The sequence below is a fragment of the Pseudobutyrivibrio sp. YE44 genome, from assembly GCF_900104335.1.
GTDB lineage: Bacteria > Bacillota > Clostridia > Lachnospirales > Lachnospiraceae > Pseudobutyrivibrio.
Map to the genome: position 1 here is coordinate 115343 of NZ_FMXT01000004.1, position 57671 is coordinate 173013.

At 39.7% G+C, this 57671-nt stretch carries 46 protein-coding genes (2 of these 46 running past the window's edge); 3 read left to right on the forward strand and 43 right to left on the reverse strand.

The annotated features are described in order from the left end of the window. Both BLR54_RS08310 and BLR54_RS08315 read left to right on the forward strand, forming a co-directional pair. A protein-coding gene (locus tag BLR54_RS08310) for a helix-turn-helix domain-containing protein (RefSeq protein ID WP_090419443.1) crosses the window boundary here: on the forward strand, positions 1-281 show its 3' portion. Its footprint begins 235 nt before the window's first position; the window shows 281 of its 516 coding nt (coding positions 236-516); the start codon falls outside the window, past its left edge; the stop codon is at positions 279-281. A gap of 52 nt (positions 282-333) precedes the next feature. Further along, entirely contained in the window at positions 334-1386 is a 1053-nt protein-coding gene (locus BLR54_RS08315) for a tyrosine-type recombinase/integrase (RefSeq protein WP_090419445.1), read from the forward strand. 156 nt (positions 1387-1542) lie between these two features. Here BLR54_RS08315 and rpsI read toward each other — a convergent pair whose 3' ends face one another. From rpsI to BLR54_RS08365, 10 genes are all read right to left on the reverse strand, one after another. Continuing rightward, on the reverse strand, positions 1543-1938 hold the full coding sequence (rpsI, locus tag BLR54_RS08320; RefSeq protein WP_090419447.1) for a 30S ribosomal protein S9: 396 nt from the start codon (positions 1936-1938) through the stop codon (positions 1543-1545). Positions 1939-1951: 13 nt separating this feature from the next. After that, positions 1952-2380 carry a 50S ribosomal protein L13 gene (rplM, locus tag BLR54_RS08325; protein WP_015550823.1) on the reverse strand — a complete coding sequence of 143 codons (429 nt, stop codon included), beginning with the start codon at positions 2378-2380 and terminating at the stop codon, positions 1952-1954. A 166-nt stretch (positions 2381-2546) separates the two neighbouring features. Further along, positions 2547-3281: a tRNA pseudouridine(38-40) synthase TruA gene (gene truA, locus BLR54_RS08330; RefSeq protein ID WP_090419450.1), complete on the reverse strand. Its 735-nt coding sequence runs from the start codon at positions 3279-3281 to the stop codon at positions 2547-2549. Position 3282: 1 nt separating this feature from the next. Then, positions 3283-4083: an energy-coupling factor transporter transmembrane component T family protein gene (locus tag BLR54_RS08335; protein ID WP_090419454.1), complete on the reverse strand. Its 801-nt coding sequence runs from the start codon at positions 4081-4083 to the stop codon at positions 3283-3285. Positions 4084-4127: 44 nt separating this feature from the next. Beyond that, positions 4128-5915, reverse strand: coding sequence for an energy-coupling factor transporter ATPase (locus BLR54_RS08340; protein WP_090419458.1), 1788 nt, complete (start codon positions 5913-5915; stop codon positions 4128-4130). Positions 5916-5933: 18 nt separating this feature from the next. Continuing rightward, positions 5934-6431: a tRNA (uridine(34)/cytosine(34)/5-carboxymethylaminomethyluridine(34)-2'-O)-methyltransferase TrmL gene (gene trmL, locus BLR54_RS08345; RefSeq protein ID WP_090419461.1), complete on the reverse strand. Its 498-nt coding sequence runs from the start codon at positions 6429-6431 to the stop codon at positions 5934-5936. A 160-nt stretch (positions 6432-6591) separates the two neighbouring features. Next, positions 6592-7764, reverse strand: a complete 1173-nt coding sequence (locus BLR54_RS08350; RefSeq protein WP_090419464.1) for a pyridoxal phosphate-dependent aminotransferase — start codon at positions 7762-7764, stop codon at positions 6592-6594. Then, complete coding sequence (locus BLR54_RS08355; protein WP_090419468.1) at positions 7761-8243, reverse strand: Lrp/AsnC family transcriptional regulator; 483 nt, start codon at positions 8241-8243, stop codon at positions 7761-7763. Before BLR54_RS08355 ends, BLR54_RS08350 begins: the two co-directional genes overlap by 4 nt. A gap of 229 nt (positions 8244-8472) precedes the next feature. Continuing rightward, positions 8473-9459 (reverse strand): AIR synthase family protein, encoded by a 987-nt coding sequence (locus BLR54_RS08360; RefSeq protein WP_090419471.1) that lies wholly within the window; start codon positions 9457-9459, stop codon positions 8473-8475. An 11-nt stretch (positions 9460-9470) separates the two neighbouring features. Further along, complete coding sequence (locus tag BLR54_RS08365; RefSeq protein WP_090419474.1) at positions 9471-11141, reverse strand: VanW family protein; 1671 nt, start codon at positions 11139-11141, stop codon at positions 9471-9473. A 187-nt stretch (positions 11142-11328) separates the two neighbouring features. Here BLR54_RS08365 and BLR54_RS08370 point away from each other — a divergent pair, with 187 nt between their 5' ends. Next, the gene (locus BLR54_RS08370) at positions 11329-11922 is read left to right on the forward strand and encodes a hypothetical protein (RefSeq protein WP_090419476.1); all 594 of its coding nucleotides are present in this window, start codon (positions 11329-11331) and stop codon (positions 11920-11922) included. 56 nt (positions 11923-11978) lie between these two features. Here BLR54_RS08370 and BLR54_RS08375 read toward each other — a convergent pair whose 3' ends face one another. The 33 genes from BLR54_RS08375 to BLR54_RS08535 all read right to left on the reverse strand — a co-directional run. Next, positions 11979-14192 carry a coiled-coil domain-containing protein gene (locus BLR54_RS08375; protein WP_090419479.1) on the reverse strand — a complete coding sequence of 738 codons (2214 nt, stop codon included), beginning with the start codon at positions 14190-14192 and terminating at the stop codon, positions 11979-11981. 144 nt (positions 14193-14336) lie between these two features. Further along, positions 14337-15590 carry a class B sortase gene (gene srtB / locus BLR54_RS08380; RefSeq protein ID WP_143008413.1) on the reverse strand — a complete coding sequence of 418 codons (1254 nt, stop codon included), beginning with the start codon at positions 15588-15590 and terminating at the stop codon, positions 14337-14339. A 103-nt stretch (positions 15591-15693) separates the two neighbouring features. Continuing rightward, positions 15694-16704, reverse strand: a complete 1011-nt coding sequence (locus BLR54_RS08385; protein ID WP_090419486.1) for a hypothetical protein — start codon at positions 16702-16704, stop codon at positions 15694-15696. Between the two features lies 1 nt (position 16705). Next, positions 16706-17530, reverse strand: coding sequence for a hypothetical protein (locus BLR54_RS08390; protein WP_090419488.1), 825 nt, complete (start codon positions 17528-17530; stop codon positions 16706-16708). 16 nt (positions 17531-17546) lie between these two features. Next, a complete protein-coding gene (locus tag BLR54_RS08395; RefSeq protein ID WP_090419491.1) occupies positions 17547-18242 on the reverse strand; it encodes a hypothetical protein in 696 nt (231 codons plus the stop codon). Positions 18243-18257: 15 nt separating this feature from the next. After that, positions 18258-18755, reverse strand: a complete 498-nt coding sequence (locus tag BLR54_RS08400) for a hypothetical protein (protein ID WP_090419494.1) — start codon at positions 18753-18755, stop codon at positions 18258-18260. Positions 18756-18761: 6 nt separating this feature from the next. After that, the gene (locus tag BLR54_RS08405; RefSeq protein WP_090419496.1) at positions 18762-19826 is read right to left on the reverse strand and encodes a DUF5979 domain-containing protein; all 1065 of its coding nucleotides are present in this window, start codon (positions 19824-19826) and stop codon (positions 18762-18764) included. Between the two features lie 211 nt (positions 19827-20037). Further along, positions 20038-21462, reverse strand: a complete 1425-nt coding sequence (locus BLR54_RS08410; RefSeq protein ID WP_090419499.1) for a SpaA isopeptide-forming pilin-related protein — start codon at positions 21460-21462, stop codon at positions 20038-20040. A gap of 14 nt (positions 21463-21476) precedes the next feature. Continuing rightward, entirely contained in the window at positions 21477-25355 is a 3879-nt protein-coding gene (locus BLR54_RS08415; protein WP_143008414.1) for a vWA domain-containing protein, read from the reverse strand. Between the two features lie 299 nt (positions 25356-25654). Continuing rightward, positions 25655-26797 (reverse strand): hypothetical protein, encoded by a 1143-nt coding sequence (locus tag BLR54_RS08420; protein WP_090419506.1) that lies wholly within the window; start codon positions 26795-26797, stop codon positions 25655-25657. Further along, positions 26798-27631 (reverse strand): hypothetical protein, encoded by an 834-nt coding sequence (locus BLR54_RS08425; RefSeq protein WP_090419509.1) that lies wholly within the window; start codon positions 27629-27631, stop codon positions 26798-26800. It abuts the gene before it with no gap. Between the two features lie 10 nt (positions 27632-27641). Further along, entirely contained in the window at positions 27642-28430 is a 789-nt protein-coding gene (locus BLR54_RS08430; RefSeq protein ID WP_090419511.1) for a hypothetical protein, read from the reverse strand. Then, complete coding sequence (locus BLR54_RS08435; RefSeq protein WP_090419513.1) at positions 28423-29025, reverse strand: hypothetical protein; 603 nt, start codon at positions 29023-29025, stop codon at positions 28423-28425. The genes BLR54_RS08430 and BLR54_RS08435 overlap by 8 nt, the downstream gene beginning before the upstream one ends. Before the next feature lie 2 nt (positions 29026-29027). Next, entirely contained in the window at positions 29028-30101 is a 1074-nt protein-coding gene (locus tag BLR54_RS08440; protein WP_090419515.1) for a DUF5979 domain-containing protein, read from the reverse strand. An 11-nt stretch (positions 30102-30112) separates the two neighbouring features. Next, a complete protein-coding gene (locus BLR54_RS08445; RefSeq protein WP_090419517.1) occupies positions 30113-30997 on the reverse strand; it encodes a class C sortase in 885 nt (294 codons plus the stop codon). Between the two features lie 2 nt (positions 30998-30999). Next, complete coding sequence (locus BLR54_RS08450; RefSeq protein ID WP_090419519.1) at positions 31000-31872, reverse strand: class C sortase; 873 nt, start codon at positions 31870-31872, stop codon at positions 31000-31002. 130 nt (positions 31873-32002) lie between these two features. Beyond that, positions 32003-33424, reverse strand: coding sequence for a SpaA isopeptide-forming pilin-related protein (locus BLR54_RS08455; RefSeq protein ID WP_090419521.1), 1422 nt, complete (start codon positions 33422-33424; stop codon positions 32003-32005). A gap of 17 nt (positions 33425-33441) precedes the next feature. Continuing rightward, positions 33442-37110: an MSCRAMM family protein gene (locus BLR54_RS08460; protein WP_090419523.1), complete on the reverse strand. Its 3669-nt coding sequence runs from the start codon at positions 37108-37110 to the stop codon at positions 33442-33444. 337 nt (positions 37111-37447) lie between these two features. Continuing rightward, on the reverse strand, positions 37448-38578 hold the full coding sequence (locus tag BLR54_RS08465) for a hypothetical protein (protein WP_090419525.1): 1131 nt from the start codon (positions 38576-38578) through the stop codon (positions 37448-37450). 1 nt (position 38579) lies between these two features. Then, on the reverse strand, positions 38580-39533 hold the full coding sequence (locus BLR54_RS08470; protein ID WP_090419526.1) for a hypothetical protein: 954 nt from the start codon (positions 39531-39533) through the stop codon (positions 38580-38582). A gap of 16 nt (positions 39534-39549) precedes the next feature. Continuing rightward, on the reverse strand, positions 39550-40299 hold the full coding sequence (locus BLR54_RS08475; RefSeq protein WP_090419529.1) for a hypothetical protein: 750 nt from the start codon (positions 40297-40299) through the stop codon (positions 39550-39552). Continuing rightward, positions 40299-40835: a hypothetical protein gene (locus BLR54_RS08480; RefSeq protein ID WP_090419532.1), complete on the reverse strand. Its 537-nt coding sequence runs from the start codon at positions 40833-40835 to the stop codon at positions 40299-40301. Before BLR54_RS08480 ends, BLR54_RS08475 begins: the two co-directional genes overlap by 1 nt. Continuing rightward, positions 40835-44053: a SpaA isopeptide-forming pilin-related protein gene (locus BLR54_RS08485; RefSeq protein WP_090419535.1), complete on the reverse strand. Its 3219-nt coding sequence runs from the start codon at positions 44051-44053 to the stop codon at positions 40835-40837. The genes BLR54_RS08480 and BLR54_RS08485 overlap by 1 nt, the downstream gene beginning before the upstream one ends. A 288-nt stretch (positions 44054-44341) precedes the next feature. Next, positions 44342-45358 carry a glycosyltransferase family 2 protein gene (locus BLR54_RS08490; RefSeq protein WP_090419538.1) on the reverse strand — a complete coding sequence of 339 codons (1017 nt, stop codon included), beginning with the start codon at positions 45356-45358 and terminating at the stop codon, positions 44342-44344. Positions 45359-45477: 119 nt separating this feature from the next. Then, positions 45478-46491, reverse strand: a complete 1014-nt coding sequence (locus BLR54_RS08495) for a hypothetical protein (RefSeq protein ID WP_090419540.1) — start codon at positions 46489-46491, stop codon at positions 45478-45480. 102 nt (positions 46492-46593) lie between these two features. Then, positions 46594-47670, reverse strand: coding sequence for an HD-GYP domain-containing protein (locus tag BLR54_RS08500; RefSeq protein ID WP_090419544.1), 1077 nt, complete (start codon positions 47668-47670; stop codon positions 46594-46596). Positions 47671-47859: 189 nt separating this feature from the next. After that, on the reverse strand, positions 47860-50673 hold the full coding sequence (locus BLR54_RS08505; protein WP_090419546.1) for a glycoside hydrolase family 3 protein: 2814 nt from the start codon (positions 50671-50673) through the stop codon (positions 47860-47862). Between the two features lie 89 nt (positions 50674-50762). Beyond that, complete coding sequence (locus tag BLR54_RS08510; protein ID WP_090419549.1) at positions 50763-52457, reverse strand: phospho-sugar mutase; 1695 nt, start codon at positions 52455-52457, stop codon at positions 50763-50765. Between the two features lie 173 nt (positions 52458-52630). Further along, positions 52631-53758 (reverse strand): glycosyl hydrolase family 8, encoded by a 1128-nt coding sequence (locus BLR54_RS08515; protein WP_090419552.1) that lies wholly within the window; start codon positions 53756-53758, stop codon positions 52631-52633. 43 nt (positions 53759-53801) lie between these two features. After that, positions 53802-54767 carry a carbohydrate ABC transporter permease gene (locus BLR54_RS08520; protein ID WP_090419555.1) on the reverse strand — a complete coding sequence of 322 codons (966 nt, stop codon included), beginning with the start codon at positions 54765-54767 and terminating at the stop codon, positions 53802-53804. Positions 54768-54780: 13 nt separating this feature from the next. After that, positions 54781-55701 (reverse strand): ABC transporter permease, encoded by a 921-nt coding sequence (locus tag BLR54_RS08525; RefSeq protein WP_090419558.1) that lies wholly within the window; start codon positions 55699-55701, stop codon positions 54781-54783. 97 nt (positions 55702-55798) lie between these two features. Continuing rightward, positions 55799-57487 (reverse strand): extracellular solute-binding protein, encoded by a 1689-nt coding sequence (locus BLR54_RS08530; protein ID WP_090419560.1) that lies wholly within the window; start codon positions 57485-57487, stop codon positions 55799-55801. Positions 57488-57609: 122 nt separating this feature from the next. Continuing rightward, a protein-coding gene (locus BLR54_RS08535; RefSeq protein WP_090419563.1) for a response regulator transcription factor crosses the window boundary here: on the reverse strand, positions 57610-57671 show its final stretch. The gene runs 1519 nt beyond the window's last position; 62 of the gene's 1581 nt are visible here — the last part of the coding sequence; its start codon lies beyond the right edge, outside the window; the stop codon is at positions 57610-57612.

Consider the following 57671-nt stretch of genomic DNA (forward strand, 5'->3'; position numbering starts at 1 on the left):
TGTACGTTTTAAACGAGATAAACAAGAAGGCTGGATTACATTTCGAAGTTGATGTGAAACGTCCACCTAAAACAGAAGAATGGAGCTGTAGTCTCAAATTCAGCGGTAACGACAAACAGGCAGAAAATAACGCAGATATATGTCTATTCCTTGAAAGATATGCTGATGAATGGGAAAGCCTGGAACAGGGTTTCTCTAATAAAGATCGTTTTGACCACTGGTTCGAAACAGAATTGGCATACTACGCTAATGTAGCACTGCCAGATAAGACAGATGATTAAGGTCTTACCTTTAATCATAAATTTTCCTGAGCACAAAGGAGGTTTATAAAACTTGAAATTACCAAACGGATATGGAAGTGTTATGAAAATGTCCGGTAAGCGCAGAAAACCTTATATGGTGCGAGTAACTACGGGGTGGACTATTGACCCGGCAAAAGGTACCAAAAAGCAGACTTATGCTGTGATTGGATATGCTGAAACTAAGCAGGAAGGTCTTCAGATGTTATCAGACTATCATCAGAATCCTTTCGATACCAAAGCAGCCAAAGTAACCTTCTCTGAGGTATACACAGCCTGGTCAGAAGCAAAGTATCCAACCATCTCAAAATCTAATGTTCATGGCTATAGTGCGGCATATAACGTATGCAATAGCCTATATAACAAGATTTTCCGAGACATACGTTTAGCAGACCTTCAAAACGTGGTTGATACTTGTGGGAAGAACTATCCTACTCTCCGCAAGCTAAAAGTCTTATTCAACCAGCTATATGATTACGCTATGAAGAATGACATCTGTAACAAGGATTACTCCGAATTTGTAGACATCATCAAATACAAGGAGAAGAATCCCAATAAGATTGATCGTAGCGTATTCACAAAGCCTGAAATAGACAAACTGTGGACGCTTAGGGATGATCCATTCTATCAGACAGTGCTTATGCTGATCTATAACGGATGTAGAGTATCGGAATTTCTAGATCTCAAAAAAGAAAATGTACACTTGGATGAACAGTACTTCGACGTTATTCTCAGCAAAACAGAAAATGGTATCAGAAAAGTTCCTATTGCTGATAAGGTACTGCCCTTCTACAAAGCTTGGTATGATTCCTCTGACTGTGAATATCTACTCCACACAGATGACGGCAAGCAGTTCCAGTACCGCAACTACAAAGACAGCTATTGGACACCTCTAATCGAAAATCTAGGCATGGATCATAACCCACATGATACAAGACACACCTGTGTATCAATGCTTGCAGAAGCACACGTAGATCCTACCATGATAAAGAAGATTGTAGGCCATGCAGGAGCAATGTCTCTGACAGAGAAAGTGTATACCCACTTGGATATTCAATCCCTTGTAGAAGCCATCAACAAGATTTGATAAATGAGAATTTTGCTGTCTACCTGCTGTTTACTCGCTGTTTACGGTACAAAATTTTCTGCGTTTCACCACTACTTAATACTATTATAGATAAAAGAAAAACCCCAGAAACACTGAGTTTCTGAGGTTTGTAAATTCTTTTTGAATCTCGAAAGATTATCTCTTTGAGAACTGTGGTGCGCGACGAGCAGCCTTTAAGCCGTACTTCTTACGCTCCTTCATACGTGGATCTCTTGTGAGGAATCCAGCTGCCTTAAGTGTAGGTCTGTACTCAGCATCTACCTCAAGGAGTGCACGTGAGATACCGTGTCTGATAGCACCAGCCTGGCCAGTGTATCCGCCACCCTTAACGTTAACGATAACGTCAAACTTCTCTACAGTGTTTGTAGCAACAAGTGGCTGACGAACAACTACCTTTAATGTCTCAAGACCAAGGTACTCGTCGATATCTCTCTTATTTATTGTAATCTTACCTGTGCCAGGTACAAGATATACTCTAGCAACTGAAGACTTTCTTCTACCAGTTCCATAAAACTTTGTTGAATTAGCCATGATTTACCTCCTATTAAAATGTAAGCACTTCTGGCTTCTGTGCCTGCTGCTTGTGATCTGGTCCAGCGTAAACAAAAAGCTTTGTGTACATCTGACGTCCAAGTGGTCCCTTTGGAAGCATGCCCTTAACAGCGTGCTCGATAACTCTATCAGGGTGTGTGTTGAGCATCTCACGAAGAGTTGTCTCCTTCATACCACCAACGTAATCAGAGTGATGATAGTAAATCTTCTGATCAAGCTTCTTACCTGTAACCTTAATCTTCTCTGCATTAACTACGATAACATAGTCACCACAATCAGCGTGTGGAGTGAAGACTGGCTTATTCTTACCTCTTAAAACCTTTGCAACTTCTGCACAAAGACGACCAAGTGTCTGTCCCTCTGCGTCAACTACATACCATTTTCTCTCAAGCTGAGATGGGTTTGGCATATAAGTATTCATTGAGAATTCCTCCTTAAATAAATCTAAAAAGCTCCATGCTGGTGATGTCCGGGCACCTGCAAGGAATGTTATAGTAAAACTCATTTCCGGGCTAACAGAAATAAGTTACCTTACTACATCAGCCGTTACAGTATACTATACGAATCGACTTTAGTCAACCACAACTTTATTCATACTCTATACCTATCATCGTGAGACCGTGAGCTGGTGCGGTTGGGCCAGCAAGCTCGCGGTCGCGGCCTCGAAGAATTTCAAGCATATACATTGGCTCCATCTCTCCTGCACCAACTTTAATAAGGGTTCCAGCAATAATTCGAACCATGTTGTACAAGAATCCATCACCAGTAAGGCGAATATGGATTACATCATCCTCTTTGTATACCTTTGCGGTGTAAATTGTACGAACGCGAGATTTAACTTGGGCCTTTACAGAAGAAAGGGAAGTAAAATCGTGCTGTCCGATTAGATATGCTGCCGCCTCATTCATCTTGTCCACGTCTAAGTCGTAATAGTAATGGAAGGTATCCTTACGCTTAGTAGGATCTGGCATTTTACGATTAAGAATCTTGTATTCGTAAGTCTTTCGACATGGTGCGTATCTTGGATGAAAATCATCCTCCACCTGACAAGAGTACTGAACCACAATATCATCAGGGAGTCTCTGATTAAGGGCAAAGCTGATTTTATCAGCTGGCATTCTTGAATTAGTATCAAATACTGCTACATTTCCAAGGGAATGCACTCCCGCATCAGTACGGCTGGCACCTATAATAGAAATAGGCTCCTGCAAAAGATCTGTAAGAGCCTCATTAAGCTTTTGTTCAATTGTTATTCCGTTTGGCTGGATTTGCCAGCCACTGTATCCGCTGCCATCATAGGCAACAACTATCATTACTCGCATACTATAAAATTACCTTTGCTGCATAAAAAACAATAATAAATCCAAATATACAAATATAGGCCCTCTGATCTAAGGAGCTATATTTAAGTGGACGCATCTTTGTACGTCCTTCACCGCCATTATAGCATCTGGCTTCCATGGCAAAGGACAAATCGTTAGCACGTCTAAAGGCTGAAACAAAAAGAGGAACCAAAAGTGGAACCATATTCTTTGCCTTTTTAATCAGACCGCCAGATTCAAAATCAGCACCTCTAGCCATTTGCGCTTTCATAATCTTGTCTGTTTCTTCTATAAGAATAGGAATGAATCTTAAAGCAATTGACATCATCATGGAAATCTCATGAACTGGAACTCCAAATCTCTTCATGAAGCCTAGTGATTTTTCCAGGCCATCTGTAAGCTGATTTGGTGTTGTTGTCAAAGTCATGATTGATGTGCCAATGATAAGAAGAATCATACGGCTAGTCATGAGCACTGCATTTTTAAGTCCCACATCAGAAATGGAGAAAATCCAGAAGGATACTAACTCCTTACCTGGTGTGAGAAACAGGTTAAATAGACCTGCAATTATAAGTAACATGACAATTGAGCGTAGACCCTTTACCATAAATGAAAATGGCACATGACTCATTTTAATAATTCCAGCAAGGGTGATAAGCACAAAGCCAAATAATATCACGTTATTTGCAGAAAATAAAGTGATTATAAAAACCAGCGTTGCAAACAACTTCACACGTGGGTCTAGTGAGTGAAGCACCGAATCTGCTGGATAATATTGTCCTAAAGTTATTTCTCTAAGCATATTTTTCCTCTTTTTAGTCCAAGCCTAAATAGGTCTCGGCTATTCTACTTGAAGGCCTTAAGGATTGAAGCCTTAGCCTCTTCAACAGTGGTTGCCCCTGCATCCACTGCCATGCCCTCTTTTATTAAATCATTCATTACATAGGTAACCTGAGGAGCAGCAAGTCCCATTGCCTCAAGCTCCTTGTAATGAGCAAACACCTGCTTTGGTGTACCATCGAAGGCTGGCTTTCCTGCATCCATAACAATGATACGATCTACATAGTTGGCCACATCCTCCATAGAATGTGATACAAGGATGACTGTATCTCCACGTTTCCTGTGCATCTCTGTTATCATGCCAAGAATATCATCACGTCCCTTAGGGTCAAGTCCAGCTGTTGGCTCATCCAAGATGATAACTGCTGGCTTCATAGCGATGACACCTGCTATAGCTGCACGACGCTTTTGTCCACCCGAAAGCTCGAATGGTGAAGCCAAGTAAAACTCCTCTGGAAGCCCAACTAAGCCAAGGGCCTCATAGGCACGCTTTATCTGTTCCTTCTCATCTAAGCCCTGATTCTTTGGACCAAACTGAACATCCTTAAAAACTGTAGTCTCAAAAAGCTGATGCTCAGGATACTGGAATACCATTCCAACCTGTGTGCGAAGATCTTTTATATCGTAATCCTTGTCATAAATATCCTGTCCACGATAGTAAATCACACCATCAGTAGACTTAATCAAGCCATTCAAATGCTGAACGAGTGTGGATTTTCCACTACCAGTATGACCAATGATTCCTATAAATTCACCTTCCTTAATAGAAAGGCTTACATCATCAAGTGCCTTCACCTCGTAGGCTGTTCCGGGGCTATATTTATAGGATACATGATCTAAAATCAAAACCTTATCTTTAGCACCAGAAATATCGATGGCATTAGACACTTCCTTGGCAGCCTGCATTTCAACAAAGGCTGAAAGATTTGGAACAAAGCCACTGGCCTTGGCAGCCTTCAAACCGTCAATAAGCTCTTGTCTGGTAAGAACACACTCTGGAAGTGGTACTCCTGCTTCACGAAGTTCGTAAGCAAGCTGTGTAACCTGAGGGACATCAAGACTATGCTCCTTCAAAAGCTTAACATCCTTGAAGATTTCACGAGGTTTGCCCTCCATGAAGACCTTACCCTTTTCCATAACAAATACATAGTCGGAGTCTACAACCTCTTCCATGTAGTGAGTAATAAGGATTACAGTAATCCCCTTTTCCTTATTGAGAGTGTGAACAGCCTGAAGCACATCCTTTCTTCCATCTGGATCAAGCATAGCTGTTGGCTCATCAAGAATGATACACTTTGGCTCCATAGCCATAACACCAGCGATGGCCACTCTCTGCTTCTGACCACCCGAGAGCTTGTTAGGAGAATGACTCTTGTATTTGTACATTCCCACCATCTTAAGAGATTTTTCCACACGTTGTATTATCTCTTCTGTAGGTACTCCAATGTTTTCTGGGCCAAAAGCAACATCTTCATCAACCACTGAAGCAATTATTTGATTGTCTGGATTTTGGAAAACCATTCCTGCTGTCTGGCGCACTGCAAAAGTGTATTCATCATCAGAGGTATTCATACCATCAACAATAAGTGTGCCTTCAGAAGGTGTAAGAAGTGCATTGATGTGCTTGGCGAAGGTAGACTTACCAGAGCCATTATGTCCAAGAATGGATATAAACTGGCCTGGTTCTACGTTAAGATTGACATTATCAAGGGCAACCTGGATGCTCTCCACGTTGCCTTCTTCATCACGTCTTATATATTCATGTACTAAGTTTTTAGATTTGATAATCGACATTGGTACCCACTATTCCTTTTATTCTTTCCAGTTGAGTCTATGTAAATTACCCTCAGTCTCTAATCCGAGGTAGTCATTTTGTCTCAGCGCTTCATATAAAATGATTGCCACTGAATTTGATAAATTAAGAGAACGTATATCATGTCCCATAGGAATACGAACGCAATTCTCCTCATTGTCTACAAGAATTTCCTCAGGGATACCTGCGGATTCCTTGCCAAACATTATGTAGCAGTCTGGTTCATAATTCACCTGAGTATGTGTACGCTTGGCCTTTGTGGTGGCCATATAAATCTTTGCATCTGGGTTCTTTGCTTTGAAATCCTCCCAGTCATCGTAACGGAAAACCTCAAGCTTGTCCCAGTAGTCCATGCCGGCTCTCTTCACAGTCTTGTCTGTAAGAACGAAGCCTAGTGGCTCGATTAAATGAAGACGTGTACCTGTGGCACAGCATGTTCGCCCGATATTTCCTGTGTTGGCTGGAATTTCAGGCTCGTGTAAAACTATATTTAACATTCTAAAACCTACGCCAGTTACCGCCACAAAACTCCGTCGGTCACGACTACAAGCCATAGGTATCTTCGTTCACCATGAAAAGGTTCACTTAAGATACCTATGAGCTTGATGTCTACCGACTCATCGGATTATTAATGACTACTGGCTTACTCTTTCTAAACTAATTAGTCTCTCTTAACTCGCAAATAAATTCTTCGATACGGTCCATGGCCTTCTTCAATGCTTCGAGGGAATATGCATATGAGATACGTACGTTACCCTCGCCACTTTCGCCAAAGGCTGTACCTGGAACTACGGCTACTTCCTTCTCTTTAAGAAGGCGAGTACAGAACTCTTCTGAAGACATTCCGAATTCTGCTATAGATGGGAAAATGTAGAAAGCACCATATGGCTCAAAGCATTTTACGCCCATCTTCTTAAAGCGATTGAGAAGATAACGACGACGATCGTTGTACTCCTCTCGCATGTTTGCCACATCCTCATCACAGTCACGGATAGCTGTAACAGCTGCGTACTGACTGGTGGTAGGCGCGCACATTATAGCAAACTGATGGATTTTTGTCATCTGCTGGACGATTTGGGCAGGTGCACAAACATAACCAAGTCTCCATCCAGTCATGGCATGACTCTTTGAAAAACCATTGATATAAATAGTGCGCTCCTTCATTCCAGGGAAGCTGGCGATAGAAACATGCCCCTGGCCTGTATAGGTAAGCTCACCGTAAATTTCATCTGTAAGAACAAACAAATCGTATTTCTTAACAAGCTCTACGATTGGCTCTAAATCAGCCTTTTCCATAACAGCACCAGTAGGGTTGTTTGGGAATGGCATAATAAGAATCTTTGTCTTGTCGGTGATGGCTGCCTCAAGTTCCTCTGGCTTAAGTCGGAATTCATTTTCCTCTTTAAGATTGATAGCTACTGGCTTTCCACCTGCAAGAATAGTGCAAGGCTCGTAAGAAACGTAGCTTGGCTGAGGTATGAGAACCTCATCACCTGGGTCAAGCATGGCACGAAGTGCCACATCGATACCCTCAGAACCACCGACAGTCATAAGCATTTCTGTGATTGGGTCGTATTTTAATCCATAATGACGATCTAAAAAATCAGCAATCTCAACACGAAGCTCCTTCAATCCTGAGTTTGAGGTGTAGAAGGTACGACCTCTCTCAAGGGAATAAATAGCCTCATCTCTAACCTTCCAAGGTGTATCGAAATCAGGCTCACCAACACCAAGTGAGATAGCTTCTGGCATTTCTGCCACAATATCAAAAAACTTTCGGATACCCGAAGGCTTTATTTCAGTAATTGTTTTATTTAGAGGGTTTCTCATAAGCTCACCTTCTCCCTCTCATCAACATGCTTTTCTGCCATGATAATACCATGATCTTTGTACTTCTTGAGTACAAAGTTGGTCTGAGTAGAAAGCACTGAGTCAAGCGGAGAAAGCTTAGCAGATACGAAATCTGCAACCTCTCTAAGTGTATGTCCCTCAATAGAAACCATGAAATCATAGCTTCCTGAAATCAAATAAACAGCATCAACTTCTGGGTAGTTGTAGATGCGCTCAGCAACCTTGTCAAAACCCATTCCGCGCTGAGGTGTAACACGAACCTCAATAAGTGCCGAAACCTTTTCTACGCTAGTTTTCTCCCAGTTAATCAACGTAGGGTATCCGCAGATAACATGTTCGTTTTCCATAGCTTCAAGCTCATTAACTACACTTGCTTCATCTGTACCCAACATCATAGCTAAATCAGCTAAATCAATTCTACTGTTATGCTCGATATAGTTTAAAATCTTTTCTCTCATAATAAATCCCCTTATGTGCTGTTAGTATGTTACTTTCATAGTCTAAATAAAAAGTTTTTACATATTAACATTTTGCAATTAACCATAAGTTCTTAATGAATAAGTATTCTTCAATGGTTATTTCGAGGACTGTTTGAGCGAAGCGAGTTCCGCAGAAATAACCAAATCTTTGAAGAATGCTTATGAATTTAGAACTTATGAGTGCAAAAGTTAATATGTAATAAACTTTTTATGTAGTTATGTTGTAAAGCGCATCAGTTTTAGGTGGTTCTAGGAAGCGAACTTCATCTCCATTGAGGATGCGCTTATCATTTGAAGAGTTGGACTTTCCGATAATGGCGGATGCCACCCCCGCTTCATTAAGCTTGCGAACTAATCCCGTGCCGTCTTCAGTGGCAATAAGCATAGCCCCTGAAGAAATAAGCTCGTAAGGATTAATTCCGAAGAACTCGCATACCTCTATAGTCTCCTGTTTAACAGGAATCGCTTTTAAGTCAACATCAAGACCTACTCCCGAAGCCTCACCCATTTCCCAAAGGGCTCCGAAAATACCGCCTTCAGTAACATCATGCATAGCCGCTACGCCGTGCTCCACAGCAATTCGGCTTTCTGGAAGAACACTAAGGTACTGGTCAAAGCCCTTTGCTGTATCTACAAGGGATTGTGGCAAGCGAGTCAAAAGCTCTTCTTCGTGGTCCTTTGCAATAATTGAGGTGCCTTCTAATCCAATCCATTTGGTAAGAACTAAATCCATATCTGGCTTTGCCCCACCGGTGGAGATCATCTGACCTTTCTTAACCTTGCCCACAGCAGTAACTGAAATCAATGGCTGATTGACAGCTTCTGTCACCTCCGTGTGGCCGCCAATAACCTGAACATTATAGCGTTTGCAGGCATTGTCCACCTGCTCCATTATGGCTTTCAGCTTTGCTTCACGCATACGTGGAGTAAGCAACACTGTAAGAAGAATTCCAACGGGCTCTGCTCCAGCTGAAGCCAAATCATTAATTGATATTGTCACTGCAAGCTCACCAATATCTGAGGCTGTGCCTGTGATAGGATCGGTAGATAAAACCATTTCCTCATCTGGACCTAAGGCTACTGTTGCGCAATCTTCTCCAACGTTTGGGCCGCTGGTAACCTCTGGTCTAACAACATGTAATTTTTTAATTACGGAACGCTTTAGTACGCTCTCTGGTAATTTTCCTATTTCCATTATTTTACCTTCTAGATGTCTCCGGGTGCTGCTACTGGTGCTTCTGTAGCTGGTGCTGCATCCTGTGGCTGAGTGGTAGTGCTATCAGTGCTAGGTGCAGGATTTGTCACCTGATACTTTGGAGTGATTGTGAATGGTGTCGAGTTTGCTACACCAGGTGCATAGGTTGCGATTGCATTGGCAATTGTAGCTGCATCCTGTGTGGCTACTGCCTGAAGCATTGCATAAGAAAGATTTGGGTCTTCTGATGCAATTCCAACAGTTACATTTCTATTTGAAGGATTGTATTTGCTGTTGTTGTAAACCTCTCGGCTAACCTCTTGACCATTTTCATAGGTCACCTTCCAAAGCTTGGCTGTGTATCCTGTGTGACCGCCTACGGTGGTGGTCATCTTGCCAAGTGGAACGTTAGGATCTGCTACCCAAGTGGTGTTCTGTACATTAACACCAGTGATTTCTGTTTCATAATCTACAGAGTGACCTGGGTCATCCTCTTCCTTACCGTAGATATTGAAGTAGGCATTGCTACCATCACAATAACCTTCTATATATATAGGATAATTCTTATTATTCTTAATTTGGAAATCCTTGCCGCCTGACTCAGAAATAGCTGCATCCATAGATGGTTTTACATATGTAACAATCATAGAATGAGCACTTCTTGTGACAACGCCAAGCTCAGCCTCACGAACCGCTCCGTAAAGAGTGGTTGAAACCTGGCAAATACCACCACCATATGTCTCTACAGTAGTTCCATTTTCATAAGAACCTGCAAGCATATATCCGTTTTCTGCTGAGAATGGTGTGATAGTATTTAATACTGAAAACTCATCTCCTGGATAAAGGATTGTTCCATTTATAAAGCCTACACCATTGGCAACGTTATTCTTACGTGCTGCTGAAGATGAACTATAGTCAGTTGAAAATGAACCAATCAAATCCTTAATTTCAGCAAGTTCTTCCTTGCTTCCTCTAGGTTCCTTCACCTCTGTTGCAAGATCTACTGAGGCTTCGCTACCATCCCACTGATTCTCGATGAAGTTTACAAGAATTGCTGCAGATTCCTCAATCTGAACGACTACGCCTGATGTACCCTCATGGAAAACGAATTCTCCATTTTCACGGGTGAGATAATCATCACTAGCCTCGTCATTAACCTGTTCTGCAGCCTTTGTAAGATAACGAACTATTCCGTCCTTGTCTGCTCCAAGAGAAAGATTGAAATCTTTTGTGCGACCAGCTTCAATATCTGCATTAGCCTTAAAACGCTCACCAATATTGCCATAAGAACCATAGGTAGCAGCCTTTTCGCATACATCACTATTCTTTGCTCCGATGCAAAGGTCTGAACCCTTAGCTGTGATAGTCTGGTCGTTTGCTGAAAGTGTAAAAGTCACATCATTGTAGGATGCAAAGTGTTCTCTAACAACCTCCTCTGCCTCTGTGACGGTTTTGCAAGAAACATCAATTCCACCAATAGTAACACCATTTGGAATTGTTCTGTTGTCTGTAACAACTTCTCCCTCTACTGCTTCTGCTTCCTCATTAAGAAGCTCCTCATCTGAAGATGTTACAGCAGCGGTGGCTGTATCCTCTTCAGCGTGTGCAGTAATAATATTTGATGGAAGGCCGGCGGATAAAGTAAATGCCAGCATAAGTGAAATAATACTTTTGAATTTCATAACAAATCTTCCTCTATAAATTGACAGATTATTTTCGTATATTTAAAATTAAATTAAAGCAGCAGCAAATGTGGTAAATACCATACAAATCACTACAATGACAAGAACAACTCCTGCCATAACCTGATGCTTTTTATTTCGTTTCATATCAATCACCTCTTTAATTGCTTTATGTAAAGGAGACGCTATGGGGTTCCCTATTTTACCGTTTTTTATCCTTTTTTTAATCCTGATAGCTGTGAGACTGAAAAGCCTTAACAACAAACAGGAAGAGCAGGAGGCCGAATTCTGGGCTAAAGAGCAGCAAGCTCGTATTACCCCTGCAAAAGATATATCTAATCTAAGATATATTACCATTCCAATAGAGAAATTTCCATTAAATTTTAGTTCTGATGAAAAAGTAATTGAGATTGAAAATGAATTAAAGGAATTGTCCACACATAAACTATTAAACCTTACAGGTATGAGCAATACGGACATTCGCATCACCTATGGCACACCTAATTTTGAAACCATGAGTAAGATAGGTGAGGATTTCGACAGGGTTACTGTTCTTTTAAATCAATATGCCCATGCTCTAATGGAGGCTGAACGCTTAGACGATGTAATCACAGTGTTAGAATTTGCTGTAGGTGTAGGCACTGATATTAGCGAAAGCTACACAATGCTGGCAAAATGTTATCAGATGAAATCCATGGACTCTAAATTAGAAATGCTCCGTTCCCAGGTGGAACAGAGCACACTCATTCTAAAGGATTCAATTCTTAATAAAATAAGCTAAAAATATCCCCCAGTTACTATGTTAACTGGGGGAGTTTTTTAGCTTAAATCCTTACACTATCTCCTTGCTTTATTCTCATCATTAGTCTTTTTGCAACCAATGATGGTGGTAAGGCCTCCAATTGTAGGAAGAATTCCAATATGCATTGCTGCTCCTGCCATACCAAGGCCAACAGCTCCTGATTTTGCTACAGCTTCATCTGGAATAGTTGCTAATCCCATATCCTCTGTTGGAAGTTCAGCGTCAATAACATTAAGTGGAACCTGAACATCCTCAATGGAAATCACATCAGAATTAGCTGCTACCTGCTGAACTGACGCTACAGCTGCCGCTGGAGCCTGAGTATCTGCTATAGTAACTGTCTGCTGTGCCACCTGGTTTTCAGCCTGTGCCTCTGTCTGAGTCTGTGCTGCCACAACCGCTGTTCTATAATATCTTTCACTAGAAGCTACTGTATCATCCTGACCGCCCTGACCTGATGCTGCTGCACTTGCCTGAGCAGCCTTAAGCTTAGCTAAAATATTTTCAAGCTGCTGAATCTTTGTGTTGAGATCTGCAACAGTACCTGTGTTTGTCTGTATTGCAGTCTGTAGCTCTTGAATTCTTGCTATAAGAGTTGCTATCTGAGTGTTATATTCCTCAATGCTAGTATTTACTCCATCAAGAAGAGTCTGGTTAGCTGCAATTGCAGTCACTTGTGGAGCGATAGACTCCTGTAAGTTTGTAATTTGAGTATTTAAATCACCAATTGTAGCTGTTAGATTCGCAATTGTAGTATCATAACCAGAAATATCGCTATTAAGTCCATTGATTTCATTTGTAAGAGTATTAATCTTTGTTGAAAGAGCTGCTAAATCTTCTATGTACTGCGCATGTGCACTTAAATCAGCTTGGAAATCAGTACCCTTATAGAAATCATCACCTTTCTTCTCACCGTTTGTGCCATAATCGAAGCCTGCACTTTCATTTCTAAGTGCAACATAATATGTGACATTATTAATCTTAACAGACTTTACTTTTCCTTGGTTTTTAAGAGTTGTAACTGCACTCTTTTCCTCTGCTGTCAAATCTTCCCATTTATAATAAGTAAGAGTATTTTCGTCCTCTGTATAGTACTTATATATAGGAGTCTTTTCTACTACATTGATACCATGCATCAAGGTAAGATTTGCATCGCTTCTATCATTGCTGTTTGCCTTGAAAATAGACTCTCCATTCTCATCAGCTATTACCCAATCATAATACTTCTCCTGAAGAACTCCATTTTTGTCCACATATCGGATACAAAAATGCTTATTCTCATATGACTTGCCCTTAAAGTTTTCTGAGTAACGAATAGCTGATGAATCGCTTGTACCAAAATTAGCTAAGTCATCGGCTGTAACCTGATCATTAACTAACAAGTTGTACTTAATCATGGTAAGAGCCAATGGTCTTGTATAATCTGTATAGAAATCTTCACCAACCTGGCCCTGCAAATATGTAACGCCCTGAGCTAAAAGGTTATCTCTCTCAGCAAGTACTGCTGTAGTCTGTGTTGCTATACTTCCTTCTAAAGCTGCAACTCCAGCCTGATTGTAACCAGAATTATCATATTCCTGCTGCTCTGTTTCCTGAGCTGTCTGAGTGTTCTGAAGCTCTGTCTCCTTGCCCTGTTCTGTTGCTACAGCATCAGCTCTTTCCTGAGTAGCAGTATCAATCTGGCTCTGGTTTGATGCAACTTCACCTTGAAGACTTTCAATCTCTGCAACTTTTGGAGCGATTTGCTGCTGGTATCCAGAGATTGTGCTCTGCAACTGTCCCTGGTCCTCAATAGCCTGACCGAGATTAGTCTGGGCTGCCGCAAGATCAGCCTGGGCCTGCTGTTCCTCTGCTGTATCTGCTGCAATTGTTCCTTCAACAGCAGTCTTTTCAGCCTTAGCCTCTTCAATAGCAGCTGTTGCAGATTCAACAGTGAACGCGTTTTCATCTAGTTCAATATTGGTTTCGGTATTTGTCTGCTGATCAATCTGTGTTTGTTGATCAACCTGAACTTGCTGTTCACCCTGACTCTGACCCACTGCCTGATTCTGCTGTTCTACCTGAGCTTCAGACTGCGAAGTTGCCTCCTGAGTAATTTCAAGTTCCACTGTGCCTGATGACCCAGAAGTTAAAGTTTCTTCTAATTCTTCTGCGAATACTAAATCGGCGCTGCTAAGCACAGAGAGCCCACCAACTGCAGCTCCTGTATAAGCAACGCCTTTTAATAAACCTACAACCTTCTTTGCCATAGACTTACCCTCCAATATATATCCCCATACTTTTATTGTTCTTATTATACTATATATCGGAAGGAATTACAGCAAATTTAGTAGTTTTTCTTGCCAATTTTCAAACGTTCTTGCCACAATAACTTTTTACCCAGATATCATCAATTATTGATTTTCTATTAAAAACCCGTGGACTGTAAAGCGTTTTCCGGAGGTTGAACAAGTGGATAATGTGACAACCTTATCCGAAGAATTAACTTCTGCCTCAATAGTTTTGTAGGATGTATTTTTTAATTTTGTTATGTATTCAGCAAATTCCTCATTGTCCTCATAAGGAACTGTGTAAACCCAGCTGGCAGGATCAGTATCAAAGTAAGAGAAAATCTGAAAACGCATCTTCCCCTCTGGTGTTATAATTTGAAAATATTTATGAGAGTCATAGAAATCCTCTTCTGTCTTGTAAAACTTAAGCTTTCCGAACATAGAAAGATTTCTCATGTTGTGTCCGTAAATAATATCGTGACTATCAGTCCAATCTGGAAGATTATACCCCTCAAGGAAAATACTTCCTGCTGTTGCAGGTTCCTTATCTATTGTGGTACGAAGATAAGTGGAATCATCGCCAGAATATAATATAGGATAGCTTATATCAGTACCCTCTACATAAAGCCAACCAATAACATCTGAATTAATCTGCTTAAGAGCATTAATGTCCACGTCTAGCATATCCTGCCAAGACTCACTTTCGTTTGTGCCAGTCTTTACATAATCCTGATTAAGGGATGCGTAAAGATTTTCTGACTTTTGATAGCCCATATAAATATATAGGAAGCCACCCAAAGAACCAAAAACAATTACCAAACCTAGCGCAAGGATAATTTTAGGATTTATTCTGGATTTGTTTTTTTTTGATGGAGCACTGTCACCTTCTAAAACACCAGAATCTGTCTTCTTTGACTTTTTTTCTTCTATATTAGATAGAAGAATTCCAACCATCAAAATAATTCCAGCCACAATCTTTCCTATTGTTTCAGAAAGCCAGGCTGCAAGATTTCCAAGAATCGGAACATGGTATTCAACCTTTCCTATAACATCCTTGTAAGCAACAGGCATAAAGTCTGCAACATTGTTGGCATCTCCCTTGGTGGAAATAAGCTTTGTGTCTTTTTCTATGGAAATAACTCGATGAGTAACCACACTTGCCCCTGATTGAAAAGCAATAACATCCCCCTCAGCTAATTCCTCAAAAGCTATCCCCTTAACAAAAACAAGAGATCCCACTGATATTTCAGGCTCCATAGAACCAGAAATAACATTATATTCCTCCATGCCTAAAACCCTTGGTATAGCCAAAGGAATACATGCAAGAATAACAATTACAATTATTAAGTTTCCTATAGTTTTTAATATCTTCTCCATATCAATTATTTTACCACAAACAATTTTAGAAGGGACAATCAAGATTAATCTTAATTATCCCTTCTATATTATAAAGCGCCAGCTTTATTTCTTTATTATATTCCTAGTTTTTTCTTTTTTTGTCATGCTCAAGATTGTAAGTTCCAAGTATAGCGATTAATACTATCATCATTCCTAGGATAGAAATAATAATGAGGTATCTGACATAACTGATTTTAGCTGTATTGGCATCAATTCCTTCTGGTGTCTTAGTTTCTGGAATTGTTATGGCTGTATCTCCGTTGGCAGGAACCTGATCATCACCTATCTGTGTGGCACCTGCACCGCCACCAGCTTCAGCCTGGCCACCACCATCGTTACCACCGGCCTGAGCAGCTCTATTATTAACCACGCCGCCTTCATCACCGCCACCAGCGATTTCTGTAGGCTGTCTAGGAATAATCTGGTAAGAATAATCAGATGCTCCAGTAACTGTTGAATACTCTGTATTTGTAGAGGTGTTTGTTATAGTTCCACCTGAACCACCTGTAAGAGCCTTGTACTTGAATACGATAACTTGATCCTTTTCAAGCGCATCTATTCTCTTTTCAGTCTCTATTGGAGCAAAGCCACCATCCTTGTATCCTCTTGCTGAAACTACCACTGCACTTCCTTCAATCCCTTGGTAAACAGCATCTTCCATGAGCTTTGAGCCATCTTCCTTTAAAAACTGAACGGTGTAGTCAACAACTGTTCCAACGCCATAAGCTACAACATAGGTTTCATCCTTATCCCCATTAATTGTAGGGTTAAGATTTTCATCCTTTGTTTCGTCTCCAGATCTCCAGAAACCTTTTACAGCGTATTTTGTGTTTCCATCGTCAAACTCAACCGCTTCCTGAGGATTGAAGCTGATAGTATCATCAGGAGTCAAACCAGTGAAGGTGAGACAATCCCTATCTCCAAGTTCTGGCTTAAAATGTGCGCCCTCTTTTCCTGAACCGCCAATATATATTTTGACAGTATAGGTATAAGGAGCCTCCGCTGCATCAGCATTTAACGCCATAAACACGATTGCTACTGCCATTAAAAACATTGCTAGGATATAACCAAATACTTTTTTTGTTCGTCTCATATTAGGCTACCTCCTCCCGCTGTTTTTTTGAAATAACAAAATACATTGCTATGAAAATAATTCCTATTAATAATCCTGCTGAACAAATCATAAGAGGAATCATTGAATCTCCTGTGTTAGGATTGTTTGGATTATTTCTTACTGAAGACACTGCTAGTGGTGTGCTTGGATCATCAATTGCAACCACCTGTGATCCTCCAGGTACTCTGTAAACAACTCTATTAGTTTCTACATTATTAATAACTGTTGGTGGTTTGTTTCCTGGAAGCTTCTCAGCTGCAAATCTAATTTCAAGAGTTGCTAGCTTATACATATATGAATTATCCTGAGAATTACCATCTAAAGTTATTTCTAAATTAACGATTCCACTACCACCGTTTGCAAGCTGTCCTAAACTAAAGTAGGTGTCTCCCTCATTTTCAAACTGATGAAGGCCTTTGTCATCTCCACCTAACATGTTGCTATCATAAAGAACCTTGCTGCCTTGGGTAAGCTTGAAAGTATAACCGCCACCCTTAGCTTCTGTAGAACTGCTGTTATCAGCACTCTTTTCTTCTAGCGAACTAATGACATCTGTGTTCAAATAGAAATTAGCTGCTGCACCTGAATCGTTAACATATTTTGCTTGGAAAGTAACTGTATCACCAGGCATTATATTTGGTATAGTCTGCTGGTCTGTTGTAAAGTGGTCGAAATTTGAATTAAAATCAGAGCCCTTAAAGGTTGCTGTTGGAATTTCCTCTGCCTGTGCTACTGTGATTTGTCCTGTCAGACCAATTGCTGTCAGCGCCAGAGCAAGGACTAAATTCATTATTCTTTTTTTCATCTCTTGCCCCTTTCTATTACTTTAAAGTAATACTTCCATCACTTTCAGCTGTTGCTGTTGCTTCAACACCCCAAGCTCCATGGATTGCATCTTCAGCGTGATGAGTTTGGACTGCATCTGCCTGAATTGAAATGCTTACCTTCTGTCCGTCATAAACATATTTGTTTATGATTTCTGTTTCTGAGCCTTCCTGAACTACCTTTGTTGCCACCGTATCATTGATGGTGATTCCAGTTAAGAATTCCTTTACTTCTCCACACTCAACTGCATCTTTCAGATAATAGATTTCGCACTCCTTAGATAAAGTGTCATCTTCATATCTAACCCATCCATCAGCTATTGATAGTTCAATTAAATCTGGGTCTAAGTTCTGATCCTTAATACCATCTGCATTGGTCCAGCTCTTTCGAACTATGACTCTCACATATTCCTTATAGCCAGTAGCTTCATCAGAAATGTTAGCTACATTTACTGTAGACTTATAACACTTACCAATCTGTACTGGCCCCTCCTCAGGAAGATTAGGGAAGTAAATCAAATCACCATCCACATCTCCTGTAAGACCTATTTCAAAGGTAGCTGTTGTAAAGTTCACTCTATCGATTTCCGACTGAGTTACGATTGCTGCTCTAGTAGCACCAATGCTACTTGCACCTATAACAAATACTCCTACTGCAAGAATCAGTATAGGATTTTTAAATATTTTCTTCATATTCATTCCCTCCTATCACTGAGATACTGCAGCTGACCAATCTGGGTCAGGTACATCAACTCCGTCTACCGTCTTGTAGATTGCCTTTGTTGCTTCCTGAACAATTATTACGTTGAAGTCTCCAGAGGTTCCAGGTATTGGGGATACCAAGAGCGTCAATGGTGTTTCTGCTGGAGTTGTTTCTCCTGGAGCAATAGCTCCTGCGTAATAGTAATATCCATCACCACCATCACTCCAACCTTCAGTAGTCTGGAAGGTTACGGTACATCTGGTTTCAGGATATATAGCTTTACATCTTACAAAGATATCGTAGCTACCAGTGTTTTTTATAGTGACAAGCTTAGTCATATCAGTGACTTTTTCTTCAATCTCTGGTGTACCATCGCTGATATTTACCAGGAACGCCCCTTCTGCCAAAGCTGTATCGGTAAAGTATGCGATTGTAGGCTTCACTGCAACTATACTTGCTGCTAAAGCAAAGGCGGCCATTGGAATTAACCACTTTCTTCTCATAATTAACTACCTCACATTCTCTGACTCAAAAGGTTTTCTACCGTCGAAATGAACTTCTCCATTTCCATCGTCAATAAATTGATTTTCTGCTGCTATACCACTGCTGATAAGTCCGTCATCGTAGGTATTCTTAAAATCTACTGTTGCTGGTGGTATGACTGGTTCTTCATCACCATCATCTGCAACTATCTCAACATCTGTATATACTGTCTGACTTCCTTCAACTGGCTTGTAGCTTACTCCTGCATATTCTTCGGTAACTGTTACCTTTGCTGTTGCTGGAAGACCTGTGATAAGTCTTGACTCCTGATCTGGTCCTGTGAAATCTATGGTATATACGTTATCTATTATCTGGTCATCAAGCTGACCTTTAACTCTGTATACAAAGCTAACATCACCAAGAGAAATGTTGTAGGATTCTAGTTTCTTCTTTATTAAAAGGCTTCCTGTTCGCTGTTCCTCTGTTCCCTTAAGACTAAATCCTACGTTGTAATTCCACTTATCAGAGGTTCCTGTTGTATCTGTATAATCACTGTTTGGTGCAAGAATTACATATGAGATAAAGTTATAGGAATATCTATTATCCTTTGCCTTTGGAATATATAGATAAAGTCCTGCGCCTCCTGGGATAGTCGCTGTAGCTGATAAAGAACCATTTTCGAAAGCAATTGTTTTATCTGGACTTAACCCCTCTGCTATTTCCTTTGCAGGAGTTACTATTTTTTCAATAATAGTATCAGCATTTGGTGATTTTAATAGCTCTCCTACAGGAATATTTGAAAATCTTGAATCAGGACTTAAGGTTCCTGTTTCCTCCAAGGATGCTATCTTGTACAAATCCACTGTTACTGGATCCATCTCAACAATGGAATCCGCGTTCCATGAGTCTTTATACCTTGATGCAAATACTGAAGTGTCATTGCTATCAATGTTTGCTGTAATTGTCACTGTAGCTGCTGTGTCTACCCTTTCAGCTGCTCTTAAGCTTTGAACTGAAAAACCTCCAAGGGCAAGTACAGCTGCAAGAGCTACTCCTATAATTGTTTTCTTAGATAAATTAGCTTTAATCACTGGCGACTCCCTTCCAAGCCACTAGGCCTTATATCCAAAACATTTACTCTGTATCTACATCCTATAGTAGATTGCACCAATTTTGATGCCCTCTGCTTTGTGATGTAGATGCTTAGTTGTTTAGGTGCGTTTCCTCCTCCCTAGTCTTTAGGGAGGAGGGCACCTTGTTTTCATCACTTCCTACAAAACATATAAGAAGCGTAAGAAGCAATTACTTAGAAGCTTTATTCTTCTTGTTTGCGAAGTATAAACCTGCTGCAACACTCATTAGAAGAACACCAAATCCTGTGAAAGCTGCTGTTCCAGAACCACCAGTGTATGGAAGTGTAATAAGTGTTGTATCTGACATTGTAGCTTTACCAAGCTTGAAATTATCATCTTCTTCATCTGGATCATCTACCCAAGAAATCTTCACATCTGTGTCATTGATTGAGTATCCTTCAGGTGCTTCAACTTCGTGGAACCAGTAGTCCTTTTCTGAATCAAAGCCTTCTGCTGTAGCAATACCATCACTGCCTGTTACGATTGCTGTCGCCTCAGCTTCTTCTAAGGTTCCCCAACCTGAAAGCTTGCCATTGTCAAGAATTGCGTACTTAGCATTCTCGCCCTGTCCATTTGCAATTACAAATTTTGCTCCAGATAATGGTGCAGGATCCTTTCCTTGCTCAGGAATGTCTGTCTTTGTAATCTTAAGTTTTGCTGAATATGATTTAACAACTGAAGTATCATCGTTGTTATTAATCTTTGCCTTATTGTTTACAAGCTTTCCTGTAGCGATTGCTGTATAAGTTACGATAACATCAGCATTTGCAAATTCATTATCTTCTAACAAATATGCTAAATCGATTGTGAGCTTTGTTCCGTCAGCTTCTGGTGCAATGTAAATAACTGCCTCATCACCGATTGAAACCTTTACTTCAACTTTGCCATTGTTATCCCCGCCTTCTACAGTTTTGAACTCTCCACCTGTAAGTTCATCAGTAATCTTAAACTCTGTAGTAGAACCCTTTGGTGAATAAGGAACTTTTGCCTTTACATCGTAGGTAATCTCTTCGCCGTACTCTACGTATGTATCATCCGCTGATTCCTGTGTATTCAATGTCTTACTTACTGTAGTAGGAGTCTTCTTTGCTACTAAAGAAGCAGGCTTAAGACCTTCACTTGGTTTGTCCTTAAAGTTTATATTTGCAATCATAATGTTGTAGGTATATCCTTCCTCAACAGCCTTGATTACATATAAACCAGGAGCAAATCCGCCATCACCACTTGTAAACTTTTCGTCTTCTGAGAAGGACCAGCTATCAAGCTTGTTACCAAATTTTGCAATTGCATTAGACTCTGATTCATCTGCAATAGCTTTGTAGCTCCTAATCTTTGCCTGATCTGTATCACCATCAAAGTCTGCAAATAATGCTCTACTGTCTGCATCTACAAAAGCCCAACCTGTTTCAGTGGTTCTATCCATTTTAACCACCTGTCGAATATAAAGAGTTGCAGCTTCTGTATCACTAACTGTAATAGTTGTAGTTGGTACAGCTGGCTCTGTTGTATCAGACTGTGCGAAAGCTGTCATTGTCAATCCTAGTGTCATTGCCAGGACTAAACCAAAAGTGAAAATCGTTTTTATTTTTTTCATATTGTTCCTCCTCCTTAACGATAGTTTTTACAATACGCTCTTGATTTTCTCTTGTTTCTATAGAACAGATATACTGAAGAAAGCATTAATGCCACTCCAAGTATTGTGGTTCTAAATATTCCATTTCCGCCTGTCTTTGGTAATGAGTATGCCGCAGCCTCATTCTTGAAATAGAATTTGTAGGTTACCTTATTTCTGTCTCTTTCATAATCCATTTCATAGGTTGTTTCAGTTCCCTGTGCATCATAAGCGGTTACTGTTGGCTTGTTATACTCATCAACTTGAATCTTCCAATACTCTCCACTCTTTAGATATCCTAAAGGTGCTTCGGTTTCAGTTAAAATATAGGTCTTTCCTGTCTGGATTATTTCATCTTCCTGTAAATCCCAATCAACAGCGCCATTGTTATTCAACTGGCTTGTACCCATATATGCTAATTCAGAACCTTCTGCCAAATCCTTTAGTAAGAACTGAGCATATCCCAGTCTCATTCCATCCTTTCCAGCTGAATCTGTTTTGTAGATATCCCAAGTGGTTTCTACATGAACCTGAACAACTGGTTTAGGGAAGATTTCTTCTAAAGTTCCACCCTTGTAGGTGTAGGTTACCTTCGACTCTGACTCCACATTTGAGTAGAAGCCTGGCTGACCTTCCGATGTAGGATTATCAGCGAATATGTGATCTGTACCCCTATCACCAACCATACCTTCTGGATATTGATGATTAGCTGCCAGATAATCATCGTAAGCCTTATCACTAGGTTCAACAGTCATCTTAACCTGATAACTATACTGATTCTTCAATTCATAGCCATCTGGGAAAATAAGATGCATTGTCTTCGTATCCGCATCGTATTCAGCCTTCATGTATAGGCTATGGTCCTCTGATAAGTAGTAATATGCTGGTGAAGTCATCCTGCCATCAGCACCAATCTGTCCATGCTCTCTTGGCTCTTCTGAACTTCCCGGAAGTAATACAGGATCATCAGATGCACCGTGGCTAACACTTATCTTGAATACGCTATTCGGCTTAATTTCAACGTATTCACTAAGCTTATCTACCATGGTTACATTGGAAGCATATTCATGTCTGTCAGTCACGGTAACATTTCCAGTTGTTTCTGTACTAATTGTTCCCGCTAAACCTGCGAATAATGTTCCAACCTGATTAGCATTAACATTGACCGCTTCCTTCTTTGCTGCAGTGGCCTTATTTGCAAGTTTTCTTAAGAATACAATTGCATCCTCAGAACTTGATACTCTTCCGTATCGAGACTCCTTTATCTCAAGTGTGGTAAGTCCCATACCAATTACATAAAACTGGGAGCAATTAATACCAGCAGCTGCTGAAAGTGAAGCATCATAAGTAGCTTGGTTTGTATAACTACCACCTCCTGCTACTGAGCCGTCATTGTAATACTGGGTAGGATGTCCATCAGTCAGGAAGATTATTATCTTTTCTGCATCTGAACGTCCACCTGATGTTAATTCTGACTGTGCCAGCTCAAGTCCAGCCTGATAATTGGTACCATCTAACAAATCTCTTGTTATACAAGCCTGAACATCACTTGTATTAATCCAATTTCCTGAAACCAGCTGAGCATTAGTACCAAAGTCTACAACCTTCCACTTGGCATCAACATCACTCTTTTGCTGGAATACACTGACCATATTTCCAACAGCATTAATAACGTAGGTAAGATTTGAACCTTTCATGGAATTTGATTTATCAATTGCAAGTACAATATCTACCTTCTTCTTTTGGTTAACGTCGTAGGTTTCTTCTTCGTTAACTGTAGAAATAATCTGCTCCTCAGGTCCTGTAAATCTTACTGATAGTTCGTATTCATCCTTGTCTTCTATGTAATTTATGTACTTAAACTTATCTGCATCCTTTATAGGAATAATGTTTGTAGTTGCATAACAGTTTTTGAATTTTAAACTAGGAATGTTAGATTCTGATAAATCTACTGTTACACTTCTAGGTGTAAGCTCACCTGCTACAATAACTGCCTTTTCTGTTCCAGACTCGTAAATCTTAGTGATAAAATCATTGATACTATAGGTTCCTGTTATAGAAGTCTGGGTAACTGTATAAGTTCCATCTGATAAGTTGTGTAACTTAACAGTTTCACCAGGTGCTATATTAAGCTTGCCATCTGCATCAGTTTTTAGATTTGTTGCATTGTTCTTATCACTTTCGTATGCCTGATTAGCAAGTGGTGAACCATCCTCTAAGGTTATCTGATATTCATAAGTTGTTGTGGTATCTGCAGCAGCAGAACCTGTAACAATGTTATTAATAATCAACCTTGTGTCAGCCTTATAGAACATATCAATATTTGCCAATATACTTGTTGATGAGCTTGAAGTTGTATATGTAGCAACACTTTGACTATTGTTATATAAGGTGACGGTGTAAACGTCGCTGGAATAGCTATGGCTACCCTTTGTCTTCTTAATCGTAACCTTTGTTACCAGCTTTTGCTCTTCGCCAACTTGACACTTAGCTTCAACAAAGGTATATCCATCAATAGGATTCTCAGCAACGAATTCAGCTAACTCATGTGTCACTGTAGTGTTATATTCATTTGGAGGATTAAGTGTTCTCTCATTATCTCCAGGCACCAACTCTGTGCTGTTTTGTAGTTTGTTTACGAGATTGATTTTTACACTTCTATCTTGCTCTTCCACCCAAGTGATTACATATGTTGAAAAACTATCACTTGTGAACTCTGCTGATGTTACAGCATTGTTATCGTTTTTGGTGATTTCGGCTTTTCCAGCTTCTGTCAACTCTTCAACCTGATCTGTTTTCTCGTTGAAATGCTGAATTAAAACTCCTTGGTTTGCATCCTCCTTTTTGTCTCTTGCTGCCTCTGGAATAACTTCCTCTTTGTACTCAAGTGAAACAGTAACGTCACCATCTGGCTCTACCTCGTTTCCTGTTTCTATATCTTGGAAGAATATATCGTAGGCTAAGAAGCCTTTAATATCATATTCTCCTTCTCTAGCTCCCTCTGAAAGTGTTGCTGCAACCTCTTCATAGGCTGCTCTTGTATTTTCGTTCTCCTCTTTGATAGGTGTAACCTTTAAATCCGCATTTTCTGGTATTGCACCTCTAACTGTTACTCTAACCTGTTCATCCTCGAATACTAATTGAGGTTCTGGAAGTCTGTGCCATCCGCACTTTACACAAACACCATTGTCATCATATTCACAGGTTTCTATGAACTCAGGTAAATCACATTTTGAACAGGTAACTGTATGTGTGCCATCCTTGTTTGGAGTATAGATAAATTCGTGCTCACATTCCGGCTTTTCCTCTATCAGCTTTCCTTCTTCATCGAATTGACCTTCAAGGGATTCCTTAAGGATTGCTGTAAGCTCACCAGTTTCTTCATCAAGTACATATTCATAAATCTCTCTGACGGTTGTCCCATCTTCCTGAGTGATTATCTTGTAGTACTTATCTCCAGCAACAGGATTTTCTATTTCTCCTTCTGGAAGAATCACTGCCTGGTCTCCATCCGATTCTCCTGAACCATCACCAATGCCATCAGCGTTATCTGCACCAGCTTCTGGTGTGAGGATATCAATTATTTGATCTACCAGCTTTTCAACTATATTCTGTTCTTCTACAGCATCCTCATTTGGAGGATCCTCTGTTCCGACTTCCTCAGGAGGTGACTCTGCTGGAAGTTCAGCTGGGGCCTCTCCCGAAGCAGGAGCCTCACAAGAAGCTTCCTCTGTAGTCTCAGCTGCCTCCTCCACTGATGGAGTATCAACTGGTTCTACCTCCAATTCTGCATATGCTGAAGCAGACATTGATAAATATAATGCTGCTATAATGCTTAATGAGATTATTCTTCGGAATATAGTTTTTCTTTTCATATAATTCTTCCTCACAATACGAAACCACATAATCAACTACTAAAGTTTTTCGTTATGTCATGTAACTGTGTTATATGAAATAACTATTGTGAGGATAGGTTACCACCTGAATTTTGAAATTTCTACAGTTTGGCAAGAATTATCTGAATATTGGCAAGAACGTCTTTGAATTGTTTTTCAATTTGTGAAGGTATTGTGAAATAATATACCTAGTAATTACTTAGACATGGATTTTAAAAATGGGTACAAAAATAGCAGGTGATTGCTCACCTGCTAGATTTCTTTAAATTTGCTTGAATTTACTTCAATGTTTTTCTCTTCTTAAGGGCGATAAACCCAGTAATTCCAAGGACTAATACTGCTGCAACTGCAATTACAGCTGATACCATTGACCTTCCAGTATAAATGTCAACTGGATTTACAGCCTTAGCAACGATATCATCATCAATCTCAATAATATCTGGTGTATCCTGAATATCTTTTGCTTTTACTTTTGGATCAGCATCTGCTGCTGCAACATTTCCATTCTTACCATTGCCAACATTAGCATTTCCATTCTGGTCACTTGTTGCCTGACCATTTTCATTAGCTGCTGCGTCACCCGCTGTTGTACTATCACTTGAAACTGTTGTTACAGTGTTCTCACCAACTACTCTATAAGAATACTCAGTATCACCAACGATTGTACCTCTGTCGATAACTTCAACAGTGTGCTTTGTATTTGAGCTATTATCGGCCTTTGTGTAATAGAATGTGAATTCAAAAGGCTTCTCTGTACCATCTACCATTTCTGGAGCCTTTAAGCTCTTAGTGTGATAGTTGTATGTATTTGGCTGATAGCCTGGAATATTTTTGTATGGAACATAAAGCTCCTCACCAGCTGCTGCATAGCATGTTATAGACTTGATTGTATCTGTGCCATTTCCTTCTGGATCTACAAGGGCATTACCATTCTCATCAACATAATTAACAATGTAAGGTACAACCTCACCTACACCATAGGCTACAACATAAGTCTCATCATAGGTTACATTAAAAGATGATGCATGAAGAACTGTGTCCATACCTGCAGTTCTAACACCCTTTACATAATACTTCTGGAACTGAACCTGATTTCCATTATCATCCTGCTTTGTAGCTGGAGTAATAGAAACCATTTGAGATGGATTCATTGTAACCTTTGAATTATATGGAAGATTACTAATTTCAAGCTCTATAGGCTTGTTGTTTTCATCGTACTTTGTAAAAGCTACCTTTGCTCCCGCTGGAACCTGTAAGCCTAAATCACTGTTAAGAGATGCATTTTCATCTCCAGAACCTCCAAGAACCACACGGATTCTGTAGGTATAATCTGCCTTTGCTGTAACAGGATTTGCAAATAATAATCCTACAACAAATATTAAAGAGAAAAGGCAACCAAAAAGCTTTTTAATATTTCTCATTTAGGCAACCTCCTCTTTATTTTCTCTAGTGAGCTTGAAATACCAAAGAATAAGCATCAAGCCAAAGGCAAGGGTTATACCACAGAAAACTATAGGAAGAATCGAATCGCCAGTACGAGGATTTCCACCCTGCTGTGGAACTGCACTCTCGTCTAACTTAACGATAGTTTGACCACCTGGGATTTCATAAACAACCTTTTTATTTTCTGTATTTACCTTTTCAATTACTTCATGTGTGCTGTCATCCTTAGGCACATCCTGAACTGCAAATTGTACACTAAGCTCTGCAAGCTTTCTCATGTAAGAATTATCCTGAGTATTACCATCAAGATTAATCTCTATAACCACCTTGCTATCCTGGCCCTTTGAAAGACGACCAACATAAACATAGGCCTTATCATTATCAACCTGATTTAAGCCCTGAGAAACAACACTGTCACCACCAACAATATCGCTGTCATAAATAGTGGTTTCTGTGCCAGTGGCACCATATTTTACAGAATAAGTATATGCTCCACCCTTTGCACTTGCTTCACTTCCCTCAAGAGCATTGTTTTCAAGGGAGCTAAGCACATCTGCACAAAGATAAAAATCAGAAGTAACATCTGAACTGTTCTTGTAGGTAACAACATATTTTATTGTATCTCCAGGCATAGCGCTTTCAATCTTTGATTTAGTTGCATCCTTACCCTTGGTTTCAAAATTCTTTCCACCAAGATAATCTACAGTCCACTCGAGAGACTCTGTAGCTGCGATGGAAACAATTGAATTACCAAATATTGTTGCCACTGTAAGAGTAAGGGCAAATACCATATTTAAATAAAACTTTTTCATATTTAGCTCCTTATCTACCAGTAGCTTTTCCTTCAATCTTTGTGATGTTGCCATCATCTATGGCACTACACTCAGTTCTAATACCCCAAGCTCCATATATAGCAGCCTCGGCATTGTGTGACTGAACTGCATCCACTTCAAGCTCCACATAAAAGCTTGCATTGTCATAAATATACTTGTTTTGAATTGTTCCTGAGATTGCAATTCCATCCTCTGTATAAGCATCCTCAGTATTAACAAGTCTTGTAACCTTGTCATCGATGGTTAAACCGTTAATAAAACGCACTTCGTTTAAAACTTCACCATCCACATTATCCTTTCCACTAGGAAGTGGTGCTGTAAGATAATAAACATCCTGCTCATCTGTGTGCTCATCAGCATTTCTAAACCACTTTGATTCATCAATATCAAGCTGAATAAGCTCTGGATCTAAAGATGTATCTTTTTCTAAAGTACCATCTACATCCTTTACCCAGTATTTTCTAACCTTTACACGAACATATTCCTTGTAAAGCTTTGAATCATTAACCACATCAATGTACTCATCGTACTTCTGGCCAATTTTTACAGTATCTCCAATAGCCGGAAACTCTAAAACACCATCCTCAGAAATGGATTTTAAATTTGATTCATCCGAGCTTTCAAAAATATCAACAGAAACCTTTGAAGTCTCAAAATTAACCTGCTTTGCTCTATCCTGGTAAATAACTGCTGCACGTGTAGCACCTACAGAAGATGCAAGAATAATTACAAGGCCTGCAGCAAGAACCACAAGAGGATTTTTCAATTTTTTACTCATTTGCATTATCCTCCTGTTCTGTAGTTTCCTGGTTTAGCTGAGTTTCAGCATTATCCTCAGATGACTTCACATCCTTAGAATAAACCTCTTCCTTACTCTGAATAGCTTCATTCCACTCAGCATAAGGCTGTCCACTTTTATCATAGTGAACCTTAGTAGCCTCCTGAAGGATGATTACATTAAAGTCCTTAGTGTAATTCTCTGGGGTTGTGATTTTAAAATTAAGATTTGATGAAGTCTTACCTTCTTCAGAATTCTTGTTCTTTAAAAGACTGTCATAGTAATAATAACCGTCGTTTTCGAGCTTCCACCCCTTTGTATCAGCGGTCATCTCGGCCTTGATACCAGTTGGGCAAATTGCCTTTACTCTCACATACACATCAAAATCACCTGTGTTTGTAATAGCAACTGTCTTAATCATTTTTTCAATATCCACAGTATCCTCTGGTGGAGTGAGCTGTGGATCTTCAATATGAACAGTCTTGTAGCCAACTACCATAGCATAATCTGTAAAGTATGCCATAGCTGGCTTGATTGAGGCTAATCCAACCAAAGTAAATGCAGATGCAACTAATAAAGCCTTTTTATAATTCATAATTAGTTGTCACCTCCTACTACTTCCTCACTAGAAGCTTCTGTGCTCTGTGGCACTTCTGGTCCCTCTGGACCATAATTCTTCGACCAACTAATATTGCCTTCTTCATCGTAGGTGAACTCATTTACAACACTAACTCCACCTGACTGAAGATGATTATCAAAATCATTTACAAAGGAAACCTTTGCTGTCTTGTCTGCAACAATAGTTGTTGTCTTAATATCTTCACTGGTAATCTGGTAGCTTGCACCAGAATAAACCTCTGTAACAGTAACTTCAGCTGTTGCTGGAAGATTTTCGATAACAATATTCTTTGTTCCAGCGCCATTGAAGTTAATAGTGTATACGTTGTTTAATACATCCTCATCGCCAACCTTTGCATCTACTTGGAAAACAAAACTAGCAGTTCCAAGTGAACGATTGAAGGTTGTAAGAGTCTTTTCAATCTCAAGCTTACCAAATCTAGGATTTGCCTCAGCCTTTGGGTAAATCTTTACATTATAGTTCCAGGTATCGCTGCCCTGACCTGACATTGCATACTCACTTGTTGGAGCATAGAAAACTGCTGGTGTAAAAATATACTCATTCTCAGCATCCATTACCTGATCAGATACATAGTAAAGATAAATGCCAGCACCCTTTTCAATAGAAACAGCGGATGTGAATCCATTTGATGTCTTTGTGCCGCTAATATCATAATGCTTAAGGCTATCATGATTTTTCTTTACGTATTCTGCAGCTGGATTTACGATTTTATCCTTTGTATCCTCAACACTTGTCTTTGAGCTTAAAATAGAAAAATCAATTCCTGCATTCTTGAAATCCGATGTTACTGTAGGATTTCCAGCTATATCTAACGAAGCAATTTTATAAATCTCAATATTTAAAGGACCAGTATACTTCTGAGCGAAATCTGATTCTCCTGTAGATTCAACAATCGCTGTTATAGTAACAGTTGCATTTTGATCCACATGACCTGCTGCCTGTGTTTTGTAGACACCAAACCCAGAAACCAGCATAACTACTGCAGCTACAGCCGCTATTATATTTTTCTTTTTAAAACCTAAAGTGCTCACGTATAACTCCTTTAAACACTATTTTTCTTTTTAAATATTTTTCTGATAATCAGAATAATAATGACAGCACATAAGAAACCTATGATTGTGAAGAAGTAATAGTAATCCTTCACCGTTTCAACTACTGCTGTTGTACCTGTAGGCACATCGTCCTCTCCCAGGTACTCAACTCTGGTTCCACGAACCAAAAGTCTATGTGTATTTACGCCATATGGTGTACAGGTGAAAAGTGTCACATGATCCTGACCTGGCACCACTGCCATAAGGGCCTGGAGCGACTCAATATCCTCTGCCTGCACCATTGGATAAATCTCATCAACTTCATATGCCAAAGTATCGTTTAGCACATGAATATAAAACTTGTCCCCTTCCTCAAGCTGATCTATGTTTGTAAAAAGCTCTGCAGAAGGTAAGCCTCTGTGACCAACAATTACCGAATGTGTACTCTCACCACCAATTGGAAGCGCTGTACCATTCATATGGCCAACTGCGGTCTGAATGTATTCATCAAAAGTACCATGCATAATAGACAGCTTTAAATTGATTTTTGGAATGGACAGATAGCCCATAACACCATCATTATTTACATTAAGTACTTTGTAATACTCGGAATTAAGGAATTCCTCTGTAGGAGTGACAGCATCACCTTCAGCTCCTGTTGCAAAAGCATCTGTACCAATGGCATTTTCTGTAATCTGCTCATTAAAAGCTTTTGCCGCTCTCCACTGCTCAGAGTAGTCATCAGCTGTAAATTCAGACATAGATTCTTCGTAATTATTGATTAATCTATTCTGAACATAGGTGTTCCACTCATTGGAAATAGTTGGATATGACAACATGCCAAAGCCAGCTAAAAATAGAATTATAATTATGACCTTACCTACCTGATGCTTCATATTCATTGCTCCTTTTTGCTTTGTCTCCTGTCAAATAAGTACAAAATCAATATAAACAATGCAACAATTGAAAGTCCTATAATTACCCATAAAAGATAATTAGTATGTAAGCTCACCGCTCCAAAGGTTGGTGTCTTGGCATCTGCTAAAAGCTGTGGAGTGTATTCCACTCGATGGCCTCGAACCATAAGTCGCTGAGTGTTAACACCATAAGGAGTACAAGTGATAAGTGTACACAAATCCTTGTCCTTCTCTACTGCTAAAAGCGAAGTGTCATCTGGCTCAACCACCTGAATGTCATCAACCTCATAAGCATAGTATTCATCCATTATGATTATGAAGAAGTCTTCCCCAATTTTTACTCTATCCAAATCTGTGAAAAGAGTTGCACTTGGTAAACCTCTGTGGGCTGAAAGCACCGAATGAGTATTGGGGCCGCCAACTGGAAGTGAAGAGCCTTCCAGGTGACCAACTCCAATCTGAAGAACATCTTCATTTGTGGTATGAAAAATTGGAAGTTTTACATTAATGGATGGAATCTGAATATATCCCATGATGCCATCCCCATTAGCATTTAAAATGCTCATGTAATTTTCATCCGTGCCATTTGCCTCTGCCTCTGCAAAGGAATCTGGCAAGATACTAGGTAAAAGCTCCTCGTTATACTGATAAGCTCTTCCCAGTTCATCTGCTGTATTGATGGTTCCCTGCTCAATTGCTGTGGTAACCGATTCAGTATAATTGTTAACCAATTTAGCCTGAACGTGATTGTTCCAGGCGTTGGCCAACAGTGGATACAGCAGCAAGGACAAACCAGCTATCATCAAAGCACCAATTCCTATTGTTTTATAATATTTCAAAAGAAATGCTTTCATAATTTACACCTAGCCTCTCCTTGATGCTGTACACCCTGGCGGACAAACCGCCAGAGTAGCATCAAATTTTAATATTGAAGATATGTTAGCATATAAATATGTCTATTTTTTTATCACAATTGTGAATTTATTATGCAGCCTTTCTCTTCATTGAGAAGTAAAGAGCTGCAGCGATAGCCATGATAGCTACACCGAATACTGTAAAGATTGTTGTACCCATACCACCAGTGAATGGAAGTGATGTAAGCTTTGTATCTCTGATGCAGTCATACTTGTTGATTGCCTTGTACTCAGCTTCTGTAAGCTCATCATCTCTGTTTGTAAGCTGCTCGCTGATATTATCGATTGTGAAATCTAATCCTGCTGGATTGATTGAGTATCCCTCTGGAGCTACTGTCTCTGTGAAGTGGTAGTTACCCTCATCAAGACCCTTTACATAGATGAAACCTTCTGTAGCTTCAAGTGTTGTAACAGTCTTTCCAGAAATAGCTGTCTCTGAGTAGTAGTAAACGCCTACCTGGTTCTCATCTGCGATAAAGTTAAGAGCACCATCAACGCCTTCCTTTGTTAACTCAAACTGTGCACCCTTAAGAATCTTCTCACCCTTCTCATCATACTTTGTAAGAGCGAATGATCCTGGCCAACCCTTTACTGTAGGTGGGTTAATTGGCTCGCCGTTGTTATCAAACTCGAATGTGCTGTCATATGTCTTATTGATGAAGCAATCTCCACCAACAAATGTTGCCTTGTATGTAATAACTACTGTCTTACCAGCATACTGATCCTTCATCTCTGGCTTAACAAGGTTTGTAAGATCCATTGTGTAAAGTGTGTAATCACCCTTTACTACACCTTCGTCAAATGAGAAACCTGTAACTGTCTCACCACCAACTGTAACTACTACTGAGTCAGCGATTGGAGCAGAAAGATTTGTCTCTCTATCGTAAATCTTGTATTCAACGTTCTTCTTGTTTGCCATGTATGGAACTGTAGATGTAAGTGTGAAAGTAACATTCTGGCCAATTCTTACAAGACCGTCATCCTCTGTCTTCTCCATAGAGTTTGAAGATCCCTTAGCCTTGATATCAACTGTCTTTGTCTTTGTGTAATAAACACCATCTTTAATCTCATAAGTAACTGCAACCATTGAGTTGTACTTAACAGTTGTTCCAGTTGCTAAGATCATGTAAGCACCACCATCAAGGTTTTCAAATACTACATCAGAACCCTTTGTAGATGTTGCTGTAGCCTTAACCTGTGGGTTAGCAGCCTTAAGAGCAGCTGTAAGCTCTGTAGCATCAAACTCATCATCGCCAGGAACATATAAATCCTTAGCCCAATCTGCAACCTTAACTGTGTTATCAGACATAACAGATGCGATCTGATAAAGAGATACAACTGAATCTTCTCTCTCTGAGAAATTTGTAATCTTAATAGATGCCTTACCATCTACTACAGCTGTTGGAGCTTCTGCAGCAAATGCTGTTACGCTCATAGCCATCATCATTACCGCCGAAAGAACTGATGCGATAATCTTCTTGAACTTTTTCATTTCTTTGTTACTCCTTGTTACTTCTTAATACTTCTTGTTTTGTATAACAACAGCGCTGCCCATAGCATTGCTAGAACTCCGCTGATTGTGAAAATGTAAGTACCACTTCCACCTGTTTCAGGAAGGGTGTAGGCAACCTGGTTTACAAAGCTAAGCTTTACCATTTTTAAGGTTACACCGTTTGCTAAATTCTGATTCTCAACAACAGTGCGGTCCTTTAAGTCGCCCTTATTTGACATATATGCTGTAAGTCCATCCTTTTTATCAAGGATAATGTGCCAGCTATCATTGCTCTTTGCAAAACCGCTTGGAGCCTTTGTCTCAGAAAGAATATAACTTCCATCTGGGATTACAACTGGATTACTTCCAGAAGCCATGTCATTTTCTGATCCATACCACTTAACAAGTCCGTTTTCATCACTTGAACCATAGTATGTAGTTTTTTTATCCTCAGAGGTAAGAGTGAACTCTGCGCCTCTTAAGGACTTACCTGATGTACTAACCTTTATAAGCTGCCAATCAAATACCTTATTTAAGATATTCTCAAACTGAACTGTCTTTTCTTTGTTAGTGTCGTAGGTAACATTGGCAACTCGATTTACCTCTACATTGCCGTCTATAGAAATCCTTGTTTCGTAGTTATCAAGGGTGTACCCCTCATTAGAAACAATTCCTTCCTCAATAACCTGATATCTGCTTTCGTAAAGATTTTCGAAAACAGCCATCTCATTTGCCTTAAGCACAAACTGACCATTTGAATCGGTTGTGAATAAGTGACCATTAACGGTATATGGCTGGTTTGCCATAGGAATGTATACATCAACATACTTTGTAACAATCTCTACAAGTTTGAAGGTATACTGAGCATCTGCATCAGTGTAGGCATCAGAACCATAAGTAACTGTCTTTACAACAGAAAGCTTCTTAGGCTGCTTTGTTAAGACATTTTCGATAGCCTTAACATCCACTGATGTTTGATTACCATTGTTATCCAAAGAGAGAGCTTTCGCTGCATCATTTAAAGCTGTAAGCTTTCTGATTGGCTCCTTCTTTGTATTCTTAAAGACTGTAAAGTCTAACTGCCAAATAGCATTATCAGGAAGATTGTAGCCTTCAGGAGCCTGTGTCTCCTTTAGGTAATAGGTCTTCTGAACTGAATCCTGGCCATCCTCAATGACACCAGCTGAAAGTCCTGTGAAGGAAATTGTTCCCGAAGCATCTGAAACTGCAACTGCAGGTTTACCAATACCGATTGTGGCTACCTGTGTGCACTGCTCATCTGTATATAATGTAAACTCAGCTCCTGCTAAGCCATCGCCATTCTCGTCTACCTTAAGGCCTGAGAAATCAGCAGTTCTTGTTTCTGTCTTCTTGAAGTTGTAGCTGATTTTACAGTTTGAAAGATGGGCACCACGCTCAAAGTATGCAACTGTAAGAACGTGTTCCTTTTGGCTAAGCTCTAAAACATTGTTTTCTGGAATAATGTCATAAAGGTTTGTTGTACCAATTCCCTTTTTGTAATAAACAGAATCATTCCAAGAAGCAGTAAGTTCATTTGCATAGTCACCCTGGATTAAAACCTCACCAGTAGTGAAATTGATTTGCCCCTTGACGATATCGTGGATACCACCTAAGTCAAGGACAAGCTTTCCGTCTACATAAACGAATACGTCATCGTCACCGGAGAACTTGAAGATTGTATCTTTTCCGTTTGTAAGACCATTCTGTGCAACACTGAAGTTAATAGGAAGAAGCATACCAAAGTGGCTATCTTCATAGTTTCCGTTTTTGTCCTTAAATGGACGGAACTGATTCTGCTTCTTATTGCTGGTTGATATTGGACGAATTCCATTGTCCTTATAAATGTATTTATACTGTCTACTATCAAGTGTCCAATAACCATCCTCATCTAAGTTAAACTGTACTGGAGTATCACCGTAGTATTCGTCAATATACTCGTTATAAGACCATGGAGCCTTTTCATAATCCTTTTTTTCAGGGAAAATCACCTTATCATTTCCATTAGATAATCTAAAAACTCCATCTGATGAAATATCATTCTTCGCTAAGCCCTGATATACCTGTGGATAACGACAGTGGTTACTGTCTGGATCTATACGACCACTACTAAAGGCGAAGTTATCACCAAAATATTTCTTAGCATTTTTGTCGCTATCTCCAGTAAGGTTACCGTTCTTGTAGTTGACCAAATTTGCGCGAACCTCTGTATACTTTTTCATATTCAAAGTTGCAGTAATAGGTTCTAAATCGATAACTACAGCATTAGTAACTTTATTCCAGTAATGCATTCTATTCAAAGTCATTGAAACAGAATAGTTGTATTTTTCATTTTCCTGTGGAATAAAGGTCTTTACAGCATTTTTGAAATTATCACTGGAATCATCATAAATTTCAAAAAGCTGAACCTTCGCAATGTAATAATTCTCTGGTGCTTCAAAGGTAAAGGTAAAGTTGTCATAAACACTAGGACTGTAAATAAAACAGTCGTTATTGTTAGCTGGAGCTATTTCCTTTGGAGCAAACTCTTTATCAGTATAGTAATCAATACCGTATTCATTCTTTTGGAACATTCTAACGGCAATTCTGTTATCTCCGAATCCACCACTTGCTATAGAGGAATTCTGCTCTGTATGTCTCTGATCTGTATAAGCACTTCCGTATGCAGATTCTTTATAAAGCACATGCTGACCATTGATACCAGCTAAGGCGTACTTTGAAAAGCTATCAGATTCAAAGGAAACCTTATCCTCTGTAATCTCTGAATCAACAGTCTCTGCTGTAGCATCATCCTTAATATGAACAACTACATCAGTGTCAATTGTTGATGATTCAATAGAAATCTTTACATTGTAGCCTTCTTTTGGCTCAATTTCCTTACCATTAAACTCAAAACGCAAATCAAAAGCATATAAATTCTCAACCTCTCCAAGAGAAACTGTGTCGTTTACTAACTCCTTTTCCTTAGAAGAAAGGTTAATCTCCTCTGCGATAAACTCAACATCCTCATCAAAAGTTCCTGCAGGAACCTCTGCCTTAATAATGAAGTCATTTACCTTAATCTCAAAGATTTTATCTTCCTGTTCTTCTTCAGGCTGTTCAAAACCGCAGAGCTTGCAGATTCCTTCATCATCAAAGTCGCAATCCTCTGTGACTTCCTCGCCGCATTCCTTGCAAGTTTTTACATGAGTGCCATCCTCGTTGGCTTTGTACTCATACTCTGTATGCTCACAGTCTTCTTCGTCTTCCTTGTCTTCCTTTAAATTCTTATCAGAGGAAGAAGTTTCTTTATCATCATCTTTATCATTTAACTTATCTTCTTTATCCTCTGTATCCTCTGTGGAATTCGTAGCTTCATCGGAAGTGTTTTCAGAAGAGGTATCAGCTTTGTCATTCTTAGTTGACTCTGAGGCCTTATCTTTATCAGATGTGCTCTCTGCTGTGTCAGCCTGTTCTGCCTCCCCCGCAGTTTGATTAGCAGCTTCGCTGTCAACTACAGATGAGTTATTCTCTTTATTTGAATCTACCTGGGTGTTGGTCTGATCTGTAGAAGCAACTATCGCACTTAAGTCATGCTCTTGTGCATATGCTACTGTAGGCCCTAAGAAAACCAATGTCATTGCAAGAACAAACGACATGATTCTTTTACAAAATTGAAACTTCTTCATTACAAAAAACTGTTATCTCCTTTATTACTTGAACGCTTTTGGTACTTACTGTGAATATTTTGTGTTCATTCTGTGTCCAAAAACGGTACGGGCGATATCTTACAAGGATTTTTTGAAGTTGAAAACCCCCTTGGCAAGAACATCGTTATTTTGGCAGGAAATGGCTTCCAGAAGGGGTAATGTGAGTATTAAGTTATTTGAATTAATGACGATATAGTTAAATTGTGTAATAATCTGATAAAAAAATAAGCTGATAATCAAATCCGCTCAAAAAGAAGCAAAAATAAAAAACCTAGTTCACAGCAATTTGTGAACTAGGTTTTGTTTTAGTTAAGCATTAGAATCTCTTTGGCGTATTGTCACGCTTCTCAATGTCCTCTATTGTCTGCTGACGCTTCTGATAGGTTACATGAGCAATTATAATAGTAGTGATAATAACAAGAATCAATATAAATATAGTAACCATAAGTGTACGAATAAGGTGCTCCTTCTCTCCAGCCTTTGGAGGCTCACCCTCAGGAATGGTTGTACCGTCACCTCCAGCTAGTGGTGTGTCGCCTTCGCCAATTGTTGTGGTGTCACCACCTTGTGCGGCTGAGGCATCCTCACCTTCACCACCTGCATTTGCACTACCTTCATTTCCAGCTCCATTTGTTGAAGCTGTTGTGGTGGTTGTGGTAGTAGTGCCATTGTCAGTTGTACCGTTGTCACGGTGCTCTCTACGGTTATTTACAACAGTAGGATTATTTGTTGTAGATGTGCTAACCTCTGTGCCACCATCTACATACTGATAATCATAAGAATAAGTAGTAGAACCCTTTACATACTTTGTATTGGTTTCTGTCTTAACTGTTGTATGGATGACTTCTGTAGGCTCGTCGTAAACAAACTTAAACTCCTGACCATCCTTCACTAATTTTTCTTCAATATATTCCTGGTTAGGAACATGTCCCTTTACCTGCTCAGCTGGAACTCTAATCTTCTCACCCTTTGCAGCATAAAGAGTAACAGGACTTGCCACTGCATTTCCCTTTGAGTCTACATAAGATACATTATAAGAAATAATAGACTTTATACCAAAGGCTGCAATATATGTCTCATCCTTATTTAAGGAAACATCACCTGTGAAGGTTTTATCTGCTCCAGATACCTTGAGACCTTCAAAGGCAAACTCATCACCAGTGATGTTAATAAGACCCTCAATTTCATCCTGTGTAAGTGTCTGGCTATTTCCAATAGGTGCTTTAACAGTAATCTTCTTTGCACCAAAATCATAACCGAGATCCTTGCTTTCCATAAGATCCTTAACTTTACCTGAATCGAAGGAAGCATCCTTATTATTTCCAAGTGCAAAAGAAACAGAATAATATTTCTCTGCAGCCTGAGCTACTACTGGTGTAGAAAGCACAAAAGATAGAACAAATACCAGACTAAGGAAGAAGCCAAATAGCTTTTTAATATTTCTCATATTAAGCCACCTCCTTCTTCTTATCATGCATAAGCTTGATATACCAGCCTATAAGTGCAATACCAAGTAAGAACATAACTCCACAGATTATAATAGGAAGAAGTGAATCTCCTGTCTGTGGATTTGCCAGTGGCACATCACTATCTGTAATAGTAACAGAATTCTTTTTCTCGCCTGCAAGTGGAACTCCACTGTCATCGATTTCAACGATTTCTGTTCCATTATCTAATGTCTTCTTAACCTTTTTTACAATCTTACGTGTCTCAGTAACAGGAATAGTCTCTGTCACTGTATTTGTTTTTGTGACGGTCTTAATGATTGTTTTGTTCTTTTCAACGATTGACTTTGGCTCTGCTCTAAAGAAGAACTCTAGACCAGCATCCTTGCCACCGTACATATTTGTCTGAGAATCGCCATCAAGTGTAATTGAAACCGTAACTGTACCTGAGCTGCCATAGGCAACATTTCCTAATGAGAAGTAGCTACCTGTTTCACCACAAACCTGTGCAAGGCCTGTATTGTTTTTATCGGTACCAGTTTCACCACCAACAGTCTGGCTATCAACAAGTGTGTTTCCATTGTTCTTAATCACATAAGAATATGCTCCACCCTTATCCTTACCTGACTCTAAGGTGTCAACTACATTAGCATTCATATAGAAATCAGCACCTGGATTTGCTGCACTCTCTTTACTATAAGAAGGATCTGTCTTTGGATCGTTATTCTTATAGGTAATAGAATAGGTGATTGTATCACCTGGCATTACACCAGAGATTTCCTTATATGCCTCATCCTTATTTGATGAAAAGTCTGCATCATTCTTTCCATTATATGTTACTTCCCATCCAGCGGTATGAGTCTGTGCACCAGCGGCGCTAACATCATATTTAGCAACTGTAATTCCTGCTGTTACGAGAGTAAGAGCAAGAACAATATTAAATATACCTTTTTTCATAATCTCACTCCTCCCCCTACTTTACACCTGTAAGTGTGTCCCCTGAGAATTCAGGTTCAACTCCCCATGCAGCAAATATTGCTTGATCTGCACTACTTGCCTGAACTGAATCAACTCTCATTTCAACCTTGAACTGTTTTCCATCATATTCATAGGTTGTCTTGCTTTCGATTACTTTTCCTTCTGGCACATCATACTCGAAAGCTGTTTTTTCCTTTATCTTACCAATGGCTTCGTCAAAGGAAATACCATTTATGAACTGTGCCTTTTCACCTTTGTTAAGTGGCTTCTTGTAATAATAGATTACTTCCTCACCAGAGGTTGAATCCTGCTCAATCCACTCACCAGTCTTGTGAAGCTGAATGATTTCTGGATCAATAGATGAATCCTTATCAGACCCTTTAAGCCAATACTTTCTAACAACCACTCGGACATATTCTGGATAATCAGAATCGTTTACAACTCTAACATCCTCTTCATAGGTTTCACCTGGAGTAATGTGATCGAGGTTTGTAAACTTCAAATCACTACTCTCTGTATTGCCCTCAGCATCCATCCAAGCTACTTTTTTGAAATCTGGTGTTTCATCTGTGCTTTGATTTTCCTCAAGCATAACACTGATTTTAGCTGTGCTAAATGCCACGCCTTCAACCTTTGCTCCGTCAGCCTTCTGAGCTGAAGTGGTGGTAACTACACCAAAAGTTGAACCTGCAACAAGAAGAAGTCCTGCTGCTAATACAAATAAAGGATTCTTTATCTTAATCATTAGCGGCCACCTCCTTGTCCATTGTCATCTGCTTGGGCTGGTACAGAATTTGGAAGCGTTTTCTCCCAATCAGGAGTCCCCTCTTCCTTTGTGTTTGCGGTAGCTTCACCAACAACTACTACGTTAAAGGTCTCAGCTGATTCTTTAGAATCATCAATCTTAACGTAAACCTCTGTGGTGGTTTCTCCTACAGGAAGAAGCTTTCCATATTCAAAACAAGCAGTGCCATCTGCATTTGAAACCTGAGTCCAATCTACAGATTTTTCTGTATCAAGTATAAGTGCGTGTGTTCTTCCACCGAAGACCTTTACACGAACATATACAGGTAAGTCGCCTTCATTTTTAATCTTAATTATCTTTGTATCTTTTTTTACATCTTCATAAGGAACTATCTTTATCTGTCCCTCATTGAGATGGATTGTACCAATACCATTTGTCTCGTGGGTATCTGTCAAGAATGCCATTGCTGGCCTTACAGCTACTGCGCCAAGCATAAGGACTGTAGCAGCAATTAATACATATTTCTTATTAATCATTACTGTACACCTCCCCTAATAGCTTCCTTAAACTTGTAACGGATTCCGTCTACAACCTGCTGAACCTTTTCAAATACGTTTGTAATGCTGATACTCTGGAAGATATCCTTGCCATTGTAATCATTCTCAAACTTAACCTGAGAGGTTTCTTCAGACTTTATAGTAACCTTTGCTAACTTCTTTTCTAAGTCAACTGAACCTGTGCCTGCGTCAATCTTTGTAAGCTTGTAGGTAGCACCATCATAAATCTCTGTAATTGTTACCTCAGCTCCTGCAGGAATCTCAATCTCTTCTGTTGACTTTGTTCCAGGATTAGTAAAGTCTAATGGATAAACATTACTAAATTCATCATTACCAACCTTGTAGTAAACCTCAAATACGAAGGTTGCTGTTCCACCTGTCTTGTAATAAGAATCAAGCTTCTTAGTAATCTTAAGCTTACCAGGCTTAGCATTTTCGTTCTTAATAGCTGTTACCTTTTCATCATCACCAATAGAAAGTTCCTTAGCTTCGTCTGTAACAGCTGTAAGCACTGAAGTATGTTCAACCTTGCCATCTATTCTTTCAGCCTTTGCAACAAGCTTCCATATAGCGTTCTCTGGTGTTACGTAACCAGTAGGCGCCTGCACCTCCTTCATGTAATAGGTCTTTGAAGTCTGGTGCTTGTTTGTTTTAAGAACGCCTGCTGAAAGACCAGCAAACTTGATTGTACCGTCGGCATCTGAAACTGCCTCTGCTGGAGATGTTCCAATCATAGCAGGATTCTTGCATGCCTCATCCTCGTAAAGTGCAAACTTTGCACCTTCAAGCTTTGTCTTTCCATCAGCCTTATTCTTAAAGCCTTCATACTCAACGTTAACTTCTTCTGTCTTGTTGAAGTTAAAGCTGATTCTACAATTTGAACGACTTGCACCTCTCTCAAAATAGATAACTGTTAAATCGTGTTCCTTATCAAAGAACTTGCTCTTATCAAATACACTGTAAAGATTTGTATCTTCTATGCCCTTCTTTGCATAGCAGCTTCCATTAACACTTGATGTAAGAACGCTATCATGATCACCCTGAATAAGGATTTCGCCAGTTGCGAAATTAATCTGTCCCTTCATGGCATCATGGATACCACCGATATCAAGTACAAGCTTTCCATCAATGTAAACGAATACATCATCATCACCAGAGAACTTGAAGATTGTATCCTTACCATCTTCATTCTTTCCACCATTGCTTACACTAAACTTAATAGGTAAAGCCATAGCAAAATGGTTGTCATCACCAAATGGTCTAAAGGATTTCTCACCATCAACTGGTTTTAATACTTCCTGATCATCTTCTTTTACAATGGCATATCTAGTAGAAGCACTATCTATTGTCCAATATCCGTCCTTATCCTTAAAGAAAGATACTCCTACGTTTGGATGATAACCTCCGTTCATCACATAAGTTGGTTCATCTGAATCTGGGAATAATGGTGTTGTATTTCCAGATGCAAGCTTGAAGGTATTTGTATCAATATCATATGTGTTAGAAGCTAATCCCTGATATACCTTGCCGTAATTACATTTGTTGCTACCGGTCTCATTACCATGGTTAAAGTAGAAGGTATCACCAAATGCCTTAAGATAGTTTACTGTGCCTGTTTGTGAATCCTTATAATTAATAAGGGTTGCTCCACTTGCAATAGTAGTTTCACTTCCATCTTTTTCAATTGGAATAACCTGAAGGTTAATAACGATTTCATTAACCTGCTTGTGAACACCAAACTTCTTAAGAGTGATTTCTTTATCCTTCAACTCTGTAAGTCTAGCACCATCATCACTATAAATAGTTTCTCCATTTTTTAAGGCAACTGATTGAATATAGTAATTCTCTGGTGCAAAAAGATTTAATGTAATCTTTTCATTTTCGTATACAAAATAGCTGTTTGAACCAGGAGCTATATCAGCGTACTTTCCACTGGTGTTGCAGTGTGTAAGCTTAAGTGCTGCATAGTCTTTTTCAATTTGATTTATATAATAGTTCTTACTTAAATGGCTTTCATTCGTATATGCGAATCCGTAAGGACTTCTCTTTGTATCCTTTTCAGTTGAGCCATAAAGGATTCCATCTGAATTAACATCATCCATCTTGGTTCCATCATCATAGCCCATAACAATAAATGGAGAGAAGGTTGCTGATTCGAAGGTTATACCATACTTTTCATCATCAAATTTCTCAATTGAAAAGTTAATAGTCTTGTAATCTTCGCCCTCAACATGGATTACATTCTTTGGAATATAATCAAAGGTCTTGATAGAAATCTTTACCTTTTCCTTAGGATTAACCTTGCCATCTTTATTTCTAAATTCGATTTCAAAGGCTGTTAATATCGGGTCTGTTACCTCGTCTTGATTTTCAAATTGCTTTTCAAGCGCTTCGACAACTGACTCGTTAACCTCTCCAACATAAAACTCCAGCTTATCTTCCTCTTCATCAAAAGCTGTCTTTGGATAGGTTGCTTCAATAGTAAAGCCGTTAAACTCTGCTGTCTTAGTTATTTCCTTTTTTTCTTCAGAAGTTTCGTCCTTCTTTGTCTTTTTAGACTCGTCCACATGCTTACACTTTGAGCAGACTCCGTCTTCATCGTACTGGCACTCTTCATCTTCGACTTTAACTACGTACTCGCCTTTTTCCTCATCCCACTCAAGGACTTTATGTGTGCCATTATCATTAGACTCATACTTTGTAGGATGCTCTTCCTCAGCATCCTTGTCTTTATCGTCTTTGTCTTTATCTTTGTCCCTGTCCACATCATCAGACTTTCCATCTTCGGCTTTGTCTTTTTCATCTTCTTTACCGTCAGACTTGGACTCTTCATCTGGACCTGCGGTAGGTGTTTCCGGGTCAGTTATAGTTTTGTCATCTTCTGTACCCTTTGGCTGCTCAGAATCATCCTTTTTCAGAGCATCTCCACCTGGTGTAGGTTCAGCATTATCTAATTGCTGATTACCTGAATTTGTTTCAGCATTCTGGACTGAAGCATCACCAGCAGAGGTGCCATCTTCTGTGCCACCTTCATCACCTGAATCTGTCCCATCATCGTTCGCATTATCCACTGATTCAGTTGCAGCTGGCTGTCCATCCGATTCATCGGCATATACACCAACTGAAGCTGACGCAAATAATACCAACACTAGTACTAGCGCTAAAACCTTGTTTAGCTTTGGTATCTTTCTCATCATACTCGAACTCCCTTTCCGTAAAACTTAATACCTTACGAAATGTTACACATTATGACTTTCTACTACTGAAAATGCATAATGTGCCCAAATGATATAGTAAATCACTTAAGTACCGTTTTGAACCTCCGTGGCAAGAACTGCTGATTTTTGGCAAAAAAATAATACCCATATTTACCATACGGGTATTAGTCAATATTTCATAAAATTTTGCGGTTGAAAGATGCACAAAAGCAGGTGGTGTCTTTTAGTTAAATCCACGGGTTAAACTGCTGCCAAGGTAAGCAGCGTTTAATTGAAGCCTACTACCTTCTGTGCGATCTTATAGGCTGTGATAGAAATTGCTCTGCCACCGTGACCAGGTAAGTTTGTGGTAGCACACATAACTCCATATCTAAGCTTCCTGTATAAATAATAGTCATGAGACTTAATATAAGCCCAAAGCTCACGTCTCTTCTGCTGGTTCTCTGTGGTTCCACTCTTCATTAAAAGCACTGTGGATACAACAGTAATCATTTCAAGGTAGTTAAACATATATTTTCTAACATGCTTATCCTTGATGTTCTTGTAATCATAAGCCTGAAGCATAAGCTTATTGACTCTAATCTGCTGATCAATACGAGAAATCATAACCTTCTCATTTACAGACTGATCATCTCTACCAATAAAATAGCGGTAGAAATCCACATCAAGATAATACATTGTCTTAACATAAGGCAGTGGATAGTAAACATAAAGATTATCCACATAGAAGGTGTGCTTTGGAAGCTCCAATCCACAATCTCTAAGTAGCTTTGTTCTGTAAATAACAGAATGCATCAGTATGTACTGGCCCTTGCGGATATGGCTGGTATCCTCCCATGAGAAATACTTATTCTTAGGGAAGAAGGAATATGACATAACCTTTTTATGGCTAGCCCCTTCCTTGTCATATACAAAGTTGGAAATGAGCATATCAAGGTTCTTGCCATTCTCAACTGAAAGTCTAAGTGTATTAAGGATTTTGTCGTAGGCATCTAAATCTACCCAATCATCAGAATCAACCACCTTAAAGAAAAGACCAGTTGCATTCTTTAATCCAGTATTAACGGCCTGTCCATGTCCCCCATTTTCCTGATGAATCGCCCTAACAATGGATGGATGCTCAGCTGCCAATCTATCTGCTATCTCGGCTGTGTTATCCTTTGTACTTCCATCATCAACAATTATAATTTCTACATCCTCGCCGCCGTGAAGCAAGGTTTCAATACAATGTTCCATGTAGCTGGCCGAATTGTAACATGGCACAGCAAATGTCAGTAATTTCATATCAATACCTCCACTTTTACGATTTTATCAAATCCCAAAATCTAGTTCAACAAGCCAAGTCCTCTTTTTCCAGAAAAAAGCACCCTAGAATTATAAATAATTCTAAAGTGCTTTTTTTCTTAATTCGCCTCATCTTTATGTAGAAAATCCCAGGCATCATAATCAGTTACATCAACTGCAAAATATCCCTCAACAGTGTTCCTTAGTTTACATGTTTTTCCATCATTTGAAATGTCATATATCATGGCCTCAAAACTATAAAAGTCTCCATCAAATGTAACTCTATTTACATCCAACTCATTGTTATCTCTTAGAATGTACTGAACAGCTACAGCTCCATCTTCTATTTCAGCTATATTTAGACCTTCATATTCTGAAGCTTTTTCCTTTGATATCTCGCTGGCCTTATAAAGGTTAAAAGTGCCGTCACCCCAATACAAATCATATGGAATATAACAGTGTCCCGTCGCCAAAGAATCTATAAGTTCCTTCCCTTCTTCTGGCTCTATACTCATTCCATAAAACTCAACAGTCCATTGTAATCCGTTCTCAGAAAAATACTTATTTCCCTTAGGCCAAGTATCAGGTGCAGCATTCACTAGCTTTCCATCTTTCAGATAATAAACACAGCCCCAACCATCAATACCAATTTGACCATTTATGCTTATACATTTTTCATCAGAAAATGTTCCTATCTCCTGAGTTGAGGAAAGTTCCAAAGGCCCTGGATTTGTTAACTCCTCAAGACTTTGAATATCCTTATCTTCATTGACAAACCATATCCTATATGCAGTCAAATATGACTCCTCACCTTCATCTGAAGTTCCTTCTAGGACTAAAGCCTCTTCCTTCCCATTATCATCCAAATCAAATACAAAGCTGGCTAGAGCATACTCCAAAGAATTAGCTGATTTTACCACCTCAGTAAAGTCATTCTCACCATTATCAAGCTCTATTTTATATGTTTTGCTATCTTCAACATTTTTTACTTGTTCCTTAGCACTGTCATCTTCCTTTTTGGACTTTTCTACACTGACCACAGGTGTATTGTCTTTTTTTGATTCCTCTTCTACAGAACAAGCCATCAAAAGGCTGCCAACACAAAGTAATGCCAATATTTTTCTAATTTTCATATTGCTTCACCCTTTCTCAATCTAACAAAAATATATTGTATCATAACATCAAAATAATCCCTACAAAAAACAGCTCTTTGTAAATTCAAAGAGCTGCTGAATTTATATCGTATTTACGAAGTTCATGATCACTGTAGAAAGGAAGGCTGGGTCCGAGGCCAAATTTACAATCTGTCCTGTGTTTACCAGTTTGATGACTGGGCGTAGAGGATAGGACTTGTTTTGACGCATTACAATAGCTTTTTCTCCTGAGCTTAACAGTACCTCTGAACCATTTGGGAAGGCATTAATAACTGACAGGAAGGATTTGAAATAATCCATGTTGAATTTGTTGCTCATGGTAAACATAATTTCAATGGCCTGTCCTGGAGTCTTGGCCTCCTTGTAGGAACGTTTTGTTACAAGAGCGTCATACACATCTACAATGGATAGGATTTGGCCCATCTTTCCTATTCGATCACCGAGAAGTCCTCTTGGGTAACCCGTTCCATCCACATTCTCATGATGGTTTAGGATGCCTTGGCGCATGTCTTCCGTGATATCTTTAGACTCAGATAATAGCCTATAGCCATGCACCGGATGAGTCTTGATAATATCAAATTCCTCAGGTGTCAACCTGGCAGGTTTATTTATTACTTCAGCAGGAATCTTCTCTTTTCCAACATCATGAAGAAGCCCCGAAATAGTTACATCATGGACAAAATCCTTTGATTCACCAAGGGCTTTAGCAAGCACAGCAGCCATTGTTCCTACATCAACTGAATGCTTGTAGGTATACTCATCGCTGACCTTCAATTTAGAAAGATTGATAAAAAGATCCTTTGAGTCGTCAATGATTGAGAACACCTCTTCACCGATTTCTTTTGCGCCAGAGGTCAAAGAGTCTACATCATCTACGTTATTGAAAATTGAAGTCAGAGACTCTTCTGCATACTTCTTGAATGAATCCTCAAAGGTTACAGATTTATCTTCTTCAGGGGTTTCATCCGTGGTCTCCGGCTGCGTATAGGATACAATTACGTGAATTCTTCCCTTGTACTGGGAAAGAGCTTCAAGCATCTTGGAATCCATAATCGTCATCTTTGGACACAGAAGTACCCCTCTATCCGTATATATATCTGTTTCAGTTATACAACCCTTAGGTAGGTCGGAAATGAATCCATCAATCTCTTTTGTCATTGGCTGCACCTAATCCTAGTTACAAATATAAACACTAATCTCATTCTAAGCTAGAATTTATACTACTACAATATAATGAATTTTCTGTGGATTTTATGCCAACTTTAAAAAAAATACTTACCTCCTCAAGAAAAGTTGGCATAAAAACAGCTCCCACTACGTGTAGTGGAAGCTGAGGGGTTTTGGGGATTATTCTTCGCCCATGCGTGCAAAAAGCTTATGGAACTCTTCTTCACGAGACTTTACGAGCTCGAAGCGGATATCCTTGATTTCCATACCATCCTGTGCGAAGTAGAGCTTCAGGAAGAAGGTCATGGCACAAGAATCAAATGGTACCTCAATGGTCTGCCATTCTTTGTCTTCACCTGTAAGTGTAACCATCTTTACAAGAAGCTTATCACGGAATATGCTAAGCGGAATCTGTGCAAGCTCACTCTTGGCATTTGCTCGAACTGTCATGGTAAGCTTGTAGTCACCACGCTCCTTAAAGGAAACAGTTATCATGTTGTTGCTATTTCTAGCTGTCTTAATGTCAGCTGGATTAATATTTGCCACACCTGATTCGTCTATACGAAGGTCAATCATCTTGTCAAACTCAAGTTCTTCATCATCTGCCTCAGAAGCAAGCTGCTCATCAAGCTCATTTCCTCTTTCAATGTAACGAGCAAATACTGGCTTTTCCATAATGAATTTACAGATATTTGCTGCACAACGCTGAATCTCAAAGCGTGTGACTTTGCCCTTCTCAAGCTCCTTGGCGAGGTTGTCTCTGTTGGTGTTATCAATGGCAGAGCTTGTAACCATGTATAAGTCATTTTGAGCACGGATGATAGATGCCATATCGGAATTGTTGCCGTGATAAGACTTACCACCCTTAGCCCACCAGTCGGTCATTATGATGCCGTCAAAGCCCCACTCTTCACGTAAAATTCTAGTATCCAAATCATAGCTTGATGCGGTGTAGTAGCCATTGACAGAACCGTAGGTAGTCATTACTGCGTGAGCATTTCCTTCCTTAACAGCAATTTCATAGCCCTTAAGATAAATCTGACGGATAGCACGAGCTGATGCCACATGCTCTACTGTATGTCTACCAGTTTCCTGTGTATTTAAAGCAAAGTGCTTAATTGTTCCTGTAACGCCATATTTATGCATTCCCTTAAGCTGAATTGCAGCATTCTTTCCTGTTACAAGTGGATCTTCACTGAAGTACTCGAAGTTACGTCCATTAAGAGGATTTCTGTGGAGATTCATGCCAGGTCCAAGAAGAACATCTATCTTGTTTTTGCGAAGCTCAAGGCCTTCCCAGTTGTAAAGCTCTTCGTTAAGCTCCAGATTCCATGCGCAGGCAAGACATGTTCCGTTAGGCATAGCAAAAGCCTTCTTGCCACAGTCCATACGAATACCTGATGGTCCGTCCGTACAGCATGCGGTAGGAATTCCTTTTTCTAAAAGTGAATCTGTAACTCCACCAAAGGCACCAGCACAACCTGGTGTAACCTTAGGAGAGCTCATGCCCTCTCCTCTAACTATGCAGCAAAGATCTTCATCAGAAAGCTGTCCGATGAAATCATCCATTGAAGCCTTTCCATCATAAACATCCACTAGCTTAATGCCCTTATCACCAGTTTGTGGAAGCTCTGGCTTAAGGTCAGCCTTTCTAAGCTTATCAGGCTTTAAAGTGGCAACTGGCACTGATTCATAGATAAGCTTGTAGCTTCCATCTGCCTGTAGTTCAGGCTTCATTCTCTTAAAATGAACCACTGGTGCAAGTGCCTCAGAAAGCTGTTCAAATAAAGCTGTTTCCTCCTGAGTAAAGCTTGCAGCAAACTCTGCTGTTCTAACATTGTCACCAATGTAGAAGCTATATTCTCCCGCTTCAATTACGTATGCATTTTTATATCCTGTCACACCGCTGTCATCGAAGCTTGTTAGTTGATAATTCGTAAATACGATATTAAGAGTTTCACTCTCGCCAGGCTGAAGTTCCTTTGTCTTTCCAAAGCCCACTAATTCTCTGGCAGGATTGCCAAGCTTGCCCTGTGGTTTTGAAACATAAATCTGGACTACCTGTTTACCCTTGCGAGAGCCTTTGTTTGTAACCTTTACATCAAATTCAATTTCCTCTTCACCATAGGTAAAACCTACAGGCTCAATTGAAAATTCTGTGTAGGATAAACCAAAACCGAAAGGATATAAAACCTTATCCTTTGCGAAGGTCTCAAAATATCTATAACCTACATAAATATCTTCCTGCTGAACATTGCACTTGCTTCCGCCAAAGTTTTGTGAAGAAGGATAATCCTCAATGTTCTTTGCAATAGTATCAGTAAGACGACCAGAAGGATTAACATCACCTGAAAGCACATCTAAGGCACCATTTCCGCCTTCCTGACCACCCTGCCAAATATAAAGAACAGCATCAGGGGTGTACTCCTCCATCCACTTCATATCGATGATGTTTCCTGCATTAATGAGAACCACCATCTTATCAAAGGCAGCTCTAACATTTTCAAGCATCTGACACTCATCTGCTGTAAGAAGATAGCTTCCCTCTGTAGTGCTGTTATCCTGATCCTCACCTGCGGTACGACCTATGATTACAACAGCTACGTCAGAGCTTGCAGCTACTTCCTTTGCAAGGTCTAAGGATATAGGCATTTCCTTTTGGAACCATGGTTCAGAAGCCCATCCCTCACCAGCTTCAAAAGGATTGTCCTTAATCCACTCATCGTAAGTATTCTTAAGCTTCTCGTTTAAAGTGAATCTATCATATGCCTCGAGAGCCTCTCTAACGCCAGTGACATATTTGGTGTTTACCATTCCACCAGAACCAGTTCCGCTCTTGTAATAATTGAATTGTGTTCTTCCAAACAAGGCTATATTGCTTCCGCTAGAAAGTGGAAGAACCTCCTTGTCATTCTTAAGTAACACTATTCCCTCAGCAACTGCCTGTCTTGCAACTGCCGCAAATTTCTCTGTATCAAATATAACTGAACTCATTAAATATCCTCCATAGGTATTTCATTGTAGCCCATTATAGTGAAAAAAAGATGGACATTTATATCAAATATCCATCTTTTATAATAGATTTATTCAACTGAATTAATGAGTGCAAATATTTCTTCTTTTATCTGAGCGTTTACATTAAGAGCATTTTCTCTGCTATCCTGGTTAGAGTAGAAGTAGAATTTAATCTTAGGCTCTGTACCAGATGGTCTAATTGCAAACCAAGAACCATTCTCTAGGAAAATACGGATTGCATTCTGTGCAGGAATATCCTCATATCCATTAATATAATCGATAACCTTATCTACCTTTGAACCAGCAACCTCTGTTGGAAGATTCTCTCTAAACCACTTCATCATACGCTGAATACGCTGTGCACCTGGAATTCCTTCTAGAACAATATTTGGCTCATCCTCTGCAAAGAAACCATACTTAGCATAAATCTCCTGAAGAACATCCCAAAGAGTCTTGCCCTGCTTGCGATAGTAAGCAGCTGCCTCAGCAACCATCATACCTGCTGAGATACCATCCTTATCACGGATATCCTCACAGATAGCATAACCAACAGACTCTTCATAACCAAATAAATACGTATATCCGTTATCGTGAAGATAAGGAATCTTTCCACAAATATTCTTAAATCCAGTAAGAGTTTCAAACATTTCCACACCATAAGCCTTTGCCATGATTGTAGAAAGAGTTGATGTAACGATAGACTTAACCATGGCACCCTTACTTGGAAGTGTGCCGGCATCCTTATGTCCCTCAAGAACATAGTTTACAAGCAAGTATCCTGTCTGGTTACCATTAAGTGGCACATAGTTACCCTCGCTATCACGAATCTCGATAGCAAATCTATCTGCATCTGGGTCAGTAGCCATAAGAAGCTCTGCACCAAACTTACGACCATATTCCTCTGATAATCTAAATGCCTTTGTATCCTCTGGATTTGGATAGCCTACAGTCTTGAAATCTGGGTCTGGATTCTCCTGCTCTGGGACAATAGTCCAATTTGAGAAACCTCTGTCATTAAGCATCTGACGGAAAGGAATAGAACCGCAACCGTTAAGTGGTGTATAAACAAGAGGAATTGTAAGATCAAGCTCATCACCCTCGTGAATAGCAAGAGCTTCAATCTTATCAAGGTACTCTCTATCATACTCTTCGCCAAGAACAATAATCTTTCCAGCCTTAACCCCCTCTTCAAAATCAGACTTCTTAATACCTGACCACATATCAACTGCATTAATGCACTCTGTCATGCCATCAGCAATCTCAGAAGAAACCTGGCAGCCGTCATCCCAATATGCCTTGTAGCCATTGTATTCCTTTGGATTGTGGCTGGCTGTAATATTGATACCAGAAACTGTGCCAAGACGTCTAATCATAAATGCAAGCTCTGGAGTTGGTCTTAAATCAGGGAAGCAATATACCTTGATTCCATTTGCTGCAAAAATACCAGCAGCAAGCTGTGAAAACTCCTTAGAAAAATGACGAGGGTCATGTGCAATAACAACACCCTTTTCACAAGCTTCCTTACCCTTAGACACGATAAAATCAGCAACACCCTGTGTAGCCTTGCCAACTGTAAAGAAATTCATGCGGTTTGTACCAGCACCAACCTTGCCACGAAGGCCTGCTGTACCAAAAGAAAGATCCTGATAGAAACGGTCTTCCTTTTCTTTTTCGTCGCCTGCTATAGCCTGAAGTTCAGCCTTTAAAGGGTCTGAATCTGCTAGTTTTTCTAACCACTCATTATATCTTGAATTGTAATCCATAAGAATTCCTCCATTAATCAAAAAATGCTATCAAGTTTTAATAAACTCAATAGCATTTTAACACATATTGTATGTTCTGTCTGTGAAATGATTTATATGTTTCTTCCTAGAACACAAATAAGGACTGCCACCAGGCAGTCCTTATCACTATAAAAAGAAGAAGGAAAAATTAATTAGTAAATACGATAATTGCCACTTAGGGCAAGCATTGCAAACAAGTATAAACAATTATCATAGTATCTGCGTTCGCCAGTACGAAGTGGAGTGTTCCAAAAGTCTTCCACTGCTTTGAGGGCGTGAGGGCCATCCGCTGCAAGAGACGCCTGGGCGATAGTTGCAGTCAAGCCTACTGGATGAAGAGCCTTGCCTTCAAGTACTGTTCCGTCGATTTCGTAGATACCTCTGGAATCTTCCTCTGGGAGGTTAGCGAAAAATTCCTGAAGGTTGTTTGCTGTTGCTTTACACCAAGTACCAAACTCAGTGTCTTTGTCGGCCCATTCGAAGTCCAAGCCGATGTTTGCTATGGTTCTGTATGCATCGCTGTAGAACCAGTCGTGACGACCACCAAAGTGCTCGTGGTCAGGATATGGCTTTCCATCGTAATAACTGTACTCTGGAGAAAGTCCAGTTTTAGGATGGCAAGCTGTCTTTAAATATTCTCTGGAAGCTGCTGCGCATTTTTTCCACAATTCTTTGTCTTCTTCGTAGCAGTTTTCAGCAAATAAATCATAAAAATGTGGAAGGTGATATGATGGATCTGTAAATTCTAATCCTGGAACAAACTTAATAAGTCCGTCCTCGTTCCACATATTGTGTCCGCCATACATCTCTTCGTGATGTAAGCAAACCTTTAAAAGCTCTTTAGCTTTTTCGCTGTAATTATAGATACCCTCTCCATCGCCCCAACGATGACTTGCAAATATAAGTGCCATTGCAAAGAACTCTTCACCATCAGGTGCTGGACCATTGGCATTCTTTCGACCACTTGGATCAACTGACCATGCGAAATATCCTTTGCATTCGCCATCATCAAGGTACATATTTGTCATGGCCCAGTTCCAAAGCTGATCAAATTCTTTTTTCTTGTCCAACTGAACGCACATCATCATACCGTAAGATATGCCTTCTGTTCTGGTGTCTATATTACCTGTGTCTACAAGGTATCCCATGGAGCCATCTTCTGTAGTCTCATAGAATTTGTCAGCTCCATAAAATATCTCATTGAATGTGTTATTTACTCTAGTCTGAATCTCCTCTGGAGATTTTCCAATCTCTAAGAAGACATTTCTATACTGTCTCATTAATCTACTCCATAAAATTCTTACATTCACAATCAATCCATAATTACTCTTTAACGCCACCAAGTGTAAGTCCTGTTACGAAGTACTTCTGAAGGAATGGATAAATACAAATGATTGGTAACATTGTAACAATTGTGGCTGCAGCTCTGACAGAGGTAGGGGTTACAGAGCCTTCGCCAGCATTCTTCATGGCTTCTGCAGATGAGCTCTGGTTTGAAACTGAAGAAAGGAGCTTCATTAACTCATACTGTAAGGTTGTGTACTGAGAAGCCATTCTGTTGTAAAGCATTGCATCGAACCATGAGTTCCACTGACCTACTGCTACGAAGAGTGCTACAGTTGCGTATACTGGCTTACATAGTGGAGAAATAATCTTTAGGAAAATAGTTGTGTAACCAGCACCGTCAAGCTGTGCAGACTCTTCCAAGCTGTCAGGGATGCCTCGCATGTAGGTTCTTATAACAAGCATGTTAAAGGCAGAAATCATTCCTGGAATAATGTAAACTGCAAAACTGTTTGTAAGTCCTAGGGATTTAAAAAGGAGGAATGTAGGGATCAATCCGCCATTAACATACATTGTAATTACCCAAAACAACGATACCTGCTTAGCGAAGATGAAATTCTTACGGCTAACGATAAATGCAAGTATTGCGTTGGTAACAAGTGCAAGGAGTGTTCCAAGGATTGTTCTTGAAACTGTGATGAATGCACCTGTAACAAGGTTATCTTTTGCTAATACTGTTTCATAGTTCTTCATAGTGAACACACGAGGAATTAAATAGATACCGCCTCTAAGTGCATCTGTACCATCATTTAAAGAAACAGCTAATGTGTTTAATACTGGGTAAAGTGTAACGACTACAAATATAATCATGAAAAGTCCGTTACAAATTCTGAAGGCCAAATCAGCGCCTGAAATCTTTTTACGTTTTTTAGCTTTCACTTTAGTTACCTCCTTACTTTCGGTGGTACCGGCAAAGCTAACTAGTGAACTACTTGTCTGATCCATTTTCTTCGCCTCCTTAGAATAATCTCTCTTCACCGTGTTTCTTAGCAATATGATTGAAGAACACAATGAGAATGATAGAAACAACACTCTTGAAAATACCTGCGGCTGTACCGATTGAGTAATCACCCTGGCTGATACCCCATTTCAAAACGTAGATATCAATTGTCTGTGATACGTTCTGTACAAGACCATTTCCAAGTAAGTACTGAATTTCGAAACCTGCATTAAGTACGTTACCTACGTTCATAAGAAGAAGAATCATAATTGTTGGCTTGATTCCTGGAAGTGTAACGTTCTTAATCTTTGCCCATCTACCAGCACCGTCGATTGAAGCTGCTTCATAAAGTGATGGGTCGATAGAAGTAATTGCTGCTAAATATATAATTGCATTCCAGCCTGTTTCCTTCCAAACATTAGCGAAAGCAACAATTGGCCAGAAGTATTTTTCATGTGCAAAAAAGTTGATTGGCTGTGAAATTGTGCCAAAATGCATTAAAAGTGTATTGATGATACCTGTTCCCGAAAGAGCATCATGAAGAATACCTGTAACGATGATCCATGAAAGGAAGTGAGGTAAATATGAAATTGTCTGAACTACTTTCTTTCCGCCCTTGCTAGCCATTTCATTTAAGAGAATAGCAAATAAAATAGCCATGAAGAAGGTTACTGCCAAGTTGATAACACCCATTGCTAAAGTGTTACGAATTACTCTTAAGAAAGTTACATCTGAGAATAAAAGCTTGAACTTTCCAAGTCCGATAAACTCTGAATGTAAAAGACCTGTAACTGGCTTATAGTTTTGGAATGCCATGAGCCAACCTACAAGTGGAGCATAATAGAAAACAATACCATAGATTGTGATTGCTGCTGCCCAGAAAAGAAGTATCTTCTGGTGCTTTATATCCACCATGTTAAAAGACTTTTTTTGCGTCATAATGTCCTCCCAATTACTTTAAAACGCCCGATTTTTGATATAAATATAGCAGGGCACAAGCAGAACCGGCCCTGCTATATGGGTATTTCAACAATTATTATTTCTTTTTAGAACCACCCTCATACTTAGCAGCTTCTTCAACTCTTCTCTCGAGCTCTGTCTGCATTTCTGAGATGAAGTCTTCTGGCTTACACTCTTCATATACGCCCATGTACTCGTTCCAGCCCTTCTCAAAGTCTTCTGACATAACTACCTTTGGAAGATACTGGTGCTTAATCTCACCCATCTTAGCCCAAGCTGTTCCACCTGGTGTAGATGTTGTCATTGTGCTTGAGTATGTGTACATTGGATACCATGGACCTGGAGCTTCTGATGTACCAAGCATCTCTACGTATGTCTGAGCTCCATATGCCTCGAAGCACTTCTTGATTGGCTCTGAAAGACCATCGAAGAATTCCTGCTCCTGTCCGTCTGACTTCATAGCATTCTTACCATCACGGCTTGTTCCAGAATACTGTGGGAAGTATGAGTATGAACAAACGTGTGAAGCCTTGTAAGCTGTATCAGCCTGCTGCTTTCTCATCTCTGGTGTTCTGTAGTACATTCCGTCGTCGCCAACCTTGTAATCTACATCCTTAACACCCCAGAATCTTAAATCATGAATATCCTGATCAAGAAGGTCATTTACGAACTGAAGTGCACCCTCTACATCCTGGCATGATGTTGTAATTGCAAGACCTGAAGAAACATTAAGAACTCCGCCTGAGTTGTGCCACTGGTTCTTCATACCCTTCTCAATTGTGATTGGAAGTGGAACATACTGGCAACCCTTCTCATCAAGACCAGCTGACTTGATAGCATCTTCAGCTGTGTATGCGAAATCCCACCACTGATCGATCATACCAAGTACACGACCTGAAGAAAGCTTTGCAATGTACTCATCATATGTCTGTGTGAATGACTCAGGATCTACGATACCCTTCTTGTACTCCTCGTTTAACTTCTGGAAGTACTTCTTAGCTGTTGGTGTTGTGTTGTAATCAACAATCTTCATTGTATCTGGATCTACGATAACTGATCCATCGTTTGGATAACCATCAAGGAATTCTGGTGCATTCTCTAAGCAGAAATATCTCCAGTCATCACAAAGGATTGTGTAAGGGATATTCTCTGTACCATCATCCATTGTTGGGTTTTCCTTGTTGTAAGACTCGATAAGATCGAAGTACTCATCCATTGTCTCAATCTTTGGATATCCAGCCCACTCAAGAACTCTTGCCTGAATCCAGAATGCTTCATCGTTATGTGTACAAGCACGCTCTTCTCCGTAGATGTTAGAGAACTGTGGAATCCAATAGATATGTCCATCGCTCTGACGAAGTGCATCCCACTCCTGCTCTGTAAAGTACTCCTTAATGTTTGGATACTTATCAATGTAATCATCAAGTGCTACAAGAGCGCCTGCCTCATACATCTGAACTGAACCACTACCAGCTTCAACGAAGTCAGGATACTCGCCACCAGCGATAAGTGTACCAACTGCTTCCTCAGCTGTCTGACCTGTAAGCCATGTCTCCTTAACCTTGCAGCCAGTCTTCTCAGCGATAATCTGCTGAATCTCGTTGTCGTCGTTGATTTCTGAACCTGGTACTGCAAAGAATGCTGTAAACTCCTTGATACCGTCCTTGTTAACTGCTCCGCCGCTGCCTGCTGTCTTACCGCATCCAGCAAACATGCTAGAGAGCATTGCAGCGCAAAGTACAGCGCTTACAATTTTCTTTTTCATAAATAACCCTCCTATATAATCTCCGGAACTTATGTCCCTTTCGTATGATAGTATTCTATGTCTTTTTGTGAAGTAAAACATCGGAGAAAGTATAGAAAAAAGGGGGTGAAATTTTAAAAATTTCACCCGCCTTTTTTATACTTTGTAGGTGTGCATCCCATGGCTTCGATAAACTTGTTTACAA

Coding starts and splice junctions, on each gene's coding strand:
- BLR54_RS08505 (WP_090419546.1), bottom strand. CDS start 50,673: ATGAGTTCAGTTATATTTGATACAGAGAAATTTGCGGCAGTTGCAAGA.
- BLR54_RS08360 (WP_090419471.1), bottom strand. CDS start 9,459: ATGGAAATAGGAAAATTACCAGAGAGCGTACTAAAGCGTTCCGTAATT.
- BLR54_RS08460 (WP_090419523.1), bottom strand. CDS start 37,110: ATGAAGAAGTTTCAATTTTGTAAAAGAATCATGTCGTTTGTTCTTGCA.
- BLR54_RS08530 (WP_090419560.1), bottom strand. CDS start 57,487: ATGAAAAAGAAAATTGTAAGCGCTGTACTTTGCGCTGCAATGCTCTCT.
- BLR54_RS08490 (WP_090419538.1), bottom strand. CDS start 45,358: ATGAAATTACTGACATTTGCTGTGCCATGTTACAATTCGGCCAGCTAC.
- BLR54_RS08450 (WP_090419519.1), bottom strand. CDS start 31,872: ATGAAAGCATTTCTTTTGAAATATTATAAAACAATAGGAATTGGTGCT.
- BLR54_RS08335 (WP_090419454.1), bottom strand. CDS start 4,083: ATGCTTAGAGAAATAACTTTAGGACAATATTATCCAGCAGATTCGGTG.
- BLR54_RS08525 (WP_090419558.1), bottom strand. CDS start 55,701: ATGACGCAAAAAAAGTCTTTTAACATGGTGGATATAAAGCACCAGAAG.
- BLR54_RS08415 (WP_143008414.1), bottom strand. CDS start 25,355: ATGAAAAGAAAAACTATATTCCGAAGAATAATCTCATTAAGCATTATA.
- srtB (WP_143008413.1), bottom strand. CDS start 15,590: ATGGAGAAGATATTAAAAACTATAGGAAACTTAATAATTGTAATTGTT.
- BLR54_RS08495 (WP_090419540.1), bottom strand. CDS start 46,491: ATGAAAATTAGAAAAATATTGGCATTACTTTGTGTTGGCAGCCTTTTG.
- BLR54_RS08350 (WP_090419464.1), bottom strand. CDS start 7,764: ATGAGAAACCCTCTAAATAAAACAATTACTGAAATAAAGCCTTCGGGT.
- BLR54_RS08485 (WP_090419535.1), bottom strand. CDS start 44,053: ATGATGAGAAAGATACCAAAGCTAAACAAGGTTTTAGCGCTAGTACTA.
- BLR54_RS08400 (WP_090419494.1), bottom strand. CDS start 18,755: ATGAGAAGAAAGTGGTTAATTCCAATGGCCGCCTTTGCTTTAGCAGCA.
- BLR54_RS08500 (WP_090419544.1), bottom strand. CDS start 47,670: ATGACAAAAGAGATTGATGGATTCATTTCCGACCTACCTAAGGGTTGT.
- BLR54_RS08430 (WP_090419511.1), bottom strand. CDS start 28,430: ATGAGTAAAAAATTGAAAAATCCTCTTGTGGTTCTTGCTGCAGGCCTT.
- BLR54_RS08515 (WP_090419552.1), bottom strand. CDS start 53,758: ATGAGACAGTATAGAAATGTCTTCTTAGAGATTGGAAAATCTCCAGAG.
- BLR54_RS08410 (WP_090419499.1), bottom strand. CDS start 21,462: ATGAAAAAAATAAAAACGATTTTCACTTTTGGTTTAGTCCTGGCAATG.
- BLR54_RS08420 (WP_090419506.1), bottom strand. CDS start 26,797: ATGAGAAATATTAAAAAGCTTTTTGGTTGCCTTTTCTCTTTAATATTT.
- BLR54_RS08340 (WP_090419458.1), bottom strand. CDS start 5,915: ATGTCGATTATCAAATCTAAAAACTTAGTACATGAATATATAAGACGT.
- trmL (WP_090419461.1), bottom strand. CDS start 6,431: ATGTTAAATATAGTTTTACACGAGCCTGAAATTCCAGCCAACACAGGA.
- BLR54_RS08445 (WP_090419517.1), bottom strand. CDS start 30,997: ATGAAGCATCAGGTAGGTAAGGTCATAATTATAATTCTATTTTTAGCT.
- BLR54_RS08475 (WP_090419529.1), bottom strand. CDS start 40,299: ATGATTAAGATAAAGAATCCTTTATTTGTATTAGCAGCAGGACTTCTT.
- rpsI (WP_090419447.1), bottom strand. CDS start 1,938: ATGGCTAATTCAACAAAGTTTTATGGAACTGGTAGAAGAAAGTCTTCA.
- BLR54_RS08365 (WP_090419474.1), bottom strand. CDS start 11,141: ATGAAATTCAAAAGTATTATTTCACTTATGCTGGCATTTACTTTATCC.
- BLR54_RS08395 (WP_090419491.1), bottom strand. CDS start 18,242: ATGAAGAAAATATTTAAAAATCCTATACTGATTCTTGCAGTAGGAGTA.
- truA (WP_090419450.1), bottom strand. CDS start 3,281: ATGCGAGTAATGATAGTTGTTGCCTATGATGGCAGCGGATACAGTGGC.
- BLR54_RS08390 (WP_090419488.1), bottom strand. CDS start 17,530: ATGAAAAAAAGAATAATGAATTTAGTCCTTGCTCTGGCGCTGACAGCA.
- rplM (WP_015550823.1), bottom strand. CDS start 2,380: ATGAATACTTATATGCCAAACCCATCTCAGCTTGAGAGAAAATGGTAT.
- BLR54_RS08480 (WP_090419532.1), bottom strand. CDS start 40,835: ATGATTAATAAGAAATATGTATTAATTGCTGCTACAGTCCTTATGCTT.
- BLR54_RS08355 (WP_090419468.1), bottom strand. CDS start 8,243: ATGAGAGAAAAGATTTTAAACTATATCGAGCATAACAGTAGAATTGAT.
- BLR54_RS08455 (WP_090419521.1), bottom strand. CDS start 33,424: ATGAAAAAGTTCAAGAAGATTATCGCATCAGTTCTTTCGGCGGTAATG.
- BLR54_RS08465 (WP_090419525.1), bottom strand. CDS start 38,578: ATGAGAAATATTAAAAAGCTATTTGGCTTCTTCCTTAGTCTGGTATTT.
- BLR54_RS08370 (WP_090419476.1), top strand. CDS start 11,329: ATGGGGTTCCCTATTTTACCGTTTTTTATCCTTTTTTTAATCCTGATA.
- BLR54_RS08385 (WP_090419486.1), bottom strand. CDS start 16,704: ATGAGACGAACAAAAAAAGTATTTGGTTATATCCTAGCAATGTTTTTA.
- BLR54_RS08435 (WP_090419513.1), bottom strand. CDS start 29,025: ATGAATTATAAAAAGGCTTTATTAGTTGCATCTGCATTTACTTTGGTT.
- BLR54_RS08520 (WP_090419555.1), bottom strand. CDS start 54,767: ATGGATCAGACAAGTAGTTCACTAGTTAGCTTTGCCGGTACCACCGAA.
- BLR54_RS08375 (WP_090419479.1), bottom strand. CDS start 14,192: ATGGCAAAGAAGGTTGTAGGTTTATTAAAAGGCGTTGCTTATACAGGA.
- BLR54_RS08425 (WP_090419509.1), bottom strand. CDS start 27,631: ATGAAAAAGTTTTATTTAAATATGGTATTTGCCCTTACTCTTACAGTG.
- BLR54_RS08470 (WP_090419526.1), bottom strand. CDS start 39,533: ATGAAAAAAGGTATATTTAATATTGTTCTTGCTCTTACTCTCGTAACA.
- BLR54_RS08510 (WP_090419549.1), bottom strand. CDS start 52,457: ATGGATTACAATTCAAGATATAATGAGTGGTTAGAAAAACTAGCAGAT.